52 protein-coding genes (1 of these 52 only partly in view) are annotated in these 56,350 nt (G+C 72.6%); 23 read left to right on the plus strand and 29 right to left on the minus strand.

What is annotated here, in order from left to right; genetic code table 11:
- The first annotated feature begins 194 nt into the window (after positions 1–194).
- From ACIRB4_RS26965 to ACIRB4_RS26980, 4 genes are read left to right on the plus strand one after another with little or no spacing between them, the layout of a single operon-like run.
- Entirely contained in the window at positions 195–1,301 is a 1,107-nt protein-coding gene (locus tag ACIRB4_RS26965) for an aliphatic sulfonate ABC transporter substrate-binding protein (protein WP_403294776.1), read from the plus strand.
- Positions 1,302–1,337: 36 nt separating this feature from the next.
- Positions 1,338–2,132 carry an ABC transporter ATP-binding protein gene (locus ACIRB4_RS26970; RefSeq protein ID WP_403294777.1) on the plus strand — a complete coding sequence of 265 codons (795 nt, stop codon included), beginning with the start codon at positions 1,338–1,340 and terminating at the stop codon, positions 2,130–2,132.
- Positions 2,119–2,997 (plus strand): ABC transporter permease, encoded by an 879-nt coding sequence (locus tag ACIRB4_RS26975; RefSeq protein WP_403294778.1) that lies wholly within the window; start codon positions 2,119–2,121, stop codon positions 2,995–2,997. The genes ACIRB4_RS26970 and ACIRB4_RS26975 overlap by 14 nt, the downstream gene beginning before the upstream one ends.
- Before the next feature lie 8 nt (positions 2,998–3,005).
- Positions 3,006–3,743 (plus strand): sirohydrochlorin chelatase, encoded by a 738-nt coding sequence (locus tag ACIRB4_RS26980; protein ID WP_403294779.1) that lies wholly within the window; start codon positions 3,006–3,008, stop codon positions 3,741–3,743.
- A 21-nt stretch (positions 3,744–3,764) separates the two neighbouring features.
- Here ACIRB4_RS26980 and ACIRB4_RS26985 read toward each other — a convergent pair whose 3' ends face one another.
- The 6 genes from ACIRB4_RS26985 to ACIRB4_RS27010 form a co-directional block, all read right to left on the minus strand.
- On the minus strand, positions 3,765–4,319 hold the full coding sequence (locus tag ACIRB4_RS26985) for a DUF1697 domain-containing protein (protein ID WP_403294780.1): 555 nt from the start codon (positions 4,317–4,319) through the stop codon (positions 3,765–3,767).
- A gap of 72 nt (positions 4,320–4,391) precedes the next feature.
- Positions 4,392–5,594 carry a S8 family serine peptidase gene (locus ACIRB4_RS26990; RefSeq protein ID WP_403294781.1) on the minus strand — a complete coding sequence of 401 codons (1,203 nt, stop codon included), beginning with the start codon at positions 5,592–5,594 and terminating at the stop codon, positions 4,392–4,394.
- A 222-nt stretch (positions 5,595–5,816) separates the two neighbouring features.
- Complete coding sequence (mgt, locus tag ACIRB4_RS26995; protein ID WP_403294782.1) at positions 5,817–7,010, minus strand: macrolide-inactivating glycosyltransferase; 1,194 nt, start codon at positions 7,008–7,010, stop codon at positions 5,817–5,819.
- A gap of 52 nt (positions 7,011–7,062) precedes the next feature.
- Positions 7,063–8,361 (minus strand): ABC transporter substrate-binding protein, encoded by a 1,299-nt coding sequence (locus ACIRB4_RS27000; RefSeq protein ID WP_403294783.1) that lies wholly within the window; start codon positions 8,359–8,361, stop codon positions 7,063–7,065.
- The gene (locus ACIRB4_RS27005) at positions 8,361–9,203 is read right to left on the minus strand and encodes a carbohydrate ABC transporter permease (RefSeq protein ID WP_403294784.1); all 843 of its coding nucleotides are present in this window, start codon (positions 9,201–9,203) and stop codon (positions 8,361–8,363) included. Before ACIRB4_RS27005 ends, ACIRB4_RS27000 begins: the two co-directional genes overlap by 1 nt.
- Positions 9,200–10,129 (minus strand): carbohydrate ABC transporter permease, encoded by a 930-nt coding sequence (locus ACIRB4_RS27010; RefSeq protein WP_403294785.1) that lies wholly within the window; start codon positions 10,127–10,129, stop codon positions 9,200–9,202. Before ACIRB4_RS27010 ends, ACIRB4_RS27005 begins: the two co-directional genes overlap by 4 nt.
- A gap of 214 nt (positions 10,130–10,343) precedes the next feature.
- Between ACIRB4_RS27010 and ACIRB4_RS27015 the strand changes: the two genes are divergently transcribed.
- Entirely contained in the window at positions 10,344–11,207 is an 864-nt protein-coding gene (locus ACIRB4_RS27015) for a phosphotransferase enzyme family protein (RefSeq protein WP_403294786.1), read from the plus strand.
- Positions 11,208–11,253: 46 nt separating this feature from the next.
- Complete coding sequence (locus ACIRB4_RS27020) at positions 11,254–12,084, plus strand: alpha/beta fold hydrolase (protein ID WP_403294787.1); 831 nt, start codon at positions 11,254–11,256, stop codon at positions 12,082–12,084.
- A gap of 2 nt (positions 12,085–12,086) precedes the next feature.
- Here the strand turns inward: ACIRB4_RS27020 and ACIRB4_RS27025 are convergent, their stop codons facing one another.
- The 4 genes from ACIRB4_RS27025 to ACIRB4_RS27040 form a co-directional block, all read right to left on the minus strand.
- Complete coding sequence (locus tag ACIRB4_RS27025; RefSeq protein WP_403294788.1) at positions 12,087–12,809, minus strand: 3'-5' exonuclease; 723 nt, start codon at positions 12,807–12,809, stop codon at positions 12,087–12,089.
- A gap of 78 nt (positions 12,810–12,887) precedes the next feature.
- Entirely contained in the window at positions 12,888–14,147 is a 1,260-nt protein-coding gene (locus ACIRB4_RS27030; protein ID WP_403294789.1) for an SAV2148 family HEPN domain-containing protein, read from the minus strand.
- A 108-nt stretch (positions 14,148–14,255) separates the two neighbouring features.
- The gene (locus ACIRB4_RS27035) at positions 14,256–15,563 is read right to left on the minus strand and encodes a copper amine oxidase (protein ID WP_403294790.1); all 1,308 of its coding nucleotides are present in this window, start codon (positions 15,561–15,563) and stop codon (positions 14,256–14,258) included.
- 140 nt (positions 15,564–15,703) lie between these two features.
- Positions 15,704–16,549 carry a Tat pathway signal sequence domain protein gene (locus ACIRB4_RS27040; protein WP_403294791.1) on the minus strand — a complete coding sequence of 282 codons (846 nt, stop codon included), beginning with the start codon at positions 16,547–16,549 and terminating at the stop codon, positions 15,704–15,706.
- Between the two features lie 147 nt (positions 16,550–16,696).
- Between ACIRB4_RS27040 and glgX the strand changes: the two genes are divergently transcribed.
- On the plus strand, positions 16,697–18,817 hold the full coding sequence (glgX, locus tag ACIRB4_RS27045) for a glycogen debranching protein GlgX (protein WP_403294792.1): 2,121 nt from the start codon (positions 16,697–16,699) through the stop codon (positions 18,815–18,817).
- 184 nt (positions 18,818–19,001) lie between these two features.
- On the opposite strand, the gene ACIRB4_RS27050 is transcribed toward glgX, so the two are convergent.
- Entirely contained in the window at positions 19,002–20,243 is a 1,242-nt protein-coding gene (locus tag ACIRB4_RS27050; RefSeq protein WP_403294866.1) for an MFS transporter, read from the minus strand.
- A 90-nt stretch (positions 20,244–20,333) separates the two neighbouring features.
- Here ACIRB4_RS27050 and treY point away from each other — a divergent pair, with 90 nt between their 5' ends.
- Positions 20,334–22,667, plus strand: coding sequence for a malto-oligosyltrehalose synthase (treY, locus tag ACIRB4_RS27055; protein WP_403294793.1), 2,334 nt, complete (start codon positions 20,334–20,336; stop codon positions 22,665–22,667).
- 131 nt (positions 22,668–22,798) lie between these two features.
- On the opposite strand, the gene ACIRB4_RS27060 is transcribed toward treY, so the two are convergent.
- From ACIRB4_RS27060 to ACIRB4_RS27070, 3 genes are all read right to left on the minus strand, one after another.
- A complete protein-coding gene (locus tag ACIRB4_RS27060; RefSeq protein ID WP_403294794.1) occupies positions 22,799–23,854 on the minus strand; it encodes a cytochrome P450 in 1,056 nt (351 codons plus the stop codon).
- 185 nt (positions 23,855–24,039) lie between these two features.
- Positions 24,040–26,292, minus strand: coding sequence for an MMPL family transporter (locus tag ACIRB4_RS27065; protein WP_403294795.1), 2,253 nt, complete (start codon positions 26,290–26,292; stop codon positions 24,040–24,042).
- 144 nt (positions 26,293–26,436) lie between these two features.
- On the minus strand, positions 26,437–26,985 hold the full coding sequence (locus ACIRB4_RS27070) for an FHA domain-containing protein (protein WP_403294796.1): 549 nt from the start codon (positions 26,983–26,985) through the stop codon (positions 26,437–26,439).
- A 224-nt stretch (positions 26,986–27,209) separates the two neighbouring features.
- Here ACIRB4_RS27070 and ACIRB4_RS27075 point away from each other — a divergent pair, with 224 nt between their 5' ends.
- Together ACIRB4_RS27075 and treZ are read left to right on the plus strand one after the other, a co-directional pair.
- On the plus strand, positions 27,210–28,166 hold the full coding sequence (locus tag ACIRB4_RS27075) for a GNAT family N-acetyltransferase (protein WP_403294797.1): 957 nt from the start codon (positions 27,210–27,212) through the stop codon (positions 28,164–28,166).
- A 51-nt stretch (positions 28,167–28,217) separates the two neighbouring features.
- On the plus strand, positions 28,218–29,969 hold the full coding sequence (gene treZ, locus ACIRB4_RS27080; RefSeq protein WP_403294798.1) for a malto-oligosyltrehalose trehalohydrolase: 1,752 nt from the start codon (positions 28,218–28,220) through the stop codon (positions 29,967–29,969).
- Between the two features lie 106 nt (positions 29,970–30,075).
- Here the strand turns inward: treZ and ACIRB4_RS27085 are convergent, their stop codons facing one another.
- From ACIRB4_RS27085 to ACIRB4_RS27095, 3 genes are all read right to left on the minus strand, one after another.
- Positions 30,076–31,209 carry a M24 family metallopeptidase gene (locus tag ACIRB4_RS27085; protein ID WP_403294799.1) on the minus strand — a complete coding sequence of 378 codons (1,134 nt, stop codon included), beginning with the start codon at positions 31,207–31,209 and terminating at the stop codon, positions 30,076–30,078.
- A 56-nt stretch (positions 31,210–31,265) separates the two neighbouring features.
- Positions 31,266–32,237 (minus strand): hypothetical protein, encoded by a 972-nt coding sequence (locus ACIRB4_RS27090; protein ID WP_403294800.1) that lies wholly within the window; start codon positions 32,235–32,237, stop codon positions 31,266–31,268.
- A 77-nt stretch (positions 32,238–32,314) separates the two neighbouring features.
- Complete coding sequence (locus ACIRB4_RS27095) at positions 32,315–33,187, minus strand: LysR family transcriptional regulator (RefSeq protein ID WP_403294801.1); 873 nt, start codon at positions 33,185–33,187, stop codon at positions 32,315–32,317.
- Between the two features lie 93 nt (positions 33,188–33,280).
- Between ACIRB4_RS27095 and ACIRB4_RS27100 the strand changes: the two genes are divergently transcribed.
- The gene (locus ACIRB4_RS27100; RefSeq protein WP_403294802.1) at positions 33,281–33,985 is read left to right on the plus strand and encodes a hypothetical protein; all 705 of its coding nucleotides are present in this window, start codon (positions 33,281–33,283) and stop codon (positions 33,983–33,985) included.
- On the opposite strand, the gene ACIRB4_RS27105 is transcribed toward ACIRB4_RS27100, so the two are convergent.
- On the minus strand, positions 33,982–34,617 hold the full coding sequence (locus ACIRB4_RS27105) for a nucleoside/nucleotide kinase family protein (RefSeq protein WP_403294803.1): 636 nt from the start codon (positions 34,615–34,617) through the stop codon (positions 33,982–33,984). The genes ACIRB4_RS27100 and ACIRB4_RS27105 overlap by 4 nt on opposite strands.
- A 241-nt stretch (positions 34,618–34,858) precedes the next feature.
- On the minus strand, positions 34,859–36,244 hold the full coding sequence (locus ACIRB4_RS27110; RefSeq protein WP_403294804.1) for a TerD family protein: 1,386 nt from the start codon (positions 36,242–36,244) through the stop codon (positions 34,859–34,861).
- Between the two features lie 158 nt (positions 36,245–36,402).
- Here ACIRB4_RS27110 and ACIRB4_RS27115 point away from each other — a divergent pair, with 158 nt between their 5' ends.
- Complete coding sequence (locus ACIRB4_RS27115; RefSeq protein ID WP_403294805.1) at positions 36,403–37,050, plus strand: hypothetical protein; 648 nt, start codon at positions 36,403–36,405, stop codon at positions 37,048–37,050.
- A gap of 4 nt (positions 37,051–37,054) precedes the next feature.
- Here ACIRB4_RS27115 and msrB read toward each other — a convergent pair whose 3' ends face one another.
- From msrB to ACIRB4_RS27135, 4 genes are all read right to left on the minus strand, one after another.
- Positions 37,055–37,459, minus strand: coding sequence for a peptide-methionine (R)-S-oxide reductase MsrB (gene msrB, locus ACIRB4_RS27120; protein ID WP_403294867.1), 405 nt, complete (start codon positions 37,457–37,459; stop codon positions 37,055–37,057).
- A gap of 27 nt (positions 37,460–37,486) precedes the next feature.
- Positions 37,487–38,893 (minus strand): UDP-N-acetylmuramate--L-alanine ligase, encoded by a 1,407-nt coding sequence (gene murC / locus ACIRB4_RS27125; protein WP_403294807.1) that lies wholly within the window; start codon positions 38,891–38,893, stop codon positions 37,487–37,489.
- Between the two features lie 389 nt (positions 38,894–39,282).
- Positions 39,283–39,768 (minus strand): indole-3-glycerol phosphate synthase, encoded by a 486-nt coding sequence (locus ACIRB4_RS27130; protein WP_403294809.1) that lies wholly within the window; start codon positions 39,766–39,768, stop codon positions 39,283–39,285.
- Positions 39,769–39,874: 106 nt separating this feature from the next.
- Positions 39,875–40,648 (minus strand): pyrimidine reductase family protein, encoded by a 774-nt coding sequence (locus ACIRB4_RS27135; protein ID WP_403294811.1) that lies wholly within the window; start codon positions 40,646–40,648, stop codon positions 39,875–39,877.
- Between the two features lie 36 nt (positions 40,649–40,684).
- Between ACIRB4_RS27135 and zapE the strand changes: the two genes are divergently transcribed.
- From zapE to ACIRB4_RS27150, 3 genes are all read left to right on the plus strand, one after another.
- A complete protein-coding gene (zapE, locus tag ACIRB4_RS27140; RefSeq protein WP_403294812.1) occupies positions 40,685–41,788 on the plus strand; it encodes a cell division protein ZapE in 1,104 nt (367 codons plus the stop codon).
- A 34-nt stretch (positions 41,789–41,822) separates the two neighbouring features.
- Entirely contained in the window at positions 41,823–42,251 is a 429-nt protein-coding gene (locus ACIRB4_RS27145; protein ID WP_403294813.1) for an OsmC family protein, read from the plus strand.
- 142 nt (positions 42,252–42,393) lie between these two features.
- The gene (locus tag ACIRB4_RS27150; RefSeq protein ID WP_403294814.1) at positions 42,394–43,779 is read left to right on the plus strand and encodes an alkaline phosphatase PhoX; all 1,386 of its coding nucleotides are present in this window, start codon (positions 42,394–42,396) and stop codon (positions 43,777–43,779) included.
- A 100-nt stretch (positions 43,780–43,879) separates the two neighbouring features.
- Here the strand turns inward: ACIRB4_RS27150 and ACIRB4_RS27155 are convergent, their stop codons facing one another.
- Positions 43,880–45,403 carry a helix-turn-helix domain-containing protein gene (locus tag ACIRB4_RS27155; protein WP_403294815.1) on the minus strand — a complete coding sequence of 508 codons (1,524 nt, stop codon included), beginning with the start codon at positions 45,401–45,403 and terminating at the stop codon, positions 43,880–43,882.
- Between the two features lie 189 nt (positions 45,404–45,592).
- Here ACIRB4_RS27155 and ACIRB4_RS27160 point away from each other — a divergent pair, with 189 nt between their 5' ends.
- The 3 genes from ACIRB4_RS27160 to ACIRB4_RS27170 all read left to right on the plus strand — a co-directional run bounded on the left by ACIRB4_RS27160 (position 45,593) and on the right by ACIRB4_RS27170 (position 47,306).
- Entirely contained in the window at positions 45,593–45,790 is a 198-nt protein-coding gene (locus ACIRB4_RS27160; RefSeq protein ID WP_391934523.1) for a hypothetical protein, read from the plus strand.
- Positions 45,791–45,837: 47 nt separating this feature from the next.
- Positions 45,838–46,683, plus strand: a complete 846-nt coding sequence (locus ACIRB4_RS27165; protein WP_403294816.1) for a polysaccharide deacetylase family protein — start codon at positions 45,838–45,840, stop codon at positions 46,681–46,683.
- Positions 46,684–46,844: 161 nt separating this feature from the next.
- Positions 46,845–47,306 (plus strand): GNAT family N-acetyltransferase, encoded by a 462-nt coding sequence (locus tag ACIRB4_RS27170; protein WP_403294868.1) that lies wholly within the window; start codon positions 46,845–46,847, stop codon positions 47,304–47,306.
- A gap of 44 nt (positions 47,307–47,350) precedes the next feature.
- Here ACIRB4_RS27170 and ACIRB4_RS27175 read toward each other — a convergent pair whose 3' ends face one another.
- Genes ACIRB4_RS27175 through ACIRB4_RS27190 form a run of 4 tightly spaced genes read right to left on the minus strand, consistent with a single transcriptional unit; the run spans position 47,351 to position 49,939 of the window.
- Positions 47,351–47,563: a hypothetical protein gene (locus ACIRB4_RS27175; protein ID WP_403294817.1), complete on the minus strand. Its 213-nt coding sequence runs from the start codon at positions 47,561–47,563 to the stop codon at positions 47,351–47,353.
- Positions 47,564–47,577: 14 nt separating this feature from the next.
- On the minus strand, positions 47,578–48,228 hold the full coding sequence (locus ACIRB4_RS27180) for an ABC transporter (protein WP_403294818.1): 651 nt from the start codon (positions 48,226–48,228) through the stop codon (positions 47,578–47,580).
- Positions 48,225–49,232, minus strand: a complete 1,008-nt coding sequence (locus tag ACIRB4_RS27185; protein WP_403294819.1) for an ATP-binding cassette domain-containing protein — start codon at positions 49,230–49,232, stop codon at positions 48,225–48,227. Before ACIRB4_RS27185 ends, ACIRB4_RS27180 begins: the two co-directional genes overlap by 4 nt.
- Before the next feature lie 29 nt (positions 49,233–49,261).
- Complete coding sequence (locus ACIRB4_RS27190; protein ID WP_403294820.1) at positions 49,262–49,939, minus strand: AIM24 family protein; 678 nt, start codon at positions 49,937–49,939, stop codon at positions 49,262–49,264.
- A 72-nt stretch (positions 49,940–50,011) separates the two neighbouring features.
- Here ACIRB4_RS27190 and ACIRB4_RS27195 point away from each other — a divergent pair, with 72 nt between their 5' ends.
- The 5 genes from ACIRB4_RS27195 (at position 50,012) to ACIRB4_RS27215 (ending at position 56,167) form a co-directional block, all read left to right on the plus strand.
- Positions 50,012–50,710, plus strand: a complete 699-nt coding sequence (locus tag ACIRB4_RS27195; RefSeq protein ID WP_403294821.1) for a peptidyl-tRNA hydrolase — start codon at positions 50,012–50,014, stop codon at positions 50,708–50,710.
- Positions 50,711–50,918: 208 nt separating this feature from the next.
- Entirely contained in the window at positions 50,919–51,668 is a 750-nt protein-coding gene (locus ACIRB4_RS27200) for a DUF4142 domain-containing protein (RefSeq protein WP_403294822.1), read from the plus strand.
- A gap of 112 nt (positions 51,669–51,780) precedes the next feature.
- Positions 51,781–53,304: a DUF692 domain-containing protein gene (locus tag ACIRB4_RS27205; RefSeq protein WP_403294823.1), complete on the plus strand. Its 1,524-nt coding sequence runs from the start codon at positions 51,781–51,783 to the stop codon at positions 53,302–53,304.
- Between the two features lie 7 nt (positions 53,305–53,311).
- Positions 53,312–54,343, plus strand: coding sequence for a TIGR04222 domain-containing membrane protein (locus tag ACIRB4_RS27210; RefSeq protein ID WP_403294824.1), 1,032 nt, complete (start codon positions 53,312–53,314; stop codon positions 54,341–54,343).
- Positions 54,344–54,484: 141 nt separating this feature from the next.
- Entirely contained in the window at positions 54,485–56,167 is a 1,683-nt protein-coding gene (locus tag ACIRB4_RS27215) for an alpha/beta hydrolase (RefSeq protein WP_403294825.1), read from the plus strand.
- 35 nt (positions 56,168–56,202) lie between these two features.
- On the opposite strand, the gene hemQ is transcribed toward ACIRB4_RS27215, so the two are convergent.
- On the minus strand, positions 56,203–56,350 hold the 3' portion of the coding sequence (gene hemQ, locus ACIRB4_RS27220; RefSeq protein ID WP_403294826.1) for a hydrogen peroxide-dependent heme synthase. It continues 566 nt past the right edge of the window; only the last 148 of its 714 coding nucleotides appear in the window; its start codon lies beyond the right edge, outside the window — the gene reads right to left on this strand; the stop codon is at positions 56,203–56,205.

Here is a 56,350-nt window from a genome sequence, read left to right on the forward strand (position 1 = left end):
GGAACGTCTACGCCACCTTCGCCAAGGAGGGCGGCCGGGTGGGTTCGGGCGCCCTCGGCGCGGGCCGGGGAGGTGTCGCGCGATGTGCGTGCTGACGCCGATGCGCCGCGTACCCGGCGCCCGCCCGCTGTACCCGCTCCACCCCGACCGACATAGCCGAAGAAGAGTCCGAAGACCCTGAGGGGACCACCTCCGTGCCTGCCTCCCGTACCACCCCGCGCCGTTCACTCGCCGCCGCCGTGGCGCTGCCGCTGCTGATCGGCGCGCTCGCCTCCTGCGGCTACGGCTCCCAGGCCAAGAACGACGAGAAGAAGGTGGCCGCCCAGGGCGAGAAGCTCTCGGCCGACCAGGTCCGGCTCGGATACTTCCCGAACCTGACCCACGCCACCGCCCTGGTGGGCGACGAGCAGGGCATCATCCAGAAGGAGCTGGGCGGAACGCGGCTGGAGGTGTCGACCTTCAACGCCGGTCCCTCGGAGATCGAGGCGCTCAACGCCGGCTCGATCGACATCGGCTTCATCGGCCCCTCCCCCGCGATCAACGGCTACGTCAAGTCCAAGGGGAACAACCTCCGCATCATCGGCGGCTCGGCCTCCGGCGGTGTGAAGCTGGTCGTGAACCCGGCGAAGATCAAGACTTTGGACGACGTCAAGGGCAAGAAGATCGCCACCCCGCAGCTCGGCAACACGCAGGACGTGGCCTTCCTCAACTGGATCTCGGAGAAGGGCTGGAAGGTCGACGCCCAGAGCGGCAAGGGCGACGTCTCCGTGGTCCGCACGGACAACAAGGTGACCCCGAACGCCTACGCGTCCGGTGCCATCGACGGTGCCTGGGTGCCGGAGCCGACCGCCTCGAAGCTGGTCACCGAGGGCGCGAAGGTGCTGCTCGACGAGTCCGACCTGTGGCCCGGCAAGAAGTTCGTGATCACGAACATCATCGTGTCGCAGAAGTTCCTCGCCGAGCACCCGGACGTCGTGGAGGCGGTGCTGCGCGGTTCGGTGAAGACCAACGCGTGGATCAACGCCAACCCGGAGAAGGCGAAGGCGTCGGCCAACGCCCAGCTTGAGGAGCTCTCCGGGAAGCCGCTCGGCGACAAGGTGATCGACGCCGCCTGGCCGTCGATCCGGTTCACCGACGACCCGCTTGCCGCCACGCTCCAGGCGCAGGCGGACCACGCGGTGAAGGCGGGTCTGCTGAAGCAGCCCGACCTGAGCGGCATCTACGACCTGGGACCGCTGAACAAGGTCCTCAAGGCCACGGGGCAGCCCGCGGTCGCCGACGCCGGTCTCGGCGTCAAGTAACCCCCGCAGCAGCCGAGTTCCCAGGAGGTGACGACCATGGCCACGACCGCGACGCTCGCCAAGGCCGAGGACCGTGTGGCGGTGACCCATGCCGCCCGGATCGAGCATGTCTCGAAGTCCTTCGGCGGCCCCGCCGGGCAGCAGCTCGTCCTCGACGACATCTCGCTCGATGTCGCCCCGGGCGAGTTCGTCACCCTCCTGGGTGCCTCCGGCTGCGGAAAGTCCACGCTGCTCAATCTGGTCGCCGGGCTCGACCGCCCGTCCGCGGGGTCGATCGAGACCCCCGGCGGCCGGCCGGCCCTGATGTTCCAGGAGCACGCCCTGTTCCCCTGGCTGACCGCCGGCAAGAACATCGAACTGGCGCTGCGGCTGCGCGGGGTCCCCAAGTCCGAGCGGCGTCCGGAGGCGGAGCGGCTGCTCGAACTGGTCCGGCTCGGCGGCTCGTACCGCAAGCGGGTGCACGAGCTGTCCGGCGGTATGCGTCAGCGGGTGGCGCTGGCCAGGGCGCTCGCCCAGGACAGTGATCTGCTGCTGATGGACGAGCCGTTCGCGGCGCTCGACGCGATCACCCGGGACGTGCTGCACGACGAGCTGACCCGGATCTGGCGGGAGACCAGGCTGTCGGTCCTCTTCGTCACCCACAACGTGCGCGAGGCCGTGCGGCTCGCCGAGCGGGTGGTGCTGCTGTCGTCCCGCCCCGGCCGGATCGCCCGGGAGTGGGCCATCGACATCCCGCAGCCGCGTCGTATCGAGGACGCGGCCGTGGCGGAACTGTCCGTCGAGATCACCGAAGAACTGCGTGGGGAGATCCGCCGTCATGGCCAGCACTGAGATGAGGACCGACGATCTGGCCGGTCTGGAGGCGGGCCTCGACGCGCTCGACGCGGTGCGGGTGGACCGTACGCCCGTCCGCGAGGTTCTGCTGAAGAAGGTGCTGCCGCCGGTCACGGCCGTGGTGCTGGTCCTGGCGGTCTGGCAGCTCCTGGTGTCGGCCGAGGTCACAGACGCGTACAAGCTGCCCGCGCCGTCCGCGGTCTGGGACAGCGTGACCACCATGTGGCTGGAGGGGACGCTCTTCGGCGTCCTGTGGACCAGCGTGTCCCGGGCGCTGCTCGGCTTCCTGATGGCGCTGGCGATCGGTACGCCGCTGGGTCTGCTCGTCGCGCGGGTGAGGTTCGTCCGGGCGGCGATCGGTCCGATCCTGTCGGGTCTGCAGTCGCTGCCCTCGGTGGCCTGGGTGGCTCCGGCCGTGCTCTGGATCGGCCTCAACGACCAGATGATGTACACGGTGATCCTGCTCGGCGCGGTCCCCTCGATCGCCAACGGTCTGGTGGCCGGTGTCGACCAGGTGCCGCCGCTGTTCCTGCGGGCCGGCCGCACGCTGGGCGCGACCGGGCTCCGGGGTGCCTGGCACATCGTGATGCCGGCCGCGCTGCCGGGCTATCTGGCCGGTCTGAAGCAGGGCTGGGCGTTCTCCTGGCGCTCCCTGATGGCCGCCGAGATCATCGCCTCCTCCCCGGAACTGGGTCTCGGCCTCGGCCAGTTGCTGGAGAACGGCCGCAACAACATCGACATGCCGGGGATCTTCCTCGCCATCATCCTCATCCTCATCGTGGGCATCGCCATCGACCTGCTGATCTTCAGCCCGCTGGAGCGCGCGGTGCTGCGCGGCCGCGGTCTGCTGGCGAGGAGCTGAGCGCGATCATGAACCGTCCGGTCCTTCTCGTCGTCGCCCACGGCAGCCGCGATCCGCGGCACGCCGCGACCGTGCACGCGCTGGTGCGGCGCGCCCGGTCGCTGCGGCCGGGGCTGCGCGTGGAGACGGCGTTTCTCGACTTCAACCTCCCCTCGGTGACGGGGGCCCTGGAGGGCCTGGCCGCCGAGGGGATAAGGGACGTGGTGGCGCTGCCGCTGCTGCTGACCCGGGCCTTCCACGCGAAGGCCGACATCCCCGCCGTGCTGCGGCAGGCCCCCGCCTCGCTGCGGATCCGGCAGGCGGAGGTCCTCGGCCCGTCGCCGCTGCTGGTGTCGGCGGTGGAGCGGCGGCTGTACGAGGCGGGGCTCGGCCCCGCCGACAAGAGCGCGACCGGGGTCGTCCTGGCCTCGGCGGGCTCCTCCGACCCGGAGGCGATCGCAGCGATCGCCGAGACAGCGCGGGAGCTGCGGCGCACCGGTTGGTGCTCCGTGCGACCTGCGTTCGCCTCCGCATCCCTTCCCCGGACCGAGGACGCGGTCCGCGCCCTGCGCGCCGACGGCGTGCGCCGGGTCGCGGTGGCCCCCTACGTCATCGCCCCTGGCCGGCTCCCCGACCGGATCGCGGCGGGCGCGGCGCGGGCCGATGTCCTGGCGGACGTCCTCGGCCCCTCGCCGGAGCTGGCCCGCCTGATGGTCGAGCGGTACGACGAGGCGCGGATCGACACGGCGCTGGTGGCGGCCGGCTGAGGCACGCGTCGCGCCGTCGGGTCAATGCCGGGTCATCTCCACCAGCTTGGCCACGGTGTTCCAGTTGCGCGTCGTGGCGACGACACCCTTGAGCAGGGAGGGCCGGGAGAGCGCTTCGGCCAGTTTCGAGCGGCCGAGGCCGTCGGGCGCGTAGAGGTAGAGGGCGCGGTCGCCGAGCCGGAACTCCTCGGGCAGGAAGGCGGCCTGGTCGATCGCGGCGAACCTCTCGGGTCCGACGGGCTCGGAGTAGTACGTGACGTGGAGCTGTCGGCCTTCGAGTTCGGCGGCGGGGAACGGGCAGGCGTCGGCGACGGCGGCGAGGTACTCCCCGCTGCGGACGAGGCAGTCGACGCGGAAGCCGAACCGCTTCTCGATGGCGTCCTCGACGGCCTCGGTGAGCTGCTCCTCGCTCAGGTCGTCGGCGTCGGTGGTGAAGACGGCGTTCCCGCTCTGCAGATAGGTGCGGACCTCGCGGTGCCCGAGCTCTTCGAGGAGTGAACGGAGCTGCGCCATGGGCACTTTGCGGTGACCGCTCACATTGATCCCGCGCAGCAGGGCGGCGTACGTCGTCGTCATGGTCACACGATAGGACGGCCGCCGCGCCCCGTGGGGGAGGGCGCGGTGGCCGCCGGTCAGGGGGCCGGTGGGCTACTCGACGATCTTGAGCAGCTTGTTGGCGGTGCCCTGGGCGGGGTTGCTGATCTTGTCCGCGGTGGCTCCGCCGACCAGCGCCTGGGCGACCTGGTCCGGGGTGGCGCCGGGGTGCCCGGCGAGGTAGACGGCGGCGGCGCCGACCACGTGCGGGGTGGCCATGGAGGTGCCGGAGATGGTCTTCGTGCCGCTGTCGCTGTCGTTCCAGGTGGAGGTGATGTCCGAGCCCGGGGCGTAGAGGTCCACGACGGCGCCGAAGTTGGAGAAGCCGGACTGCTCGTCGTCCTTGGTCGAGGAGGCGACGGTGATCGCCTCCTGGACGCGGGAGGGGGAGCCGGCGCCGGCGTCGGAGGACTCGTTGCCTGCCGCGACGCCGAAGGTGACGCCCGAGGCGATGGCCTTCTTGACGGCCTCGTCGAGCGCCGGGTCGGCGCCGCCGCCGAGGCTCATGTTGGCGACGGAGGGGCCCTGGTGGTTCTGGGTGACCCAGTCGATGCCGGCGATGACCTGCTCGGTGGTGCCGGAGCCGTTGTCGTCGAGGACGCGGACGGCGACGATCTTGGCCTTCTTGGCGACGCCGTAGGTGGACCCGGCGATGGTGCCGGCCACATGGGTGCCGTGGCCGTTGCCGTCCTGGGCGATCTGGTCGTTGTCGATGGCGTCGAAGCCGTCGGTGGCGCGGCCGCCGAAGTCCTTGTGGCTGACGCGGACTCCGGTGTCGATGACGTACGCGGTGACGCCCTCGCCGGCGCTGTCGGGGTAGGTGTACTTCGCGTCCCCGGCGGTTTCGGTCTGGTCGACCCGGTCCAGACCCCAGGACGGCGGGTCGGTCTGGGTGGCGTTGATGGAGAACTTCTTGTTCTGGACGACCTTGGCGACGGCGGGGTCGGCGGCGAGGCGCTTGGCCTCGGTCTCCGAAAGGCCGTTGACCGAGAAGCCGTTGACGGCGGAGTCGTAGCTGCGGCGCAGGGTGCCGCCGTACTCCTCGGCCAGGCCGCCCTTGTCGGCCTTCTCGTCCAGCAGAACGATGTAGCTTCCGGCGACCGCACCTTCGGCGCCGAGCCCGAAGACCGTTCCCTCGGCGGGCGTGGGGGCCGCGCCGGCGAACGGGGAGGTGAGGACGGTGACGCCGGTCGCAGCCGCGATCGCGGTGGCGACGGTGATGAGCTTCGTCCTGCGGACACGCTTGTGTGTTGCCATGAAGAGGGGACTCCTCGTCAGGATTTGTGGGGGGTTGGGCTACGCGAAGGAAGATCTCCGGTAGCTGGTTCGAAACCCTGACCGATTGACGAGTGCAAATCAAGGCCTTCACACAGCTGTGACTTATTCAGCAAGGTTTCTTAATAATAAAGCGGTCATCCCCTCTCAACTCGGGCCACGAAAAAGGCCCCCGGGTTGCCGGGGGCCTTCGCCGCTGTGCCGCTAGGCGAGTTCGGACTCGATCAGATCCGCCGCGCGGCGTGTCCCTCCTTCGCGCGCCATTTCCGCTCGGATCTTCCGTGCCCGCAGGGCGACTTGGGGGTCTTCGACGAGGGCGAGCACGGCCTCGCGCAGCCGGTCCGCCGTCGCCTCCTCCATCGGCAGGTGCCGGGCCACCCCCAGGGACTGGAGCATGTCGGCGTTGCCGAACTGGTCGACGGCCTGCGGGACCGCGACCATCGGCGTCGCGGTGGCCAGTCCCTCCTGGCTGCCCCCGGCCCCGGCGTGGGTGATGAACGCGTCCGCCTGCTTCAGGATGGCCAACTGCGGCACCCAGGAGTGCACTTCCACGTTGGAGGGCAGTTCGCCGAGGTCGGCCGGGTCGACGAACTTGCCGATCTGCAGCACGACATGCCAGTCGGGAAGGTCCGCGAACGCCTCGGCGCACGCGCGGTAGAAGTCCGGCTGCTTGGTGAAGGCCGAGCCGAGGGAGACGAGGACGACCTTGTCGGCGCCGGCGGGCCGCCGCCACTCCCCCTGGTCCGCCCGCTCGCCCTGGCAGGCACCGACGAAGGTGAAGACGGAGGTGTCGACCCGGTCGGCGTGCGGCTGGAGCGCTTCCGGGATGAGCACGAGCGCCCGGCGCGGTCGGGAGATGAGCCGGTCGGGGTGGGTGTCGACACCGTGTTCGGCGAGCCAGGACTCGAAGCGCGCGTAGTAGGCCTTGCCCCGCTCGGACGCCTTGAGCTCGGCGAACATGGGCTCGGCGACCTCCTCCTCGTACCCCTCCCAGGGAACGAGATTCGGCCAGAGCCCGACGGCGGGCACGCCCCACCGGTGGGCGAGGACCGGCGCGGGATACGCGGTGATGTCGTGCAGGACGAGATCCGGCCGGTCGGCGGCGAACGCCTCGGCGAGCTGCGGCAGCGCCTGGATCGCGTCGTTCAGGAACGGCTCGATGTTGTCGATCAGTTCGGTGCCCCACGCCTCCGGGTCGTCGTCCGTCGGAAGCGTGGAGGTGTAGACGACGGGGGTGGCCCCGGTGGCGGCGACCTTCTCGGCGAAGGAGGCGGGGATCGCGTAACTGACGCGGTGCCCGCGGGCTACGAGCTCGCGGATCACCTCCAGGCTCGGGTTCACATGGCCGTATGCGGCGATGGAGAACATGGCGATATGGGCGCGTGGGGTGGCGGTCATGACCCCACCCTAAGCAAGACGAGACGTCTCGTCCACTCTTATTCGACCCGGCTCAGCTCCGCTGGTATCGGGCGAGCACGAGATTGCCGTCCTCCACCAGGCGCCGCCGCAGCTCGACGGCGTCGATCGCCCCGCTGTAGTACTCCTGGAAGGCGGGGGTCGCCACCTTGTCCTTCCACTCGGCGTAGCCCCGCACCGACTGCGCCGGAGCGGAGCGCAGCTGGCGCGCCACCGCCGCTCCGGTGGCCCAGCCGTCCTTCGGGGTGCGCAGGGAGGGATCGGCGAGCGCCGCCGTACCGGTCGGCAGCATCCAGTCGCCCCGCGCGAGGCGGACCATGTTCCGCGGCTGGAGGAAGAAGTCGAGGAAGCGCGCCGCCTCCTTCTTGTACGGGCTGTCCTCGGCGAGGGAGAGCGTCTGCGGGCTGACGCCCTGTGCGAGACCGTCCTTCCCGGCCGGCGCGGGCAGCACGATCCACTCGAAGCCTTTCGGCGCCTGCTGGACGATCTGCTGCCGGTACGAGAAGCCCAGCGGGACCATCGCGTACTTGCCCCCGAAGAAGCCCGGCAGGGCGTCCGAGCCGCCCGTGCCGAGCGTGGAACGCGAGGCGCTGTGGTCGGTGTTGACCTGGTCGTGGATGGTGCCGGGGACGACGCCGTCCGCCTCGCCGAAGCGGATGGTGACCTTGCCGTCCTCGCCCCGGTGAAAGAGCTGTCCCCCCGCCGAGAGGCCCAGGTTGAGGCTGACGGAGACCGGTTCCTTCAGCGGCCAGGCGATCGCGTACCTCCCCTCACCCATCGTCTCCGTCAGCTCCTTGGTCACCTGGCGGAACTCCTCCCAGCTCCAGGGCCGGTCGGGGGTCGGGATCCGGACACCGGAGGACTCCAGGATCTTCTTGTTCGCCATGATCAGGCGCGGCTCCTGGAGGAACGGCACGCCGTAGATCCCGTCCCCGAAGGTGGTCGTCTCCCAGCTGTGCGCCGGGATGTCGGCGCGCAGCCGCTCGGGCAGGAGGTCGGTGAGATCGGCGAGATAGCCGCCGTAGGCGAAGTCGGCCAGGTCGTCGGAGGCGTCGTGGATGATGTCCGGCGCCTCCCCGCCCTCGAAGGAGGTCAGGAGCTGGTCGTGGACGGAGTCCCAGCTGCCCTGGACGTAGTCGACCTGGATGTCGGGGTGGGCGGCGTTCCACTCGGCCACCAGCTCCTTGTTGGCGGCGACCGACTCCTGCTGCCAGGCAAGCGACTGGAAGCGGAGCCGGATCTTCCCATCGTCCGGGCCGTCCCCGTCCGAGGCGCAGCCGGTCAGCAGCAGGGCGAGCGCGGCGGCCGCGGCGGTGAACATCCGTACCCGCATCAGGACTTCACCGCCCCGGTCAGCATGCCGCCGGTGATCCGTTTCTGGATGATCGCGAAGATGACGAGCGAGGGGAGGGTGGCGAGGAAGGCCGCCGCGGCCAGCGGGCCGAGGTCGGCGACGCCCTCCGCGCCGAGGAAGTGGGTGAGGACGACCGGCAAGGTCTGCTTCTCCGGGGTCTTGAGCAGGACGAGCGCGAAGAAGAACTCGTTCCACGCGGTGATGAAGGCGAAGAGCGCGGTGGCGACGATGCCGGGGACGAGCAGCGGCGCGGTGACCGAGACGAGCGTACGGAGCCTGCCGGCGCCGTCGACGGCCGCGGCCTCCTCCAGCTCGGCCGGTACGGCCCGGACGTACCCCGTGAGCATCCACAGCGCGAACGGCAGCGACCAGACGACGTACACCATGATCAGGCCGAAGAGGCTGTTGATCAGATGCAGGTTCTTCAGGACGAGGAAGAGCGGAATGATCACCAGCACGAAGGGGAACGCCTGGCTGACCACGACCCAGCCGGTGGCCGCGGTGGCGAGCCGGCCGCGGTGGCGGGCCATCACATAGGCCATGGGTGTGGCGATGGCGACGGCGATCAGGGCCGCGCAGACGGCGGCGACCAGGCTGTTCCCGGCGGCGCGGAGCAGCGGCTGTTCGTCGAAGGCCTGCCGGAAGTTGGCGAGCGTCGGGTCGTCCGGGATCCAGGTGGGGTGGAGCGAGCCCAGCTCGGGGGCGGGCTTGAAGGCGGTGGAGATCAGCCAGAGGAAAGGGAAGGCGAGGAAGACCAGATACGCGAGGAGCGCGACGTACTGGCCGATCCGCGCGGGCCCGCGGGTGCGGAGCGTGCTCACCGGTCCTGGTCCCCCTTCAGCCGTCCGACGAGATAGAGGGCGAGGAGCACGGAGATGACGGCGACCATCACACAGCCCATCGCGGCGGCGTAGCCGAACTGCCCGTAGCGGAAGGCCTCTTCGTAGGCGAAGAGCATGGGCAGCCGGGTGCGGCCGCCGGGTCCGCCGTTGGTCAGGACGTAGACCAGGGCGAAGGAGTTGAAGTTCCAGATGAAGTTGAGGGCGGTGATGGCGAGGGCGACGGGCTTGAGTGCGGGCCAGGTGACGGTACGGAAGCGGCGCCAGGCGCCCGCGCCGTCGAGGGCGGCCGCCTCGTGGAGTTCGTGCGGGGTGTTCTGGAGCCCGGCGAGCAGGGCGACCGTGGTCTGCGGCATGCCCGCCCAGATGCCGACGACGATGACGGCGGGCAGCGCGGTCGCGAGCCCGGTGAGCCAGTCGCGTCCGTCACCGAGGCCCAGGTCCCGGACGGTCTCGTTGAGGATGCCCGCGTCGGGGTTGTAGACCAGCCGCCACATGATGCCGACGACGACCTCGGGCATCGCCCACGGGATGATCGCGAGCGCCCTGGCCAGCCAGCGGAAGCGGAGGTTCTGGTTGAGCAGCAGCGCCAGACCGAGGGCGAGCAGGAACTGCGGGACGGTGACGCCGACGGCCCAGAGCAGCCCGATCCGGAACGAGTCCCAGAAGAGGGTGTCGTGCAGCAGGTCCTGGAAGTTGAGGGTGCCCACCCACCTCGTCGCCTGAGTGCGGCCCGACTGGGCGTCGGTGAAGGCGAGCGCGATGCCGTAGAGGAGGGGGCCGACGCTGAGGATCAGGATCGGGATCAGCGCGGGCAGCACGAGGAACCAGGCACCGTGGCTCCTCCCGCGAGCGGGCTCCTTGCCGGCGGTCGCTGGTCCACCGGACCGCTTCGTCGCGGTCACCACACCCACAGGCTCGACCCCTTATGCCGCTTGTGCGGCTTATGCAACGGTGCACTGGCCTCCGTCATGGTCCTGACGAGCCGTCGGTTCGTCAAGGCCACCTGCGCGGATGCGAGACTTTGGCTGATTCCCACAGGCACATCGGGCGGACCCATCGGTCGGACCTCATCGGGCGACCTCATCGGCGGGAGCCCATCGGTCGGAGACGGAGAGACGTATGGACGAGGCGCGGGCACGGGAGATCCTGGCCGCCGCGGAGTTGCCGGCCCGGGAGCCGGAGGCGCCGCTGCTCGCGCTCGGTGAGAACGCGGTCTTCGCGACCGGCGATCTCGTGATCAAGATCGGCCGGGACGCGGAGCTGCTGGCCCGCGCCGAGCGGGAGCTGGCGCTCGCCGACTGGCTCGCCGACGCCGGCGTACCGGCGGTACGGGCGGCCGAGCCGAAGCCGCGTCTGGTGGAGGGCCATCCGGTCACCCTCTGGCACCGGCTGCCCGAGGCCGTGCGTCCCGCCGAACCGCGCGACCTGGCCCCGCTGCTCCGCCGGATCCACGCCCTGGACGAGCCCGCCTCTTTCACGCTCCCCCGCCGTGAACTGCTCGGCGGCGTCGAGCGCTGGCTGCGGCTCGCGGGCGACGCCATCGACCCGGCCGACGCGGCGTTCCTGCGCGAGCGGCGCGACGCCTTCGCGCCTGCGGCGGCCGCGCTCACCCCTCACCTCCCTTTCGGCCCGATCCACGGTGACGCGCTGCCCCGCAACGTCCATGTCGGCCCGGACGGTCCGGTCGTGGTCGACCTGGAGACCTTCTCCTCCGACCTGCGCGAGCACGACCTCGTGGTGCTCGCCCTCTCCCGCGACCGGTACGGGCTCGACCCGGCCGCGTACGACGCGTTCACCGAGGCGTACGGCTGGGACGTCCGGGAGTGGGAGGGGTGCGCGGTGCTGCGCGGGGCCCGGGAGACCGCGAGCTGCGCCTGGGTGGCCCAGCACGCGCCGACGAACCCCAAGGCCCTGGCCGAGTTCAAGCGGCGGGTCGCCTCGCTGCGGGACGGCGACCCCGAGGTGCGCTGGTATCCGTTCTGACATCATGACGGGGACCTGAAACGGCTGTCGGCGACGGGGTGTTGCGATGCGGGTGGAACTGACCGAGGTGACGCTGGACGTCGAGGTGAGCGGCGACGGCCCGGCCGTACTCCTGGTGCACGGCTTCCCCGACAGCCACCACCTCTGGCGCCACCAGGTTCCGGCCCTGACCGCCGCCGGGTACCGGTGCGTCGCTCCGACCCTGCGGGGCTTCGGCGCCTCGGACCGGCCCGACGGCGGCCCGGAGGCGTACCACCCGGCGAAGCACGTGGGCGATCTCCTCGAACTGCTCGACCGTCTGGAGACCGGCCGCGTCCATCTGGTCGGCCACGACTGGGGCTCGGGCATCGTCCAGGCCCTCGCCCAGACCGCGCCCGGGCGGCTCGCCTCGCTCAGCCTCCTGTCGGTGGGTCATCTGGCCGCCATCCGCGACGCGGGATGGGAGCAGAAGCAGCGGTCCTGGTACATGATCCTGTTCCAGGTGGCGGGGCTCGCCGAGGAGTGGCTGTCGCGGGACGGGTTCGCCAACTTCCGGGACATGCTGGGCGAGCACCCGGACGCCGAGACCGTCCTCGCGCCGCTGCGCGCACCGGGCGCGCTCACCGCCGCCCTGAACATCTACCGCGCCGGCCTCCCGGCCGAGGTCCAGTTCGGCCCCGCACTCCCGCTGCCCCCGCTTCCGGGTCCGGTGATGGGCGTGTGGAGCACCGGCGACCGCTTCCTCACCGAGCAGTCGATGACCGGCACCGCCAAGCACGTGGACGGCACCTGGCGCTACGAACGCGTCGAGGACGCCGGGCACTGGCTCCCGCTGGACCGGCCGGAGCGCGTCAACGCGCTGCTTCTGGACTTCCTGGCGGAGAACCCCATCGGCTGATCTCAGCCCGCCACGACCACGGCCTCCCGCAGCGGCCAGGACGGATCGACGACCGCGTCCGGGCTGCCCTTGCGGCGCAGGAAGCCCTGGAAATCCTCGGCCCAGTCGCGGTACCAGCCGATCTGACGTGCGTGCAGCTCGTCCGGGCTCAGCACGGCGACCGACGGATACCGCCCCGCTATCGCGACGGCCACCCGCACGGCGGCCAGGGCGTCGGCGGCCGCCTGGTGGGCCGCATCGAGGACCACGCCGTACTCGCCGCAGACCGCTTCGAGCGTCCGCTTCCCCCGGCGGTAGCGGTCGACGGCCCGGTCGATGGTGTACGGGTCGATGACCGGGCCCGTGGCGGCGCCGCCGAGCCGTTCGCTCAGCGAGGGAAGGCCGTGTCGGCGCAGTTCGGCGGAGAGCAGGGTCAGGTCGAAGGCCGCGTTGTACGCCACGACCGGCACGCCCTGGGACCAATAGCCGGTCAGTGTGTCGGCGATCTCGTCGGCGACCTCGCGCACCGGCCGCCCCTCGGCCGCCGCCCGCTCGCTGCTGATGCCGTGGATCGCGGACGCCTGCGCCGGGATGCGGATCCCGGGGTCGGCGAGCCAGTCGCGCTGCCGTACCACCCGGCCGTCGTGGACGCCGACGACCGAGGCCGTCACGATCCGGGCCTCCAGTGGTTCGGTGCCCGTCGTCTCCAGGTCGAAGCCGACCAGCTCTTCCCCGTGCCAAGCCATCGGGTCCTCCTTACGTGATCTCCCCCGTGGTGCTGAACACCCTCGCACGCGCCACTGACAACGCCGTCCGCGAGAACCTCATGAGACCGGCCGGGAGTCGAGCCACACCGACTCGAACTCCTCCCTGTATGTCTCGAAAAGTCCGTGTTCGCCAACCCCGTTGTCCCCGGATTGCCGGCCCGAGCGCACCACGTTCCGCCCGCCCCCGCGCAGCACGAGGACCGGCGCCTCCATCCCCCGCGCCCGTCGCAGATACGACTGGACGACGCCGACGCCGTCCGGCCCGTCGCCGTCGACGAGGTAGGCGGTGAAGCGCGGCGTCTCGTCGAAGACGTGGATCTGAAAGGCGCCCGGGTCGCGCAGCTTGGAGCGGACCCGCCGCATATGAAGGATGTTCATCTCCACCGAGCGGCTCAGCTCGCCCTTCTTCAGGCCGAGTTCCCGCTCGCGCCGCTTGACGGCGCTGCTGGCCGGGTTGAGGAAGAGGAGCCGTATCCGGCAGCCCGACTCGGCCAGCCGGACGAGCCGCCGCCCGGAGAAGTTCTGCACCAGGAGATTCAGGCCTATGCCGGTGGCGTCGAGGCGCCGGGCCCCGCCGAAGAGGTTCTCGGCCGGCAGCTGCCGCTGGAGCCTGACCCGGTCGGGGTGGACGGAGACCACATCGGCGTACCGGTCGCCGACGAGGTCCTCGACGGCGTCGACCGGCAGCCGGTCGGCCGACGGCACCCCCGCCCCGGTCCCGAGGATCTCCAGGAGCCGCGCGGAGGCCCGTTCGGACTGGGCGAGCACGGTCAGCGACAGGGCCCGGTTGCGGGAGACGACATTGCGCGTCACCTCCAGTTCGTCAAGGGCGAGTTCCACCTCGCGCCGGTCGTCGAAGTACGGCTCGAAGCACGGCCAGTGCTGCACCATCAGCTCCCGCAGCTGCGGCAGCGTCAGGAAGCTGAGAACGTTGTCGTCGGCCGGGTCGAGGAGATACCCCTTGCGCCGCGAGACCTCCCGGACCGCGACGGCCCGCTGCACCCACTCCTGCCCGGCCGGACCGGCGGCGGCCACCACCCAGTCCTCGCCGTGCACCGGCTCGTAGACGGGCCGCAGGACCGCCGCCACCACGGCCCGCAGCCGCTGCTCGACGAGATTCAGCCAAATGTAGGCCCGCCCGGCCCGCTGGGCCCGGGTGCGCACCTCGCTCCAGGCGTCGGCGCCCCAGTCGAGCTCCGCCCCGATCTCCATCGGCCTGGCGACGGAGACCGCTCCGGGCGGCACCTCACCGGGTTCGGGGGAGCTCCCCTCGTGACCCGTGTCACCTGGGGGCAGCTCCAGACCTCCCGAGCTCACCCGCGCACCGCCTTCTGCTCCTGGACGCCCGTCTGACCAGTCCGACAAGATCAAGGAAGGGTACTCCGGGAGCGGGAGGCGGTGCAGCAGGATCGGCAGGCTCCTTGCTCAACTCCCCTGATTCGGTGTGCCGTTCTGGTTGGCGAGATCGGGCGGAGTGAGCGGATTCATAGCGGTTACGTCCCTGGGGGCGAGCTGGAAACCCTGCCAGTGGACGGGCATCGGCTGCTGGTCCTCGTCCCGGGCGATGTGGTGGAACCCGATGTTGACCCAGACGGCGGGGTCGGTCAGCGTCTCCCCGTTGACCCACTTGTCCACACTGTCGGGCGTGTTTCGGCCACAGTCGAGAATGTTGTTGCTGGCGAACTGCTCGCAGGCGCGGCTCTGCGTGAAGTAGATGTCGTGCTTGGTGAAGCCGCGGCCGGCGTGGGTGTTCGAGGGGCCGGGCACGATCTCGTACGAACGGGGGTGGCCGTCCTTGTTCTTGCCGGTCGCGCTGACCACCCGCCACCAGCGCATGTTCTTCGCGTCCCCGGCGAGTTCCTTGGTGACGGGGGTGCGGGTGGTCTTCACGGTCGGGCCGCCGTTGCCGCTGGGGGCGGTGACCTTGGAGTCGTACTGCTCGATCCGGTCCTTGACGCTGCCGTCGAGGCCGAAGTCGAGCCGCCAGAAGACGTTGTGGGCGTGGCTGGTGGCGTAGGAGCGGGCGCCGGGGCCGATGGGCCAGCCGCGGCCGTCGGTGGCGCTGTAGTCGGCGGGCGAGAGGCTCCCGGTGGCACCGACGTTGGCGGCGATCGTGCCGTCGGAGGAGAACCGCCACTCGGTGATGTACTCGTACCAGGCGACCTTGTTCACGGTGTAGACGAGCAGGTCCTTGCCCTGCGCCTGCCAGACCTTGGTGCCCTCGTCGTTGGCCATCCGGTACGCGTGCCCGCGCGCCCGGGTCGTGGTGCACAGGCCGTCGACCTTGCCCATCTCCGGCACCTTCACGGAGGTGATCGTGCCGCCGGGGCACTCGGCCGGCTTCAGGTTCTGCAGACCCCAGCCGAACCCGGCGCCGGTGAGATCGTCGTACTCGGCGTTGCCGTCGTCGTACGGCACATGGATCTGGGCGAGCTTGGCGCTGGTGAGCACCCGGATCGGGGCGCTCGCGCTCTTGGGCTGGTAGGTGACCTTGTCCAGGACGAGCCCGGAGTCGGTGTCGTAGCGCCAGCACATGCGCCAGACGGTGCCACCGTCGAGCTTCTGCTCGATGCGGTACGCGGCGGAGCAGTCGGCGCGGGGCGGTGTGGGCGCGGCGGGTGCCGCGGTGGCGGAGGTCGCGGGGCCGGCGGCGGCCGTGGCGGTGCCGAGCAGGGCGGCCGCGGCGAGCACGGCGCCGTGCCTGCGGGCGCGCAAGAGCGACGGGATGGACATGATGGACGAACTCCCTCGTACGGAAGTGCGGAAGGCGGACGGACGTGTGGAAGACGGACGGGTGCGCGGGTGGTCGGGCCGCGCGAGAGACCGGGCGACCGGACCTTGGTCCATGGACCACCGGACGACCGGACGGGCCGTCAGCCGACGCGGGTCACGGTCCGGGCGCTGAGGTCGACGATCAGATTCCGCGTGTCGATCCAGGAACCGTTGTGGATTTTGGTGACCAGGCGGACACACCGGTGCTCACCGCAGGCGGTGAGCACCGCGGGGACCTCGGCCTCGCGGTAGGGGCGGTAGACGTCCCCGTTGAACCAGAGCTGATCCGCCGAGGTCAGCGCCTTGCCCGTGGCGTCCTTGTAGTCCTCGCGGACGCCGTTGCCGAGCGGGCTCTTCAGGATGAGCTCCAGCGCCTCCCGCAGCTCCTCCGGGTGGGCCGAGGGCTGCACCCCGCGCTGGGCGGCCGCGCTCTCCACCTTCCCGGTGGCGAGGTTGACGGTACGGGTGATCAGCTCGTCGCGTTCGTAGTCGTAGAACCGCACCTCGGCGCGGCGTGGCGCGGTGGGGTCGTCGACCTCCTCCGGACGCGGGTCGGCCAGTTCGGTGGCCAGGTGCTGTGGTCCCCTCGTCCCTTCGACGTCGCGCTGCGCGGCCCTGGCCGGCGGGGTCAGCGCCAGCTCCTCGGCCCGCTTCAGCTCGTCGTCGGTGAGCGGGTCGGTGCCCACCCCCTTCTTCCCCTCGGGCGGCGCGGCGGCCACCTTCGCGGGCTCCGGCGCGGTTCCGTCGGACGTGCCGCCGGCGCCGGCCCCCGAGCCTTCGCCCGGACCGGATGCGATCCCGCGGCCGTCCGCGACACCGGTCCTCGGCGTGTCGTCGGCGCCCGCGGTCCCCGGCAGGGTGATACCGACCATGACGGCGGTCCCCGTCACCGCCATGGCCGCGCCCGCCAGCACCTTCCCCAGATGGCGGCGCACTATTTCGTGCACACTTCCCCCCTTCTGCTGCAGTTCTCCCCGATTTCACTGCGGTCACCCGGTAGGACGGACCGAAGTCCTAGGAGGTTGCCCGTCTTTCGGGCAGGATTTGGCCGGAGTGCACCCCCACTCCCGGATCAGAATGGAAGAGTCTTATCTATGCAGGTCTGGCCGGGACAGGCGTATCCCCTGGGCGCCACCTACGACGGCGCCGGAACGAACTTCGCGGTCTTCTCGGAGGCCGCCGACAGAATCGAGTTGTGTCTGATCCATGACGACGGCTCGGAGACCGCGGTGGAGCTGCGCGAGACGGACGCCTTCGTCCGCCACGCCTATCTGCCGGGTGTGATGCCGGGCCAGCGGTACGGATTCCGGGTCCACGGTCCGTACGCGCCGGAACGCGGGCTTCGCTGCAACTCCGCGAAGCTGCTCCTCGACCCGTACGCCCGTGCGGTCTCGGGCTCGATCGACTGGGGCGAGGCGGTGTACGGCTACCACTTCGGGCGGCCGGACTCACGCAACGACCTCGACTCCGCGCCCCACACGATGACCTCGGTCGTGGTCAACCCGTACTTCGACTGGGGCGACGACCGGCGTCCGCGCACGGACTACCACCGTACGGTGATCTACGAAGCCCATGTGAAGGGCCTGACGATGCTCCACCCGGAGCTGCCGGAGGAGCTGCGCGGCACGTACGCGGGCCTCGCACACCCCTCGGTGATCGGCCATCTCAAGGAACTGGGTGTCACGGCGCTGGAATTGATGCCCGTGCACCAGTTCGTCAACGACCACCGGCTGGTGGACGCGGGCCTGGCGAACTACTGGGGCTACAACACCATCGGTTTCTTCGCCCCGCACAACGCCTACGCCTCCTGGGGCGACCGGGGCCAGCAGGTCCTGGAGTTCAAGTCGGCGGTCCGGGCCCTGCACCAGGCGGGGATCGAGGTCATCCTCGACGTGGTTTACAACCACACCGCCGAGGGCAACCACCTGGGCCCGACGCTCTCCCTGAAGGGCCTAGACAACCCCTCGTACTACCGGCTCTCGAACGACCGCCGGTACTACACCGACACCACCGGGACCGGGAACTCGCTGCTCATGCGGTCCCCGCACGTGCTCCAGCTGATCATGGACTCGTTGCGGTACTGGGTCACGGAAATGCATGTCGACGGCTTCCGCTTCGACCTGGCGGCGACCCTCGCCCGCCAGTTCCACGAGGTGGACCGGCTGTCGTCCTTCTTCGACCTGGTGCAGCAGGACCCGGTGGTCAGCCAGGTCAAGCTGATCGCCGAACCCTGGGACGTGGGCGAGGGCGGCTATCAGGTGGGCAACTTCCCGCCACTGTGGACCGAGTGGAACGGGAAGTACCGCGACTGCGTACGGGATCTGTGGCGGGGCGAGCCGCGGACGCTCGCCGAGTTCGCGTCCCGGCTGACCGGCTCGTCCGACCTCTACCAGGACGACGGCCGGCGCCCGCTGGCCTCGGTGAACTTCGTGACCTGCCACGACGGCTTCACGCTGCGCGATCTCGTCTCGTACGACGGGAAGCACAACGAGGCGAACGGCGAGGGCAACCGGGACGGGGAGAGCCACAACCGGTCCTGGAACTGCGGCGCCGAGGGCGACACGGACGACATCGGCATCAGGGAGCTGCGCGCCCGCCAGATGCGCAACTTCCTGGCGACGCTGATGCTCTCGCAGGGCGTGCCGATGCTCAGCCACGGCGACGAGTTCGGGCGGACGCAGGGCGGCAACAACAACGCCTACTGCCAGGACAACGAGGTGTCGTGGGTGCGCTGGCCGGAGCCGGGGGCCGAGGAGGAGGGCACGCTCCTGGAGTTCACCCGGGCGATGGTGCGGCTGCGCCGCGACCATCCGGTCTTCCGGCGCCGCCGCTTCTTCCACGGGCGGCCGGTGGAGGGCACGCACGACGAGCTGACCGACATCGCCTGGTTCACGCCGGAGGGCGTGGAGATGACCGCACGGGACTGGCAGGCGGCGCACGCGCAGGCGCTGTCGGTCTTCCTCAACGGCAACGCGATCTCGGAGCCGGGGCCGCAGGGTGAGCGGATCGCCGACGACTCCTTCCTGCTGATGTTCAACGCGTCCTCGCAGGAGCTGGAGTTCGAGGTGCCGGTCAACCACGGCCAGACCTGGCGCGTCGTGGTCGACACCTCCCACCCTGAGGGCATCCCGCCCCAGGAGGGCCCCAAGGTGGCGGCGGGCGAACGGGTGACACTGGCGCCGCTCAGCCTCACGGTGCTGCGCCGACCGGCCTAAGCCGCGTCGGGGCTCCCGGCCCGGGGCCCGCTTCGGCCCGCACCCCCGGGCCGGGCCACCGGGCCGGGCCACCGGGCCGGGCCACGGGGCCAGGCCACCGGGCCGGGCCACCGCCGGCGGAGCCGCGACCCCGCCCGGGCCGCGGCTCCGTCGGCGGTGGTGTCTCCGTGGTCGCCGCCGCGGGTCAGACGCCGCTGCTCGCGGCCGGTCGCGCCGTCAGGTCCGGTGTCCGAGGCCGAGACCGGACCGTCCAGGACAGAACCGCGCACAGCACGGCCGCGACGACCGCCACGGCGAACGCGGCCGGCGCGCCGTGACGCTCCGCCAGACGGCCGGACAGCGCGAGCGCCAGCGCCTGGCCGCCGACGACTCCGCTGGTCAGATAGGCCATCGACTCCGCCAGCCGGCCGGCAGGGACAGTCCGCTCGGTGAGCCCGAACACGGTGATGAGGTGCGGCGCGTAGGCGGCGCCGAGGACGATCACGACCGCGTACAGCGCCCCCAGGGAGTCGACGAGGAGCAGCGGCAGGGAGAGGACGACGAGCGCGACGGTGGCCGCGCGCCAGCGGGTCGACAGCCCGATCCGCGCGGGCACCGCGGCCATCGAGAGTCCGACGGCCGCGCTCATCACCCCCATGGCGGCATAGACCAGACCCGCCTGGGCCGGTGTCCCGAGCTTCTCGGTGAGCGCGGTGATCCCGGCCTGCGAGGCCCCGAACATGGCGCCCTGCAGCACCATCGTGACCCGAAGGGCGTACGCGGCCCCGGGCAGCCGCGCCCGTTCGGCGGCACCCGTACGAGTGATGGCGCCCGGCTTCCCGGTGCCACGCCCCTCGGCCGCCCGGGCCGACGGGTGCAGGGCGAACGCCGTGCCGCAGGTCGCGAGCAGGGCGGCGGCGAGGAGCAGGGCGGCCGCCGGGTGGGCGAGCGCCGCCGCGAGGCCGACCAGGGCCGGGCCGAGGACGAATGAGACCTCGTCGAGGGTGCCTTCGAAGGACAGCACCGTCCCCACCGCCCGGTCGTCCGCGCCGCTCCGCCGGGCCAGCGCCACGGAGCGGGTCCGGGCCAGCGGCCCGACCTGCGGAACGCTCGCCCCCGCGAGCGCGCCGAGCAGCATCAGCCAGCCCGTCGCCGCGTGGGCGAGCGCCGCGACCACGAGACCGGCGACGCAGACCGCGTTGGCCAGGGATGCGGCGAGGACGACACCCCGCTGACCGCGCCGGTCGGCGAGCCGCCCGAGCACCGGTCCGGCGACGGTCTGGCCGGCCGCGAGCGCGCCGCCCGCCAGCCCCGCCGTCGCCAGCGAGCCGCTCGTCTCGGCGACCAGGAGCAGGCTGCCGAGCTGGCACATGGCGGTGGGCAGCCGGCCGAGGAAGGAGACCACCGGCAGGACGGGCCCGAGGAGGGAGAGCGTCTCGCGATACATCCTGATCATCACGAGAAAATAACGCGATGCATACGAACGGACGCATGGGGCGATGACACAGAAGCCGCCCAGCGGGGTACGTACGTTCGCATGACGCCCTCGACCACGCCCACCGCCACCTACCGGCTGCAGCTCCAGCCGGACTTCCCGTTCGCGTCCGCCGAGCGTGCCGTCCCGCATCTGGCCGGCCTCGGTGTCTCCCATCTCCATCTCTCCCCGGTCCTGGAGGCCGTGCCCGGTTCCACCCACGGGTACGACGTCACCGACCATCGCGCCGTCCGGGCGGAACTCGGCGGTGAGGAGGGGCTGCGCTCCCTCGCCGCGACCGCCCGCGCCCATGGTCTGGGGCTGGTCGTCGACCTCGTGCCCAACCACATGGCGGCGTCGCCCCGGTACAACCACGCCCTGCGCGAAGTGCTGCGGGAGGGCCCGGGCTCGCCCTACGCCCGCTGGTTCGACATCGACTGGGAGGCGGGAGACGGGCGGATCCTGCTTCCCGTGCTGCCCGCCAGACTTCCCGAGGTACGGAAGCGGATGCGCGTGGCGGACGGGGTCCTGCGCCTGGACGAGCAGGAGTTCCCGCTCCGGGACGGCACGGAGGGCCTGCCGCTCACCGAGCTGCTCGACGCCCAGTGGTACCGCCTCGCCTGGTGGCGGCTGGCCAGGACCGAGCTCAACTACCGCCGCTTCTTCACCATCTCGGACCTGATCGGGGTACGGGTCGAGGACCCCGAGGTCTTCGACGCGACCCACGCCAAGATCGTGGAGCTCGTACGGGACGGGGTGATCGAGGGCCTGCGGATCGACCACCCGGACGGGCTCGCCGACCCCCAGGGCTATCTGGAGCGCCTGCGGGAGGTGACGGACGGGCGGTGCTGGACGGTGGTGGAGAAGATCCTCACCGGCACGGAGCCGCTGCCCGCGGACTGGCCCGTCGCCGGCACCACCGGCTACGACGCCCTGCGGTATGTCGACGGGGTCTTCGTGGACCCGGTCGGGGCGGACGAACTGCGGGACGTGTACCGCGAGTTCGTCGGGCGGGCGTCGGACAGGGGCGGCTGCTGGGAGGCGACCGCGCGCCGCGCCGCGTACAAGGTCGTGACCCACGAACTGGCCGCGGAGACGGCCGCGCTGACCGGGATCGCGGGGCGGATCTGCGCCGCCGACCCGGAGCTGCGGGACCACGCGCCCTGGGCGCTGCTGACCGCCATCCGTGAACTCCTCGTCCGGGTCCCGGTCTACCGCACCTACCGCACGGGCGGCGAGGACGTCCTCACCCCCGAGGCGGCCCGGGGGGCGAAGGCGGCCTTCGCGGTGGCGGAGGAGGCCGCGGCCGTCGACACCGTGCGGGAGCTGGCGCTCGGGCGGCTCGGCGACGGGCCCGAACACCGGGCCTTCCGGGCGCGGTTCGCCCAGACGTCCTCCGCGCTGCGCGCCAAGTCCGTCGAGGACACGGCCTTCTACCGCTACACACCGCTCCTCTCGGCCAACGAGGTGGGCGGAGAGCCCGGCAGGCCGGCGGTCACACCGGAGGAGTTCCACGCGTACTGCGCACGGCTCGCCCGCGACTGGCCGGCCACCGGCACGGTACTGACCACGCACGACACCAAGCGCAGCGCGGACCTCCGGGCGGGCATCGCGGTCCTCGCCCAGTGCCCGGCCGTGTGGGCCGAGTTGTTGGACGAGGTCGCCGGCATCCCGGCGCCCGATCCGCATCTGGCGTGGACGGCGTGGCAGACCGCGTTCGGCTTCGGTACGCCGGACGCGGCGCGGCTCGGCCCGGCCGTGCTGAAGTCCGTACGGGAGGCGGGGCTGCACACCAGCTGGACCGAGCCCGACGAGGGGTACGAGCGGGCGGTCGCCGACTTCGTGGCGGCGGGCCCCGGCCGTATCCCGCTGCGCTCGGCGTCGGAGGCGGCGTTCGCCCTGGAGCCGCACATCCGGGCGCACATGCTCGGCGCGGCGCTGGTGCATCTGACGATGCCGGGGGTCCCCGATCTGTACCAGGGGACGGAGCGGGAGTACCGGGCGCTGGTCGACCCGGACAACCGGCAGCCGTTCGCGGTCGGCCCGGACGACGACAAGACGGCGGTCGTACGGGCGGCGCTGAGGCTCCGGCGGGAACGCCCGGAGGTCTTCGCGGAGCCGGGGAGCTACGCCCCGCTGACCGCGTCCGGCCCGGCGGCGGCACACTGCCTGGCCTTCGCCCGCGCGGGCGAGGTGGTCACGGCGGTCACCCGCCTGCCGCTGCGGCTCGCGGAGGCGGGCGGCTGGCAGGACACGGAGCTGGTGCTCCCGGACGGCCGCTGGGCCGATGTGCTCGACGGGGTACGAGAGTTCACGGGCGGCGCGGCCACGGAGGTGAAGCTCGCGGAACTCTTCGACGAGCGCCCGGTGGCCTTGCTGGCCCGCCTGCGCGAGTGACCGACGGACGGCGGGGGCGGCGCCCGGGGCACGACTCGGGCGCCCTCCGGGGAAGTGATGCGGTCAGCCGCCGGGGCGGCGCCCGGGGGTGGCTCGGGCCGTGACTCGGGGCGCCCCCGGCTCGGGTGCGGTCAGCCGGCGGGGCGGACGAGGAGGTTGCGGGGGCCGCGGGTGATCAGGCCCGTGTACTCGGGGTGGTAGCCGTCGGCGACCCGCAGACGGGGCATCACGTCGAACAGGGCGCGCAGGGCGTACTCCGCCTCGAAGCCGGCCAGCAGGACGGCGGGGCACGCGCCGGAGCCGTAGGTGAGCTGGCCGGGGTCGTCGCGCAGCGGGTCGTAACGGTCGGGCGCCCGGAAGCGTTCCGGGTCGCGCCCGGCTGAGCCGATCAGGAGAGCGACCGGCTCCCCCGCCGGGATGGTGCCGCCGCTCATCCGTACCTCGGCGCTGGTGCGGCGTGCGGCGATCTGCACGGGCGGGTCGCGGCGCAGCGACTCGGTCCAGGCGCGGGCGATCAGGCCCGAGGGGGCGTCGCGGAGCGCGTCGGTCAGGTCCGGGTCGGTCAGGACGTTGGCGAGGAAGGAGGCCAGGGCCTTCTCGCGGATCGCGATCTGCGCGGTGCACCGGCCCGCCGGCGCGGAGGCTGCCCGGCCGCGTACCAGCCGCATCATGTCGCGGTAGGGCACACCGATGGCGGCGGCCACGGTCCCGGCGGGCAGCCAGTGGCAGTACTCGGCGACGAGATCGGTCTGGTGCCGGTCGGCGATACGGCGGGCGAGGAGGTGGGCGGTGCGTTCGGCGACGGCCCGCAGCGCGGCCTCGTCGACGTCGACGTGGCTCCGGTCGCAGGGCGGGTCGCCGGGCCGGTGGCCGTGGGTGAACCGGGCGTCGGTGAGCGCCCCGGCGACGTCGGCGTACCGGCTGAGCACCCAGGCCCGCAGCATCGGGTCGTAGGTCAGCGGGAACTCCTCCCGCAGCACGCGGTGGACGCGGTGCGGGATCCGGGTGGCGCCGGGGTCGAGCGGGCTGGGGGCGACGGTGCGGGTGGGGACGCGGTCGGTGCCGGCGGGGCCCTCGCCCCTGACCCGCCCGGCGGCGGCGCGGGCGCGGAGTGCGGGCGCGGGCTCCATGGGCGGGATCTTCGCCCAGCCGTCCTGCCGTATCGCCGGGTTCGGCCTGTCGCTCATCGCGCCCCCTCGGTGGGTCCGCTGTGGGTGGCTGTCGCGGCCGGAACAGTCCTGGCGCGCGTCTCACCACCCCACCACCGCGTGACGCCCGCCGCAGTCCGCGTACGGCCGAACGGGTGAACCGCTCGCCGGTGCCGTGCGCAGGGGCAGCGCGCCCGTGCTCCACGGCGACCGGCCGCCCCCGGTCAGGTTTCGACGGGGTCCGCCGCCCGCGAGTGCGCCGGCAGCTCCGGCGCACGGTCGGTGGGCGGGCGCTCGGGCCACCAGGCACGGTCGCCGAGGAGCGCCATCGCGGACGGCAGGATCACCGCACGCAGCACGATCGCGTCGAAGAGGACCGCGACCGTCAGACCCACCGCGATCTGCTTCATCTCGATGCGGTCGATGAAGAGGAAGCTGACGAAGACCGACACCATGATCACCGCCGCGCTCGTCACCACGCTCGCCGAGCCGGCGATCCCGTCCACCACCGCCGCCCGCGTCGGCACTCCGCGGCGCACGGCCTCCCTGATCCGGCTGACGACGAAGATCTGGTAGTCCGTGGAGAGTCCGACGAGGATCGCGAAGACCATCAGAGGCGTACGGGAGCCGACGAAGCCCAGCGACTCGAAGCCGAGCACGCCCTCGGCCCAACGGCCCTGGAACACCAGGGTGAGGACACCCCACGCCACCAGTACCGCAGCGAGGTTGAGCAGCATGCCGACCGCCGCCATCACCACCGAGCGGAACGCCGCGAACATCACCGCGAAGGTCGCGAGCGCGACGAGGGCCACCACCCAGGGCAGCCGCCGCTCCTGGTGCGCCGCGTAGTCGGCGCCGCCCGCGATCTCCCCCGACACCGCCCACCGCGCCTCCGGCAGTCCCGCGACGGCGGCGGGCAGCAGATCTCCCCGCACCTTCTCCAGGGAGCGCGTGGCCTCGGGCGAGTTCTGGGCGTACGGGACGGGGAGCGCGAGCAGCGCCGTACGGCCGTTCTCCGCGGTCCGCACCACCGGCATCCGGTCCTGCGCGAAGAGCCGGTCGCCCCGCGTGGCCTCGGCCAGCCGCCGCAGCGGCGCCGCCGGGTCCTCGCCGTGCACGAGGACGAGATGCGCCGGCCCCTCGGAGGGGAAGGCGGTCACGAGACGGTCGTACGCGGCGACCGCGGGGACGCTGTCCGGGAACGTCTCCTTGCCCTCGGTGCCGAGCTTCATGCCGAGCGCGGGCGCGGCGAGCGCGACGGCCACGGCGACTCCCGCGACCAGCGAGACCAGCGGGCGGCGTACGACGGGCCGCAGCAGGGCCGCCCAAAGCCGCCCCTCGCCGCGCCCGCCCCGGCGCCGGGAACGGCGGGCGAGCCTGCCGCCGTCCATACGGTGCCCAAGCGCGGCCAGGAGGGCGGGAAGCACGGTCAGCGAGCCGCCGACGGCCACGAGCGTGACCAGGATGGCGCCGGTGGCGATGGAGGAGAAGATCACGTCTCCGACGACGTACAGACCGGCCAGCGAGAGCGCCACGGCGAGGCCGGAGTCCACGACCGCCCGGCCGGAGGTGGCGGCGGCCAGTTCGACGGCGCGGGCCGGGGAGATCGTGCCGCCCGAGCGCTCCCGCTCCTCCCGCGCCCGCTTCAGGAAGAAGAGGGAGTAGTCGACGCCGACGGCCATGCCCATCATGAAGATGACGCTGAGCGCCGCGCCGCCCGCGTCGGGGAAGACCCAGGAGGCGAGCCCGTACAGGCCGACCGCGCCCACGAAGGCGAACAGGGCGAGCAGGACCGGGATTCCGGCGGCGAGGACCGCGCCGAAGACGACGAGCAGGATCAGGAAGGTCACCGGAAGGCTGATCATCTCGGTCCGCTGGAGCTCCTGCCCCTGCTTGTCGTTGACGGCGACGGAGATCGAGGCGCTGCCGGTCTGCTCGACCCGCAGCGCGGGATGGGCCTTCCTGACGGCCGCGGTCTGCGCGAGAAGGGCGTCGACGCCCTCCTTGGCGGTCTCCTTGTCCCCGCGCAGGGTGACGGCGACCCGCAGGGCCGCGCCGTCACGGGAAGGGGCGGGGTCGGCGACGGCCTCGACGGCGGGCAGGGCCTCCATCCGCCGGACGACGTCCTCCGCGGCCGCCGCGAGCGCCCCGGCGCGGGCACCGTCCACCGCTCCCCCGGACACCCCGGCCCCGCCCGTCCCCGCCGCGGTAGCCGTGCCCGCCGCAGAAGCCGTCCGCGCGTGCTCGATCAGGACCTGCTCGACCGGCGGCGGGGTGAGCCCGCTCTCCGAGGCCATCGCCTCGGCACGCCCCGCCTCACCGACCCAGAAGTCCGAAAAGGACCCCTTGTTCGTCCCGGCCGCGGCCCCGGCCCCGACGCAGAGCGCGAGAAAGAGCACCCATCCGGCGATCGCCTTCCACGGGTGCGTGGCACACCACTGTGCCGTCCTGACCGTGACCGGAACTCTGCCCGACATACGGGCACCTCCCTCGTACCTGCCGACCCGTGCCGATGGGGTCAGCCTCGCGCCGGAGGCGGTACGCGGTCACTGGTGGACGCCGGTGCGCCGCAGGGGGGTTACCCCCACCCGTAGGGGAACACCCCGAGGAGCGACGGGGGTTCAGCGCAGAGAGAGCCGGAACGACATCTGGCCGAACTCGACCAGGTCGCCGGCCTGGACCACCACGGCTCCGGTCACCCGGCGCCCGTTGACGGTCGTGCCGTTGGTCGAACCGAGGTCGCGCAGCACCCAGAGGCCGCCCTGGAGGGAGAGTTCGGCGTGCAGCCGGGAGACCGTCTCGTGGCTGAGCCGCAGGCCGTTCGCCGGGTCACGGCCGATCCGCAGCGGGTGCGGGCCGGGAGCGGGCAGCAGCAGCTTCGGCAGCCGCTCGGCCTGCCAGGCCCGCCCCACCTTGGCCGTGAACGCGGACATCTTCTCGACCGCGCCCACCACCCGCCGGGTCCAGGGGGACTCGGTCCGCAGATCGGCGGTCAGCAGGGCGAGTTCGTCGGGGCGCTGAGCGGCGAGCGCCCGCTCCATCCGGAACAGGAAGGTGTCGTGCGAGAGCCGGCCCTGCGCGGCACCCTCCCGGAGCAGCACCAGCGCACGGTCCCGCTCGGCGTCGGAGAGCCGAGCGGAGTGCGTGGAGAACTCGAAAGGTGGCGTCACCTCGTGATTGTCGGGCCGAGGGCCCCGAGGTGTCCAGAACGGGCGCCGCCCACAAAGCCGTACCGCCCTCACCAAGATCGCTGCTACGGTCTCCGCACTCGACTCCCAGGGGGAAACCAGACGTGACCGCGTCTTCTCAGACCACTTCTCACATGCCTTCTCGCACGACCTCTCACGCGCCTTCTCACACGACCTCTCACGCGCCTTCTCGCACGATCGACGGCGTGACCGTGCGCCCGCTCTCCGGACCGGAGGAGCTGGAGCTGTTCTGCCGTCTCAGCTACGTCCTCGACCACGAACTCGAGGAAGACCTCGCCACCGGCCGCCGCATACCCGGCTGGATGTGGGTGGCCCTGCGCGGTGACCGGGTCCTGGCCAGGATCGCCTGGTGGACGAACAAGGAGGGCGGCGAGCCGCTCGCCCTCGACTTCTTCGACCTCGACCCCGAGCTGCCCGCCGAGGAGCGCTCCGACATCGGCCTGCGGCTGCTGGAGACGGCGACCGCGGCCGTCGTGCCTGCGGGCGCGCCGCGCCCCGAGTACGGCCGGTTCCTGCCGCCGGACTGGCACGAGGTCCCCGAGACCCGCGACCGGCTCGAAACGCTGTTCGGTGTCCTGGAGCGCGCGGGAGCCCGGCCCCTGGTCGAGCGGCTGCGTCTGGAGTGGCGGCCCGGCACCCCCGTACCGGAGCCGAAGGGACGCCTGGAGTTCCGTGCGGTGAAGGACCGCGAGGACCTCGTGGCGCTGATGACCCCGGTGATGGAGGGCACGCTCGACGCCCACGGGCAGGCCGATCTGGCGTCCGGTCTCTCCGCCCGCGAGGCGGCGGAGAAGCACTACGACGAGGAGTTCCCGCACTACACCTCGCCCCGCGAGTGGTGGCGGGTGGCCCAGCTTCCGGAGACCGGTGAGCCGGTCGGCTTCGTGATCGCGGCGCGGAACAACTACCACCACACCATCGCGTACATCGGTGTGCTCCCCGCGCACCGCGGCAAGGGCTACATCGACGACATCCTCGCCGAGGGCACCCGCATCCTGGCCGGTGAGAACGTGCCGCGGATCCGGGCGGCGACGGACCTCGCCAACGTCCCGATGGCGAACGCGTTCGCCCGGGCGGGTTACATCACCTTCGAGCGGGCGATCAATTTCGTGTGGGACGCGCCGGGCGCCACCGACTCCTGACTGCCAGGATGGTCCCGGTAGTCGTTGGTCCGTCGACGAGGGGATCGGCCAGTGCTGTTCGAGGTGTGGGCTCCACAGGCCCGTGACCGGGTGACGCTGGAGCTGAACGGCGCCGAGCACCCGCTGGAGCGGGATGCCGAGCGGGCCGGCTGGTGGACCGGCGTGGCACCGGCCGCCGACGGCGACCGCTACGGCTACTCCCTCGACGGCGGGCCGGTGCTGCCCGACCCGCGCTCCCGCCGCCAGCCCGACGGACCGGACGGCCTCAGCGCGGTCGTCGACCACGACGCGTTCGTCTGGTTCAACGAACCCCCGCGGCTGCGGCTGCGCGCCGCAGTCCTGTACGAGCTGCACGTCGGGACCTTCACCCGCGACGGGACCCTGGACGCGGCGGCGGAGCGGCTCGGGGAGCTGGCGGGGCTCGGCATCACCCATGTGGAGCTGATGCCGCTGTGTCCCTTCCCCGGGAAGTGGGGCTGGGGGTACGACGGCGTGTCCCCGTGGGCGGTGCACGAGCCGTACGGCGGGCCGACGGCGCTCAAGCGCTTCGTCGACACGGCGCACGGGCTCGGGATGGGTGTGGTCCTGGACGTGGTCCACAACCATCTCGGCCCGTCGGGCAACCATCTGCCGTCGTTCGGGCCGTACTTCACGGACACCCATCACACGCCGTGGGGCGCCGCCGTGAACCTGGACGCGCCGGGCTCGGACGAGGTCCGCGCGTATCTGCTGGGCAGCGCGCTGGCCTGGCTGCGGGACTACCGGATCGACGGCCTCCGCCTCGACGCCGTGCACGCGCTCGCGGACACCCGGGCGCTGACGTTCCTGGAGGAGCTGTCGGAGGCCGTGGACGAGCTGGCACGGGAACAGGGCCGGCAGCACTTCCTGATCGCCGAGTCGGACCTCGGCGATCCGCGCACCACCACGCCGCGTTCCATGGGCGGGCTCGGCGTCCACGCCCAGTGGAACGACGACTTCCACCACGCCGTGCACGCGGCGCTGACCGGGGAGTCCCAGGGCTACTACGCCGACTTCGCGCGCGCCCCGCTGGCCGCGCTCGCCAAGACCCTCACCCGCGTCTTCTTCCACGACGGTACGTACTCGAGTTTCCGGGGCCGCTGCCACGGTCGGCCGGTGGACCGGGCCCGTACGCCCGCGCAGCGCTTCCTCGGCTACGCCCAGACCCATGACCAGATCGGCAACCGGGCGACCGGCGACCGGCTCTCGGCGACGCTCTCCCCCGGCCTGCTGGCCTGTGCGGCGACGCTGGTCCTCACCGGCCCGTCGGTGCCGATGCTCTTCATGGGCGAGGAGTGGGGGGCGAGCACGCCCTGGCAGTACTTCACCGATCACACCGACCCGGAGCTCGCCGAGGCGGTACGCCGGGGGCGGCGGCGGGAGTTCGCGGAACACGGCTGGGCGGAGGAGGACATTCCGGATCCTCAGGATCCGGCGACCCGGGACCGGTCGGTCCTGGACCGCTCGGAACGCGAACGGGCCCCGCACAACCGGATCCTCGCCTGGCACCGCGAGCTGATCGCGCTCCGCCGCACCCTGCCCGACCTCACCGACCCGGATCTGGCGGCGGTGCGGGTGGCCTTCGACGAGGAGGCCCGCTGGCTGGCGTTCCGCCGCGGGGTGCTGCGCGTCGCGGTCAACCTGGGCAAGGAGCCGGCGGAGATCCCGCTGGGGTCGAACGGCCGCGACCGGGTCGTCGCGGCCTGGGAACCGGTGGAGGCGCCGGGACGGGACGGGGCGCTGCGGCTGCCGGCGGAGTCCGCGGTGATCCTCAGCGACGGCTGAGCCGTGCGGCTCGGGCCCCTGCGCGCGCGTCCCTGCGCTCTGGTCCCTGCGGCCAGGCCCCTGCGCGCGGGCCCCGCGCGCGGGCCGCCGCGCCGGCCTTGCGGCGCTACTCCACGATCGCCATCTCGCGCGAGGTGTTGTTGAAGCGCCGCCCCGAACCCTCCTCCGTCGCCGTCACGATGTCCTCGATACGGACCCCGAAGCGGCCCGGGAGATAGACGCCCGGCTCGATGGAGAAGCACATGCCGGGGAGGATCGGCCGCTCCTCGCCCTCGATCATGTACGGCGGCTCGTGGGTGGTGACGCCGATGCCGTGGCCGGTGCGGTGGATGAAGTACGCGCCGTAGCCCGCGTCCGCGATCACCCTGCGGGCCGCGCGGTCCACCTCCTGGCAGGCCACGCCCGGCCTGACGGCCTCGAAACCCGCCTGCTGCGCCTCGCGGACGAGGTCGTGGACGCGCCGCTCCTCGGCGGTCGGTTCGCCGACGTGCACCGTACGGGTGGTGTCGGAGCCGTACCCGTGCTTGAGGCCGCCGAAGTCGAGGACCACCATGTCGCCGCGCTCGATGACCCGCTCCCCCGCCTCGTGGTGCGGGTCGGCTCCGTTGGGCCCGGAGCCGACGACGGTGAAGTCGACCTGGGAGTGGCCGAACCGCAGGAGGAGCGCGGCGAGGTCGGCGGCCACGTCGGTCTCGCGTCGCCCGGCGAAACGGACCGTGAGGATCTCTTCGTACGCCTGGTCGGCGGCGGCGCCGGCGGCCGCGATCCGCTCCAGTTCGCGGGCGTCCTTGACGGCCCGCAGCATCGGCAGCGCTTCGGTGAGCGCGACGTACGAGGTGGAGGGCAGCGCCCGCTGGAGACCGAGGAGGTGCATGGCCCAGGCGTTGTCGCTGACCGCGAAGCGGCCTTCGGCGTCGAGGAGGGGCGCGGTGACGGCGTACGGGTCCTTGCCGTCGGTCCAGTCCCGGAGCGTGAGCGCCGGGGCGCCCGGGGCCTTGGCGGCGTCGGGGGCTTCCAGGGTCGGCACCACGAGCACGGGGTCCCGGCCGGCGGCCAGGACCAGGACGGTGAGCCGTTCGGTGCTCGCGGTGGGCCGGTAGCCGGTCAGATGGACCATGTCCGGGCCGGGGGCGACGAGGATCCCGGCGAGTCCGGCGTCGGCCGCCGCGTCGGCGGCGCGGGTCATCCGGGCGCGGTAGTCGTCGGCGGTGAAGGGGGCGGGCGGCGCGGTGACGGACATGGGGCTCCTCCTCGACGTACAGCATCCTGCCCGGCGCGCCGACCGGACGCGACCGTTCAGCGCCTGTCCTGGCCGGATCCCGGGCCTTGGGTGATGAGCTGTTCCAGGAGCTCCTGGAAGTCGTCGCCGACGACGATGCGCAGGTCGCCGCCGTCCCCGTCCCGTTCGCTGAGCTGGGTGAGGGTGCCGCCGCGCCACCAGAAGACGTACGGGCTGATGGCGCCGGGGGTGTCCTCGTATCCGGAGGCGGCGAAGGAGGCCATCGCGCCGAGCGCGGCGACGATCGTGGTGTCGCGGATCGGGTGGAAGGCGAGCTGGTGCCGGAACGGCATCGCGACCAGGGCGCCGTGCCCGGTCAGCGGCCGGCCGGTGACGCGCTGGACGACGGCGTCCAGGTCGAGGACGCGGCTCGCGGTGTAGAAGGAGTCGCCGAGGAGCACCTCGAAGCACATGCCGTCGGCGTCCCGTACCGTCTCGTGCGCCTCGACGGGCAGTCCGCGCAGATTGCCCATCGCCCGGTCGCGCAGGTGCTGGAGGTCACCGAGCGGCTCCAGGGCCTCGTCGGTGAGCATCATGACGCTCTCGGGCAGGTCGAGGGCGAGGACCTCGTACAGTCCCGGCGCGACGGTCCTGGCGTAGCCGAAGGTCGCGGGGTCGATGCCCTCTCCGCTGACCACCCGGGGGTAGAGCTGGGCGCGGATCTGCTCGGGCGGGAGGGTGTCGAGCGCGGAGGGGCCGTCCATGGTGCGCAGCACGAGGGTGACGTGGCGGCGGACGATCTCCGGCCAGGCGCGCGGCCCGCGCCGGTCGTTGTGGCAGACGGCCGCCAGGTTGCCGAGCCCGAACTGCCGGCCGCTGTCGTCGCTCACCAGGTCGGCGTAGACGGTGACTTCGAGCCCGAGCTCCGCGAACGCCTCGCGGACCTGGCCGCGGAAGAGGGCGGCCTCGTGCTCGGAGAAGTACGAGAACTCGGGGTCCCTGGGGGCGTCGTCGCCGTCCCGCCTGGGCCCTCGCCGGAACAAACCCACGTGCGCCGCCTTCCGTTGCCGTTGCCGTTCCGTGCGGTCGGTTGCCGTCCGGTCCAGCCTAGGGGGTGTCCTGTCGATCAGGCGGGCAGTCGGCGGGCCAACTCGGCCGCCGGGCCGCCCGGTTCGGTGCGGGTGTGGAGGAGCTCGGTGCGGTGGACGAGCCGGGGGGTAGTAAGGGGTACGGCGACGGTGCCGGGAAGGCCGTGGGTGGCGGAGGCCGGCAGCAGGGTCAGGCCGTGCCCGGCGGCGGCGAGGCCGGTGAGCGTGCGGATGTCGGTTCCCTCCTGACGCAGCGCGGTACGGAAGCCCTGTCCGGCGGGTCCGCCGTGCGCGGCGCGCAGCCGGTCGAGGGGGAAGCCCGCGTCGGGGGCGTCGAGCCAGCGGGCGTCGGCGAGGTCGGCGAGGCGCAGTCCGGTGCGGCGGGCCAGTGGATGTCCTTCGGGGAGGAGGACGGCGAGCGGCTCCTCGCTCACGCGCACGGCGGTGAGCGGGGCGACGTCGGGGAGCCGCAACGGGTCGCTGGGTGCGGCGAGTCCGTCGACCAGGCCGAGGTCGGCCTCGCCGGTGGCGACGGCGGCCGGGACCGTGTCCCGGGACATGATCCGCAGGGTGACGCCCGTGGCGGGCAGGGCGGCGAGGGTACGCGGTCGCAGGGCGAGCGGGGAGGCGGCGAGGGTCACCTCCTGGCGGGGCGCCTCGGTGAAGCGGGTGAGGTCGGCACGGGCGGCGTCGATCCGCAGGAGGAGGGACGTGGCGTGTTCGAGGAGCCGTTCGCCGGCCGGGGTGGGGAGGACGGGGCGGCGGCCGAGGAGCGGCACACCGAGGTCGTGTTCCAGGGCCGCGATGTGCTGGGAGACGGCGGACTGGGTGTAGCCCAGCGCGCGGGCGGCCTCGGAGAAGGAGGCGAGCCGGGCGACGGTGACGTACGTACGCAGGAGGTGCGGGTCCATGGCCATCAGTGTTCACGGTCATAAGGGTTCGCGATGGGAAGTGCGCGAATCATCGTTGGACGTGAACGACCGGGCCCGCGCAGCATGGTGGGCATGACGAAGACCCCTCGGGTCGCCCTGGTCGGCGACCGTTCCCCGCATGTGATGTCCCATGTCCGTGTCCCGGCGCTGCTCGACGCGCTGGCGGAGCGCGACGGCCTGGTCCTCGACGCGTACTGGATCCCGACCGAGGACGCGACGGCTCCGGGCGCGGTGAAGGGGTTCGACGCGGTGTGGTTGCTGCCGGGGAGCCCGTACGCGAGCGAGGAGGGAGCGCTGGCGGCGATCCGCACCGCGCGTGAGGACGGCATCCCGTTCCTCGGCACCTGCGCCGGTTTTCAGCACACGCTCCTCGAATTCGCCCGTGACGTCTGCGGTCTGAGCCGCCTCGCCCACGCGGAGAACGACCCCGGCGCGGACGCGGAGGATCTGCTGATCGCCCCGCTGGCCTGCTCGCTGGTCGGGCACGAAGGGACGGTGCGGATCACGCCGGGCTCGCTGGCCGAGTCGGTGCTCGGTGCGGAACGGACGACGGAGCGGTACCACTGCGCCTACGGCCCGGACGGCCGCCATCTGGAGGCGCTGCGGGAGCACGGCCTGCGGTTCACGGGCGAGGACGAGGACGGCCGGGTCCGGATCGCCGAACTGCCCGGGCACCCCTTCTTCATGGCCACGCTCTTCCAGCCGGAGCTGGCCGGGGACGGGACGCGCCCGCACCCGATCGTGCGGGCCCTGGCACGGGCGGCGACGGTCCTCTAGCTCATCCGTACGACGAGATGGGCGCGGTCCCGCCCCCGCGCGACGAGCCGGGCGTTGGCCTCGTCGGAGTCGCGGACCCAGCGCTCGGCGTGGTCCCGGTCCTTCCCGAAGCGGACATGGCGCTCGACGAGCCGGGGCACCCGGCACCGGTCGTCCAGGTCGAGGAACCACGCCTCGTCGAGGAGCGGCAGGACGGAGGCCCACGCCCCTTCGCCGTGCAGCAGGTAGTTGCCCTCCGTGACGACGAGCGGCACGTCGGGGGCGACCGGTACCGCCCCGGCGACGGGTTCCTCCAGGGCCCGGTCGAAGGCGGGGGCGTAGACGGTCGTGCCGGGCTCGGGGGCCCTCAGGCGGGCGAGAAGGGCCACGTACCCGGCGGCGTCGAAGGTGTCCGGCGCCCCCTTCCGCTCGGCGCGCCCCAGCCGGTCGAGCTCCCTCCGGGCCAGATGGAACCCGTCCATCGGCACGAGCACGGCGAGCCCGTCGAGCCGGGCGACGAGCCGCGCGGCCAACGTGGACTTCCCGGCCCCGGGCGGCCCGGCGATCCCCAGGATCCGCCGCCCCCCGGGCACGGCGAGCCGCCGCGCACGGTCGGTGAGCTCGGCGAGCTGCTGGGCGTCCATGCGGGGCATCTTCCCACCGGAGGCCGCTGGTACGACAACGGCCGGGGCCCTCTCGGTCGGCCACGGGAGCCCGAAGGCCGAGCTCCGCCCGTACGGTCTTCCCCACGAGTACGCGACCGAGCACCGTCCGGCGCGAAGCCGGCGCTTCGACGATCAGCGGCCCGGGCCCGGAGTCGTCGAGGGGCGGGCCACGACGGGCGTGTCGGGCCACGGCGGGACGCGGCGGGGCACGGCGGACGCGGAGGGGCGCTCAGCGCCTGCCCCGCCGCAGCCACCCCGGCGCCTTGCGGATCTCGGTCACCTTCGCCGTCGCGACGCCGTGCGACGGGCTGCTGCGCGGCTCCAGGTTCTTCAGCTGCGCCCGCCACGGACCGTCCGCCATCTTCAGCTGGACGATGACCGGGCCTTCCGGCAGCGGCACGGTCTCCCGCCGCTTCCCTATCTCGTTGACGACGTTCCTCTGCCTGGGCAGGGTCGTGGGGTCGTCGTGCCCCTCCAGTTCGTAGAGGTCGATGATGAAGTTGTCGTCGCCGCGGTAGCGGAGGGCGAGATCGGCCGTTCCTCCCGTATGCAGGAGGACGTCAGGGCCCCGGCACTCCATCCTCTCCTCCGTCAGAAGCGCCGCCGCGGCCAGCGGCAGCACCCGCGTCTCCCAGGGTCCGTCGGCCCGCAACCGCAGCCGCAGCCGCCCGTTCCCGGGGACGAGGGCGAGCAGCCGGCCCTGAAAGTCGTCCTCGGTGCTGTTGACGAGGTTCTCGCCCTCCTTGTTGGCCCGGGTGAGGGTCCAGAGGCCCGTGTACCCCTCGCCCCGGATGGAGAGATCGACCACGACCGGCCCCGGGGGGAGCCCGTCCACCGTGATCACGTCGTTGTCCCGGCCGGTCTGGGTGTACGGCTCGAAGACGGACCCGAACGCCCAGAGCGGCGCGGGCGGCTCGGGGGCCTGCGGCGGAACCACCACCGCGGGCGGCGCTACGGGCGCCTGCCCCGTCGGCGGCGCGAACACCGGCGCCGCGGGCGGAACCTGGAACGGGACGGGGGCCTCGGCCGACACGGGCGGCGGAGCCTGGAACGGAACGGGGGACGACACCTCGGGCGACACCGGCGGCGGAGCCTGGAACGGAACGGGGGACGGCGCCTGGGGCGGGGCGGTCTCCGCCACGTCCACGCCGTGGTCCGTCGCCAGGCCGGCGAGCCCGGTCACGTACCCCTGACCCACCGCGCGGAACTTCCAGCCACCCGCCCGCCGGTAGAGCTCCGCCAGCACCATCGCCGTCTCTCCGCCGGCGTCGTCCACGCCGTACCGCGCGACCGACGTACCGTCCGGCGCGAACGCCTCCACCGACAGCCCGTCCACGTCCCGCATCGCGCCGCTCTCCGTCGACCCGACGACGAGGACGCGGACGATCTCCTCCTCGATCGCGCCGAGTCCGGCCTCCAGCCACGCGGTGCCGTTCTCGTCCCCGAGCAGCCGCACGGCACCCGAGGGATGGACCGGCGCGCCGTGGAAGACGATGTCCCCGTCCCCCCGGACCCGCCCCTGCTCCGTCAGCAGCAACGCCGTGACGTCCACCCCGTGCCGTACGGCGATGCGCAAGGACACCGTCGGAACGAAGGCGTTGGCCCCTTTGATCATTTCCCCTCCACGGTCGCTCCCCGATGGATCTTCCGGCCGTCGGTGCCCGTGGCGCAAGCTCTGACGCGGGACGGATGAGCCGCGAGGGAGGATCTGGATCTCCCTCCATCGTGCTCACGACCGTGCCGCACGAGGGGCCGAAACCATGAGAGAGGTACATGACTGCAGGCAACCCCGGTGTCGCTGTTCTCGGACGGTCCGGTGCTCCGGCTCCTCGACCTCGCCGTCACGGCACAGGAGACTGGACTTCGCTCGACGACGAGATCCGGCGTTATGTCCGCCTGGTCCGCGGGAACTGGGTGGCGGGCTGGAACCGCTCCGTCCACGCGGCTTCCGGAGCTTTGGAGTTCGCCGCCGACTCCGTGGAGCGACTGGGCTCGCTCGACGGTTTTCCCCCGGAGTTCCGCGAGAAGGCCGCACGCGCGGCCGGTGGCATGGATCCGGCCGCATACCTTCGTACGCTCGCCGGGCTGGTCCGCGTCCTGGACCGGGAGAGCGTTCGCGAGTACACGGAACTCCCCATGGCCGGCTGGGAGTTCCTACGGGTCTTTCCCCATCTCTTCGGCCTCGACGCGGTCCTCATGGACGAGGGCGGTCCGCTCGCGGACGGTGTCCGCGAGCGGCTGGAGAACGAACACCCGTACTGCCGGGAACTCGCCGCCGGCTATGCCACCGAGGCCCAGCGGGCACTCGTGCTCTTCCCCGGCGTCGACGGCCTCCGGGCACGCCTCTCCTGGGCTACGCGGGACGGTCTGCACGTCGTCATCGACACCGTCAACGACCACATGCGGCGAGGGCACTCATGACCGCTCACGGCTCCGGCGTCAGGCGCAGTGAGATCGAGTTGATGCAGTAGCGCTGGTCCGTCGGGGTCGGGTAGCCCTCGCCCTCGAAGACGTGGCCGAGGTGGGAGCCGCAGCGGGCGCAGCGGACCTCGGTGCGGACCATGCCGTGGGAGCGGTCCTCGATCAGTTCGACGGCTTCGGAGTCCTTGGGGTCGTAGAAGGACGGCCAGCCGCAGTGGGACTCGAACTTCCCCGTCGAGGTGAACAGCTCCGCGCCGCACGCCCGGCAGGAGTAGACGCCCTTGGTCGTGGTGTCGGTGTACTCACCCCGGAAGGCCGGCTCCGTGCCGGCCTGGCGCAGTACCTGGTACTCCGCCGGGGTCAGCTCCGCGCGCCACTGCTCGTCCGGCTTCTCGACGTCGTACGCCATGAGCTCACTCACTCCCTCTTCGTGGACCTACTTCGCCAGGCGGGCGAGGATCCGCGGGCCGAGGTCCGTGACGTCTCCCGCGCCCATGGTGAGAACGAGATCGCCGGGCCCGGCCATTCCCGCGATCACGTCCGGGACGGCTTCCTTGTCGTGGACGGCCGTCACCTCGGCGCCCGCCGCGCGGGCCGCCGTGATGATCAGGTCGCTCGTGATGCCGGGGATCGGGTCCTCGCGGGCCGGGTAGATGTCGAGGACGACCGAGGCGTCGGCGAGGGCCAGGGCGTCGCCCATCTCCTTGCCCAGCTCCTGGGTGCGGGAGAAGAGGTGCGGCTGGAAGACCACCAGCAGGCGCCGGCCCCCGGCGGCGCCGCGCATGGCCTCCAGGTCGGCGGTCATCTCGGTGGGGTGGTGCGCGTACGAGTCGATGACCTGGACGCCCGCGGCCTCGCCCTTGAGCTGGAGGCGGCGGCCGACACCGGTGTACGCGGTGAGGGCCTGCGCCAGCTCCGCGGGGTCGATGCCGACGCGGGCGCCGGCGGCGAGGGCCGCGGCGGCGTTGTGGGCGTAGTGGCGGCCGGGGACCGAGACGGTGAAGGTGTGCTCGGTGCCGTCGAGGACGACGACGACCTCGCTGGTCATGCCGTGCGGGGTGATCGAGCGGATCCAGGCGTCGGAACCCTCGGCTTCGCCGACGGTGACCACGTTCAGGCCCTCGCGGTCCGCGACCCGGGCGGCCAGTTCACGGGCGCCGGAGTGCTCGCCGACGACCAGGGTGCCGCCGGGGCGGATCTTCGCGGTGAACGCCTCGAAGGACTCGTAGATCTCGTCCATCGACGCGTAGTTCGCGTGGTGGTCCAGCTCGACGTTGAGGACGATGGCGACCTCGGGGTCGTACTTCTGGAAGCTGCGGTCGCTCTCGTCGGCCTCGGCGACGAAGACCTCGCCCGCGCCGTGGCGCGCGTTGGTGCCGGGGCCCGCGAGGTCGCCGCCGATGGCGTACGAGGGGTCGAGACCCAGCTCGGTCAAGGCGACGGCCAGCATCGAGGTGGTCGTGGTCTTGCCGTGCGTACCGGCGACCGCGATCGCGCGCAGGCCGACCATGAGGGAGGCGAGGGCGTCGGAGCGGTGGACGACGGGGATGCCGAGCTCGGCGGCGCGGACCAGTTCGGGGTTGTCGGCGCGGATGGCGCTGGAGACGACGACGGCGGAGGCGTCGTCGGCGAGGTGGGCGGCGGCGTGCCCGATGTGGACGGTGACGCCCAGCGCGCGCAGCGCCTCGGCGGTAGCGGACTCCTTGGCGTCGCTGCCGGCGACCTTCGCGCCGCGCTGGGCGAGGATCTTCGCGATGCCCGACATTCCGGCACCGCCGATGCCGATGAAGTGCGGCCGCTCCATGGTGGCAGGGACGGCGGCGGCAGGGATGGCGGATGCCATGCGGATCTCTCCCCGGAGTGCGGCGTACAGGAGGTGCCCAGCCTAGTGGCTCACCCGCCCCGCCCCGGGCGTCCTGCCCGGGACGGGCCACCTGCCTGGCGCGGCCCAGGCCGGTCGCTCCCCGGTCGCCCTGTCCCGGGCGGGCCACCTGCCTTGCGCGGCCCGCTCTACCTCGACCGACCCACGCGGGTCCGATCCCCCCGGGCGCCCTGCCCGGGACTCGGGTCACCTGCCTTGCGCGGCCGCCGCCCTACGCTGGACCGCCCCACGGGGGTCCGGTCACCCCTGGGCGCCCTCCCCGGGGCGGGACACACGGTTCCGGCCAACCTGCCCGAGGCGGCCCGCACGGTTCCGGTCGCCCTCCTCGGCCCGGCCCACCAGGCCCCCCGTCACTCCTCCTCCGGCTCCTCGCTGTGCGCGAAGAGCTTCAGGACCGGTACGCCGACCTTGTGGCGTGCCCGGGACGCCCAGTCCCGGTGGAAGAACTCCTCCACGTAGTGCGGGGCCGTCAGCACGATCACCTCGTCCGCGTTGGATTCCTCCACCACGGCCTTCATCTTGTCGATCGGGTGGTCCTCCACCACTTGGCCGACCGCCTCGCAGCCGGCGTTCCGAAGCGCCTGGAGGGAGCGCTCCAGCGCCCGCTCCGCGAGGGGCCGGGCCGCCTTCCCCTCCGGTTCGTCCGCCTCGCGGGCGGCTTCCTTCAGGTCGCCCAGGGCGACGTCGTCGATGGCACGCAGCAGGACATCGGCCTGGTCACCGCGCGGCTGCATCAGCACGATGAAGGACACACCCTCGTCGCCGTGCAGGGTGGTGACGAATTCCACGTCGACGGACGTCAGGGGCTTCTCGATCATCAAAACGCTTGTGAACACCTCAGGAGCCCTTCTGCGGAAACCATCCTTCCCCGTGACCGCACGGGGTCTGCGAGAGTAAGTGTGCCCAGCGGAAGCTAACCGGAACGGCAAATTCCGCTTCGTGTCAGATCCGACGGTAGCGGGTGAAAAGGAACCCGGCCTCCTCCAGTACCGACGCCACGGCGAAGCGCTTCGGGACGGCCACCGAGGGGCCTCCGGCGATCCGCTGCGCGTCCCCGGCCGTCATCGTCGGCGAGACCGTCAGACACAGCTCGTCGAGCACGTCCGCCGCCACGAACTGGCCGAGCAGCCGCGGCCCGCCCTCGGTCAGCTGCCGCCGCAGGCCGCGCTCGGCGAGCACGGCCACGGCTCGGGCCGGGTCCACCCCGGGCCCGTCGCCCGCGATCACCACCTCCGCGCCCGCCGCCTCCGCGGCGCTCACCCGCTCGGGCGCGGCGGCCGCCCCGGTCAGGATCAGCGTCGGCACGAGCGGCTCGGTGAACAGCGGTAGCGAGAAGTCGAGGTTCAGGGAGGCGGTGACCACGGCGATCACCGGCGCGGGCCCCTGTCCGGCGGCGACCCGGCGCTCGGCGAAGGCCGCCCGGGCCCGGGCGGGGCGGTACCCCTCCAGACGTACCGTCTCCGCCCCCACGACCACCACGTCGGCCAGTCCGCGGAGCGTCCCGAAGATCCGCATGTCGGTGTCGGAGGAGAGGGGCTGGGACCGGCCGTCGTGCTGGCCGGCGCCGTCGAGGGAGGAGACCATGTTGGCCCGCAGCCACACGCCGTCACCCTCCGGGTACGCGTAGGCGTCGGCGAGCTCGTCGAGGGACCACTCCCGGTCCCCGGCCGTGGCCTCGGCTGCTGTCATGTCCGTCACAGGGAACAGGCGTCGCATCCTCGCAGTCTGACACGGCGCTTAGAGTGGGGAACTGTGTCGACCCGTGCCCTCCCCGAAGCGGCTTCCACCGAAGCGGCCCCGCTCTCGCTCTGCTCCCGAGAGCCGCATGTCCCCGCCGAGCGTCTGGTCGCGGAGATGGTGCCGCCGCCGCGGTTCGACTCCGTGCGCTTCGACACGTACATCCCCGACCCGAACCAGCCGAGCCAGACCGAGGCCGTCAAGGCCCTGAGCGCCTTCGCCGAGGGGCTCGGCGGCGCCCACGCCAGCGGATCCGGCAAGCGTCCGGTCCTCGGCCGCTTGTTCGGGAGGGCCCCGAAGAACACCGCCCCCGCCGGGCCGCGCGGTGTCTATCTGGACGGCGGCTACGGCGTCGGCAAGACGCACCTGCTCGCCTCCCTCTGGCACGCCACCCCCGCCGAGCCCGCCCTCAAGGCCTTCGGCACCTTCGTGGAGCTGACCAACCTGGTCGGCGCGCTCGGCTTCCAGCAGACCGTGAAGACCCTCAGCGGGCACCGGCTGCTGTGCATCGACGAGTTCGAGCTGGACGACCCGGGCGACACCGTTCTCGTCTCCTCCCTGCTGAGCAGGCTCGTCGAGGAGGGTGTGGCGCTGGCCGCCACCTCCAACACGCTGCCGGGCAAACTGGGCGAGGGCCGGTTCGCCGCCGCCGACTTCCTGCGCGAGATCCAGGGCCTGTCCGCCCACTTCCGGCCGCTGCGGATCGACGGTGAGGACTACCGCCACCGCGGGCTGCCCGAGGCGCCCGCCCCGTTCTCCGACGAGCAGGTGGCGAAGGCGGCGTACGCGACCCCCGGCGCCTCGCTCGACGACTTCCCGCACCTCCTCGACCACCTGGCCAAGGTCCACCCCAGCCGCTACGGCGCCCTGACCGACGGTCTGAGCGCGGTCTGCCTCACCGACGTGTCCCCCGTGCCGGACCAGTCGACGGCGCTGCGGCTGGTGGTCCTCGCCGACCGGCTCTACGACCGGGAGATCCCGGTGCTCGCCTCCGGGCTGCCCTTCGACCGGCTGTTCAGTGAAGAGATGCTGAAGGGCGGGTACCGAAAGAAGTACTTCCGGGCGATCTCCCGGCTCACCGCGCTCGCCCGCGACGCAAAGGGGCTGGTGGAGCAGTAGGTTGGAGGCCATACCCGATCGAAAGGGATTCATCATGGCCGCAACCCGTTCCGCCCAGGCCGTCTGGGAGGGCGACCTCCTCAAGGGCTCGGGCACCGTCTCGCTCGACTCGTCCGGAATCGGCGAGTACCCGGTGTCCTGGCCGGCCCGTACCGACGAGGCGGCGAACGGCAGGACCAGCCCCGAGGAGCTGATCGCCGCCGCCCACTCCTCCTGCTTCAACATGGCCTTCTCCAACATCCTGGCCAAGGCCGGCAACGCGCCGACCCGCCTGGAGACGAAGGCCGACGTCACCTTCGTGCCGGGCCAGGGCATCACGGGCAGCCACCTCACCGTTCGCGGCGAGGTCCCCGGCCTGGACGCGGACGAGTTCCAGTCCCTCGCCGAGGACGCCAAGAAGAACTGCCCCGTGAGCCAGGCCTTGGCGGGAACGACGATCACGCTGACCGCCGAACTCGTCTGATCCTCTGATCCCTCACGCCCCATGAGGCCGTGTCGACCCGCATGGTTCACGTGTCACCACAGTGCGTGATACACACATGCGGGTCACACGTCACGTGTGCCACGTCACATCCTGTCCGCCAACGGGAAGCAGTGGTCGCCTCATGTCCCCAGAGCTGTCCGCAGACCTGTCCCCAACACGTCGTCAGATCCTCTCCCGCACCGGCGCGTCCGTCGCCGGCATCGCCTTCGCCGGAGCCCTCTCCGAACTCTTCGCCGGCAGCGCCGCGGCCGCCGGCGACACGGCCGGTTACGGCCCCCTCGTCCCCGACCCGGCCGGGCTCCTCGATCTCCCCCGGGGCTTCCGCTACAAGGTCCTGTCCCGGGAGGGCGACCGGCTCCGCTCCGGGCAGGGGCTCGTCCCCAGCAACCACGACGGCATGGGCGCCTTCGCCGGCCGGCGCGGTCGCGTGCACCTCGTCCGCAACCACGAGAACCGGACCACCGGCCGCATCGGCGTCCCGACCGTCGAGGGCCTGACCTACGACCCGGCGGCCAAGGGCGGCTGTACGGCTCTGGAGCTCGACGGCCGCGACACCATATGCGACGAGTACGTCGCCATCGCCGGCACCGCGGTCAACTGCGCGGGGGGGCCGACCCCGTGGGGCACCTGGCTCACCTGCGAGGAGACCGAGGACAAGGCCGGCACCAACGGCTACACCAAGGACCACGGGTTCATCTTCGAGGTCGACGGCGCGAACCCGCACCGCACCGGAGCCGTACCCCTCACCGCGATGGGCCGTTTCCAGCACGAGGCGATCGCCGTCGACCCGCGCCGCGGGATCGTGTACGAGACGGAGGACGCCTTCGAGAGGCCCTTCGGGCTCTTCTACCGCTTCCTCCCCCACAAGCCGCTGGGCGGCACCGGTTCACTGCGCGCCGGCGGAGCGCTGGAGGCCATGCGCGTCCCCGGAGTCCCCGACCTCTCCATGATCCAGGAGACGGGCGCGAGCTTCGACGGCGTCGAGTGGGTCCCCGTACCGGACCCACAGGCGGCCGAGACCCCCATCCGTCTGCAGGACTTCGGCCCCAAGGGCATCACGCACGCGCAGAAGCTGGAGGGCTGCTACTGGGGCGGACGCTCGGTGTACTTCGTCTCCAGCTTCGCCCGCACCAAGGACGGCTCGGCGGCGACCCACTTCGGCCAGGTGTGGAAGTACGAGCCGGACCGCCGCCGGCTCACGCTGGTCGTCGTCTTCGGGCCGAGCACGGACATCCGGCTGCCCGGCGAGTCCCCGGACAACATCTGCCTGGCGCCCAGCGGCGGTCTGATGGTCTGCGAGGACGGCGACGGCGCCCAGCACGTCTACGGCCTGACCCGGCGCGGCGAGGTGTACGCGGTGGCCCGCAACGCGCAGAACATCGGGACGCCCGAGGCCCCGGAGTGGGGCGAGTTCGCGGGCGTCACGTTCTCCCCCGACCGGCGGACCATGTACGTCAACTGCTACACGCCGGGAACGACGTTCGCGGTGACGGGCCCATGGCGCTGAGGTAGGCACCGCCCGCCCACCCGCTTCCGGTCGCGCCACGAGCCCCGCGTCGGGCCCGTCGACGCGGCCGGTCGCGGGTGTGGCGGAGTGCCTCAGGAGGCTAATGGCCGTGTGAGCGGCGCCAGTTCCTGATGTACCGGCCCAGGCTGTCGGTGACGTACGGCCGTCCGTGGTCGGAGACACCTCCGAGGAGGTCCAGGGCATCGCGCGACGCCAGCTCGTCCAGCAACCGGTCGAGGAGCCGGGAATCGTCACCACCGTGGTGCAGACGGTCGGCGAAGCGGCCGGCCGTCCTGCCGTCGCCGAGCTCCGCCACGAACGTGAAGAGCCTCTCGACGCCGCTCGGGTCCAAGCGGAGAACACCCTCGTGGAACCGTGCGTCTTCGCCCGTCGACTGCGTCCGCAGGTCACCACCCCGCAGCAGCATATGGACGATGACCTGTCGGGCCACCTCGCGCAGTCCCGCGTCCAGGAGCCCCACCGCCACCAGGAGCGGGAAACCGCCGTCGGTGTTGAGCCGTGCCGCCACCACACGAGCGGTGGCGGGGACGCGCAGGCGGGCGGGCGTGTCCACGGTAGCGTTACGGATCAGGAGGACCGCGTCGGACGGCTCGGTCGTCCGACGCACGACAGCCGCCAGGACCAGGTCACCCTGGGAAGGCATGCCGCCGGTGTACGTCAGCCCGTGGTGGAGATGTCCGATGTTCCGGGCGGTCACCCGGGAGGCCACCGCCGGCACCCAGGCGTCCAGGACGATCGACCGCGACCGCTCGGCTTGCTCCCGCTGCCACGTGCGGATCCGGGCCACCTCCGGAGCGAACCGGATGATGTCGTCGGCGGGACGCAGCCTGCCGACATCGGTGACCAGGGGTTCCAGCCAGGCATCGTCCCCCTCGCCGGCCAGCAGCCAGTCCACCAGCTCCACGATGTCTTCCAGCGGCCGCGACCACGCCGCCTCCGTCAGCTCCCGTGCCACCTCGGGGAAGTTCTCCTCCTCCCACATGCGCAGCAGCCGGTCCTTGAAGGCCTCCAAGGGGACCTCTGCCGCCGGGCCCCGTTCCGAGAGTTCCTCCTCCAGGCGCAGGACGTGATCCCGGAGGTCCTCGCTGCGGCGCTCGGCGTCCGCGCGGAGGCGTTCGGCGTCCACGAGGTCCTTCCTGAGCTGCTCGATCTCCCGCAGGAGTCCCTGCTGCGAGGCGCCCCAGTCCAGGCGCAGCTGCGTCAGGTCGTCGGCGGCGTGCCGGGCCTCGGACTCCTTCTTCTCCAGGAGCGCGTGCAGCGCCTCGATGTTGCGGTGTGCGCGCTCGGTCTCCCGGCGCGAGCGGGCCAGTTCTCCCCGCAGGCTCTCCAGTTCGTACTCGGCCGGGTTGCAGACGCGCAGCGCCTCCAGGCGCTGGTTGCGCAGAGCCTCCTTGGCCGGCAGCTGGAGCGGTGCTCCGACGTGCTCCTCCACCTCCGCGACGAGTCGGTCGATGAACTCCTGGGGCGCGAGCCGCTGCCCGCCCAAGTAGCGGGAGACGGCGGACTTGTCGAGATGGACGCGGTGCGCGTACTGGTTCTGGCTGATGCCGAGCCTGTTGAACAGCTCCTTCAACACATTGCCGAGGGCCGCAACTTCGGCCACCTCTCCGCGCTCCACGCGCGACGAATTCCCCCGCGTACGGGCCACTTCGGTCATGCTGCTCCCCCCGATGACGTTGACGCCGCGTCGGCAACCGGTTGCGGCTTCCGCAACGTACCCGATCCGTCCGACGGTGATCTCGCCCCCTCCGGGCCATCCACTCCGTCCACCGAGGAAGGACCCACTCTTCTCATGCGTACTCTCCGCTGGGCGCAGCGCGCGCTCATCGTGCTGGTGTCGACGCTGCCCCTGCTCGTCGTGACGCTGGCCTTCGTGCCCGCGCTGCTCGTTCTCCCGTTCCTTCGGCACCGTGCCCCGCACTCGCAGGCGATGGTGCGACAGCTCACCGCGTGGACTCGCGCGCTGCTGCTGTCGAGCCGCGAGCGTTGAGCGATGCGATCGGATAACTTCCGTTCGTGACGATTTCTGTACGAAGAATGTCGGCGCTTGCTCTGTTGGGCGCCGTTCTTGTCGGTTGCGGTGGGGGTACGGCCGTCACGGCGACTCCCACCTCCGGCACCACCACGCGGGCGACGGGCTCCGCCTCCGCCGCGCCCGGGCCGGCGACCGTCCGCAAGGCGCCGCCCACCATGGCACCCGGGCCCGGTGGCCTCACACCGGTGTACACGCACCGGGCCAAGGGCCGGGAGAAGGTCGTGGCGCTCACCTTCGACGCCGACATGACGGCCGACCAGGGGCCGCGCGCGGCCGCCGGTGAGCGGTTCGACAACCCGGCGCTGATCGAGACGCTGCGCCGGCTCGGGGTCGACTCCACCGTCTTCATGACGGGCCGCTGGGCCGAGGAGTACCCCGACCAGGCACGCTCGATCGGCAACGACCCCCGTTTCGAGATCGCCAACCACTCCTACAGCCACTACTCCTTCGCCTCCCCCTGCTACGGCCTTCCGACGGTGCCGAAGAAGGACATGGCCGCCGACGTACGGCGGGCCTTCGACGCGTTCCGCAAGGCCGGGGCGCGCAACGTCGTGCCGTACTTCCGCTTTCCCGGCGGCTGCTACGACGACGAGGCGCTGCACGCCCTGGCGCCCGCCCGGGTGACGGCGGTGCAGTGGGACGTGGTCAGCGGCGACGCGTTCGCCAAGGACGGTGACGCCGTCGCCCAGCAGGTCCTGGACGGGGTGAAGCCCGGCTCGCTCGTGGTCATGCACTGCACCCGCAGCGCGGCGCCCGTCACGGAACAGGCGATCCGCCGGATCGTCCCGGAGCTGCGGGCCAGGGGCTACCGCTTCGTCAAGGTCTCCGAGCTGATGGCCACCCCCTGACACGCGGGGGCGTGGGCCGCCGGGCCTGGGGCGAAAGCGACTCGTCGGGTCTCCGTGGCCTGTGCCACCCTGCCGGAGTGAACATCGAGAGCTTCGGGGCAGCTGGGGAGCGGCCGGCCGGCTGGGTCCGGCGGAGGACCGATGACGACCTCGCGGAGTGTGTGAGGGTGCTCGCGGAAGTCCACCGCCGTGACGGTTACCCGGTGAACTGGCCGGACCGGCCCCGAGAGTGGCTGTCCCACGCTTCCCCGCTCGGAACCTGGGTCGCCGGACTCGGCGGCCGTGTCGTCGGCCATGTCGGGCTGTCCCGAAGCGGCGAAGGAGACCTGGCCCCCAGCCTGTGGAGCGAGCGGAACGGGACGAGCGAGGAGCGGACCGCGGTGGTCAGCCGGCTGTTCGTCGCCCCGCGGGCCAGAGGGCACGGGATCGGCGCCCTGCTGATCGGCCGAGCCGTGGAGGAAGCGCGCGGGCGCGGCCTGCACCCGGTGCTCGACGTCGTGGCGTCCGACACCGCCGCGGCAGCCCTGTACGAGCGGCTGGGCTGGGAACGGCTGGCCACGGTCGAGCAGCGCTGGAGCCCGTCCCAGCTGGTCGCCGTCCACTGTTACGCGGCGGCCTCCTGAGCGTTGTTCGCGCTGGACCGTGACCGCTGCACCGTGACAGCGCCCTAGCCGGAGCAGGCGGTGCGTTCCGCCTCGCGCCATTCGCACACCGGGCAGAGGGTGATGCCCTTCGTCGACTCGGGGTACTCGGTCGGCTCCCCGCACAGCACGCACATGGCGTACGGCTCGTCGGCCGCCGTGTCCGGAGCCGGCGCCGTCGCCCGGCTCGTGGGCTCGCGGTCAGGGGTGTTCACGTCCCCGGCGTCCCTTGCGTCCATGTCTTCGAGGGTACTCACTCCCGCCAGGCCGTGGCCCGGCACGCCAGCGCCACGGCGCCGGCCGCGACCAGCAGGGCGCCGACCAGGGCGAGCCAGGGCAGCGGGACGGTCGCGGTGCGGTCGCCGGTGACCAGGCCCGTCATGACGGACTTCGCCGGGGAGCCGCTGGTCACCAGGGCGAGCAGCGAGCCGAGGACGAGGGCCGCGAGGGACGGGCCTCGGGCGTGCAGGAACGGCCGGGCGGAGAGGGTGCCCACGGCCGTGCCGGTCAGGACGCAGACGGCCGTGGCGAGGAGCCCGGCGGCACCGGCGGCGAACGGGTCGACCCGGCGCAGGTCGCTGATCGCGGTCAGCCCGAGGACGGCGACCGTGCCGACGAGCGCCGCGCACCCCAGGCCGGCCAGCACCGCCGCGAGATGCGCCCGCTCCCGGCCCGCGGCGGCCGCCAGCACGCTCCGGGCGGCGGCGGGCTCCTGACCGAGGCAGAGCCGTACGACCCACGCGGTCACGGGGAGCAGCCCGGCGGTCGCGTAGCCGAGGGTGCCGAGCACGGGCTCCCCGGCTCGGACGCCCACAGCGAGGTACGCGGCGTAGAGGAGGAAGGGCGCGAGCCAGCGCTGGGACCGCAGAAGCAGGGCGGTGTGGTAGCGGAGCAGTGCGGTCATACCCGTACGCCTTCGGTACCGAGCTGGTGGATGTGCCAGGCGGGGCGGGCGGTCAGCAGCTCACGGAGCAGCGCGTCGGAGTGCGCCGCGTCGACGGTGAGGACGGTGGTGGCGTCGGGCCCGGGGGCTTGCGCGGGCGCTCCCGGGAGGCCGTCGGGCAGCGTTCCGCCGCCGGAGACCACGATCCGCACGCGGACGGGCTCGCCGCCGACCGCCTCCGGCACGGAGCACGGCACCGGTCCCGGGTCGGGCACCGCCGTGGAGTCGGGCGCTGGAACGAGGCCGGACACCAGCGGGGAGCCGGGCACCGCCCGCGGCCCGGAATCCCGTACCGGCGCGGAACCCGGCACTACCCCCTGATCCGCCCCCGGCCCGGGACCCCGCACCGGTGCTCGCCACGGGTCCCGAGCGGCCCGGCGTACCGCGCCCGCCTCCACCGCGTGGACCGCGTCGGCCTCACCCGCGAGCCGGCGCGGGTCGTGGTCGACGAAGACCACCGTCCCGCCGGCCGCGACACGGGCGCGGACCGCGTGGTCCAGTTCCCGGCGCGCTCCCTCGTCCAGGCCGGTCCACGCCTCGTCCAGGACGAGCAGCGGCGGCTCCGCGAGCAGGGCCTGGGCGACGGCGACCTTCTGGCTGGTGCCCTTGGAGAGTTCGGCGAGCGGGGCGTCCGCGAAGCCGCCCGCCGCGAACCGGTCCAGCCACTCACCCGCCCGCGCCGCCGCCCGCGCCCGGCCGAGCCCCTGGACGCGCCCGAGGTGGACGAGATAGCCGCGCGCGGTGAACGGCAGGGCGGCCGGGAAGCGTTCGGGAACGTACGCCGTGCGCGGCGGCCGTCCCCGGATCCGGCCCTCCGAGGGGGCGTCGATGCCCGCGATCAGGCGCAGCAGCGTCGACTTGCCGGTGCCGTTGGTGCCGGTGATCCGGACGAGGGTGCCGGCGGGCAGGGTGAGGTCCACCCCGCGCAGGACCCATGGCCCGCGCAAGCCGTAACGGCGCCCCACCCGCTCCAGCTTCAGGGCTTCCGGCGGCTTCAGCTCGCCGACGCCTTCTGCGGGGTCAGCTCGCTCGGCCGGACGATGACGAAGCCCTCGCCCTCCAGTTTCAGCTGGACTGCCTCGCCCGAGCCGCCGCGCATCATCGAGCCGATGGACTGCGAGCGGTGCAGTGAGGTGTGCAGCCGCTCGCTCCAGCCGACGACGGCGTCGGTGTCGACGAAGACCGGGGTCCCCGCGCTGACGGGGATGACGATCGGGGTGCCGTCGCAGACCAGGGCGATCTTGCCGTAGCCGGTGAAGACGCTGTTGAAGAGGCCGCCTCCGGTCATCCCGGCGCCCTTCACGGTCTTGATCTCGTACGAGAGGGTCGAGTCGAAGCAGAGCACGTTGCGGCCGTTCACGGTGAGCGCGTCGTTCTGCTCGATCTCGACGATGAAGCAGTTCTGCGCCTCGTGCGCGAACCACGCCTCGCCCTGGCCGCGGACGGCCATCAGCGCCAGGCCCTCGCCCGTGACGGCGCGCTTCAGCATGCCGCCGATGCCCTGGCCCTTGCGCTCGAACTGCAGGTCGCCGCGGAAGGCGATCATCGCGCCCTGCCGTGCGTGCATCTCGCCGTTGACCGCGTACTTGACGGACTTGGCGTTCTGCAGGGTCATGCCCGGCGCCGTCGCGGCCTCGGCGAGGTGTTCGGCGGAGAAAAGATCGCTCTTCATGAGGTGCATCCTGACCCGGAACCTCCCATTCCTACAAGAATCGCTTCCCGTCGGCAGTGGCAGACTTGCCGGGTGAGCAGCAACGAGACCGATTCCCGGGACGACAAGCCCCAGTTCGTCCTCCCCCTCGTCGTCCGGATCGAGCGGGATGAGCCCCCGGCTCGTACCGACGCGCTGGAGACGGCCGCCCGCGCGGTCCTCGCGATCCTCGCCGACGAACGTTCGAACGGCGACGGGGAGTGGGCGCGGGCCATGCACGACTGGCAGGACGCCCGGATCCGCAAGGTGGTGCGCCGGGCGCGCGGCGCGGAGTGGCGGCGCGCGGGTGCGCTGCCGGGCATCACCGTGCACGGTGACACCGCGGAGGTACGGGTGTTCCCTCCGGTCCCGCTGGACGGCTGGCCCAAGGAGCTGGCCAGGCTCCAGGTCTCGGGCACCCACCTGGAGGACCCCGCCGAACCCGGCGCGGCACCGGCGGGGGCGGCGCGGCTGTGGCTCAACCCGCGGGTCGACATGTCGGCGGGCAAGACGATGGCGCAGGCCGGGCACGGCGCTCAGTTGCTCTGGTGGGCGATGACGGAACCCGACCGCAAGGCGTGGCGGGAGGCGGGCTTCCCGCTGGCCGTCCGCACGGCGGACCCGGCGCGCTGGGACGAGCTGGTCACGAGCGGACTGCCGGTGGTGAGGGACGCCGGGTTCACGGAGATCGCCCCCGGGGAGACGGTCGTGGCCGAGGGCAGCGATCGCTACCGCCCTCTCCCGTGGCCTTGACCGCGGCCGTGGCGCCGTGACCGTGGCCGTGGGGGCGTGACCGCGATCACGACCGAGACCGTGACCGCGTAAAAGATGCCCGGTTCCGTCCCGGACTGAACACGCCCGTCCCTCCCCGCGTATCTCCCGATATCGCCAAGCGGGTTGAAGAGCCGCCTGGTTGACGGTTCAGTCTGCGGTGACACCGCACGCACGCTCGGGAGACACCTTGCCGCTACGCGTCAACGGAACGGTACTCATCATCGCGGCGCTGGTCGCGACGGTCGGCGCCCTCGCCTTCCCTGTCTGGTCCTACGCCGACCGCTCCGGCACCGGCCAGGCCAACCTCAACGCCTCCACCGTGGCCACCCAGTGGGGGCCGCTCTCCGCCACGGACCGGGACCTGCTGGTCAAGGTGCGGCTCGCCGGCCTGTGGGAGCTCCCCGCCGGCCAGCAGGCCATCGAACGCGCCCCCAGCCAGGCCATCGTGGACTGCGGCGACCATCTGGTCGTCGGCCACACGGATCTGGACCGGCGCGCCCGCGACGTGGCGGCGAAGCTGGGCGTGGAGCTGCCCAACCAGCCCACCGAGCAGCAGCAGGCCTGGCTCCGGGAGCTGACCGCGGCGCGCGGGGAGGAGTACGAGCGGAAGTTCGCGAACCTGCTGCGCAACGCGCACGGCAAGGTGTTCGCGCTGATCGCGGAGGTCCGGCACACCACGCGCAACGCCCTGATACGGCAGTTGGCGAGCGACGCGAACCAGACGGTGCTCGACCACATCACCATGCTGGAGGCCACCGGGATGGTCGACTTCGACGCGCTGGCGAACGAGGCGGCGGGCCGGAAGACGGCGAGCCCGACCGGCCCCGGAGTCGTGCCGGCGCCCGCGGTTCCCTCGCCGGTCCTCCCGTCGGGGACGGACCAGTCGTTCACCTCTCGCCCGGTTCCGGAGGCGGGGATCGTCACCCCGCACTCGTAGAAGGGTCGGCGGCGGCCTGGTCCGGAAGCTCAAATCAACCTCTGAACGTCCCCCCGGCTGGATTCGAACGGATCCGGCGGGGCCATCACGTGAGGGACTGAAGGAGGGGGACATGACGGAACTCGGCATCGGCATCGGCTGGCGACCGGAGATCGCGGGGGCGGTGGAGGCGCTGCCCGGCATCGACTGGGTGGAGGTCGTCGCGGAGAACCTCTGCGCGGGACACCTCCCGGACTCGCTGGCGCGGCTGCGCTCGCGCGGGGTCACGGTCGTTCCGCACGGGGTCTCGCTGGGGCTCGGCGGCGCGGACCGGCCGGACGCGGGGCGGCTCGCGGAGCTGGCGGCGAAGGCGACGGCGCTGGGGGCGCCGCTGGTGACGGAGCACATCGCGTTCGTACGGGCCGGGGGCCCGCTGACCGCGACCCCGGTGCTGGAGGCCGGGCACCTGCTGCCGGTGCCCCGCACCTGGGACGCGCTCGACGTGCTCTGCGACAACGTCCGGATCGCGCAGGACGCGCTGCCGGTGCCGCTGGCGCTGGAGAACATCGCGGCGCTGATCTCGTGGCCGGGCGAGGAGCTGACGGAGGGCCAGTTCCTGGCGGAGCTGGTGGAGCGTACGGGGGTACGGCTCCTGATCGACGTCGCGAACCTCCACACCAACCACGTCAACCGTGGCGAGGACCCGTCGAAGGCCCTCTCCGAACTCCCGGTCGAGGCGATCGCGTACGTCCATGTCGCGGGCGGTCTCGAGCGCGACGGCGTCTGGCACGACACCCACGCCCACCCGGTCCCGCCCGCGGTCCTCACCATCCTGGCCGACCTGGCCTCCCGGATCACCCCGCCGGGGGTCCTGCTGGAGCGCGACGACCACTTCCCGCCGCCGGAGGAGTTGGCGGCGGAACTCACGGCGATCCGCACGACGCTGTCGGCGGCGGAGAGGGGAGGGGCGGGCCGCGGAGCCACGGGGGAGGCGGCACCCGGTCGCGGGGCCGCGGAAGCGTCTGGCGGCGAAGCCGCCGCGCCGGAGCCGGAAGCGCCACGTCGCAGAACCACCGCTGAGGCGGCACCCGGTCGCGGAGCCGCCGCGGATGCGGCGCCCCTCGATGAGCCCCCGCTGCTCATCGGCGCGGGCGCCCGGGCCTCCGGCGGCCCGATGCCGAAGCCACCGGCCGCCCCGGTGACGGTCGCACCGCCCGCCCCGGAGCGAAACCCCCACACCCCGCGCGACGGTGCCCGGGAGCGGGTCGCGGTCGCGGAGGCCGCGTTGTTGTCGGCGCTCGTCGCCGGGACGCCCGTGCCCGAAGGGTTCGATACGCGGCGGCTCGGTGTGCAGAGCCGGGCGCTCGCGGCAAAGCGCGCCGACGTGGTCGCCAAGGTGGCCCCCGAGCTGCCCCAGATCCTCGGTGACGGCTACCGGCCGGCGTTCCTGGCGTACGCCGGATCCCGGCCCATGACCGGCGGTTACCGCCGCGACGCGCTCGACTTCGTCGAGCATCTGCTCGTCGCCGGCCGCCCCGAGGACCCCGAGGCGCGCCGCCGCCTCACCCACTGGTGGCAGGACCGCTCCGGTTCCCGCCCGCCCGGCCGGGCGACGCGCCTGGCCAGGGCCGCCCGCGCCGCGCTCGTCAGGAGGTGAGCGGGGCATGAACACACTCGCCGTACTGTTCTACCCGGCCGCGGCCGCCGCCGTGGTCCTCCTGATCGTCAAGGCGTCCCGCACGCGCACCCGCACCGGCCCCGGCATCCCGGTCGTCGACCGCCACGAGGCGGCCTTCCTCAACGGCGGCCCGGCCAGGGTCGTCGACGCCGCCCTCACCGCGCTCCGGACGGACGGCCGGATCGTCATCGGCGGACCGGGCATCGTCTCCGTTCTGCGTCCCACCGCCCACGACCACGTCGAGCGCGCCGTCCTCCAGGAGCACGCGGCCGCGCCGCACGGCGCCCTGCACCATCTGCGGCTTGTCGCGATGCGGCACCCGGCCGTCCAGGAGATCGGCGACGGCCTGGCGGCGCGCGGGCTGCTCGTGACGCCCGCCGTGCGCCGTTCCGCCGTCCGCTGGAGCGCCGCCGTGGGCATCACCTGCTTCGCTCTGCTGCCCGTCTCGTTCATCCTCACGTTCGTCCAGCTCACGACGGTGGAGGGCCACGACTTCCCGGTCCCGTTCATCCTCGCGGTGCTGCCCGCTCTGCTCGCGACGGGGATCACGGCCTTGGTGTGCGGTTCGATCGCCTCCGCCCGGGTCACCCCGGCGGGCCGCCGCGCCGTCGCCTCGTACCGTCGGTCGTACGGACATCTCGCCGACGCCGGTCACCTGGTGGCCCTTCACGGGCTGCGCGCCGTGCCGGACCCGGTGCTGCGGGAGCAACTGCTGGCGGCGGCACGGATCCCCGGCCCCCGGGCGCGGGCCGGCGGCGGAATCCCCGCGGACAGCTCCGGCTCGGCGGCTCCGGTCACGGTGTGGTGCGCGGCCGCTGCCGGCGGCGAGATCGGCGGCGGAGGCTGCGGTGCGGGCGGAGGCAGCGGCGGCGGGGGCGGCTGCTCCGGTGGGTCCTGCTCCGGCGGAGGGGGAGGTTCCAGCTGCGGCGGCTCCAGCTCCGGCGGGAGCTCCTGTTCGAGCAGCAGCGGGTCGAGCAGCGGTGGTTCGAGCTGCGGCGGATCGAGTTCCAGCAGCTGAGGGGCGACCGGCACCCGGACCGCGCGGGGGGCGCGTCGGGGGCATGTGCCCCGACACCGGCCGACGGTCCTTTACTTCCCGTCCCCGCCCGCCAACGATCCCTTCGTCCCCGCTTGTCCGCGCGTACGAAGGGTTGGGCCGATGAGATCGCTCGCGCTGTACGGAGCCCTCGGTTCGCTGGTCCTCACGTCCCTGGCCGTCGCGCCGGCCGGGGCCCTGGACGCTCCGCCCGCCGAGACCGTCGGCACCCTGGCGGCGGCCCGCAGAGCCGCCGCCGAGGGCATCCGTTTCGGCGCCTGCCCGGCGGCCGAGCAGCTGCCCCCGTCGGTCCGGTGCGGCACCGTCCGGGTCCCGCTCGACTACGCCGACCCGAACGGCACCCGGATCGGGCTCACGGTCAGCCGGATCGAGGCCACGGGCCCGGCCGCCGACCGCCAGGGCGCGCTCGTCTTCAATCCCGGCGGCCCCGGTGCCTCCTCGACGTACTTCCCGCTGGTCGCGAAGCTGCCCGCCTGGAAGCGGATCTCGGCCGCGTACGACCTGGTCGGCTACGCCCCGCGCGGTGTGACGGGCAGCTCGGCGCCGGTGTCCTGCCAGGATCCCGCCGACCGCGTCAAGGGCCCCTCGCCGGCGCCGACCGAGCCGTCCGAGGTCTTCAAACAGGAGCGGATCGCCCGCGCGAAGACCTACGCCCAGGGCTGTGCGACCCGCACCGGCACGGGGCTGCGGCACTACCACTCGCTCAACAACGCCCGCGATCTGGAGGTGCTGCGCGCGGCGCTCGGCGAGCCGAAACTGACGTACATGGGCGGCTCCTACGGCACGTACTTCGGCGCGCTGTACGCGACGCTCTTCCCGCAGCGGGTCCGCCGGATGGTGTTCGACGCGCCGGTCCATCCCGATCCGCGGCAGATCTGGTACGTCAACAACCTCGACCAGTCGCTCGCCTTCGAGCGCCGCTGGGCCGACTTCCGCACCTGGGTCGCCAAGCACCACAAGGTGTACGGCCTGGGCACGACGGCGGGCGAGGTGAACCGGAACTACGAGAAGGTGCGCGCCGAACTCGCGGCCCGGCCCGCGGGCGGGAAGGTGGGCCCGGGGCAGCTGCACGCGGCGATGCTCCGGACCGGGTACGACGACTCCTTCTGGGCGCCTCGGGCCGCCGCGCTCTCGCGGTATCTGAAGGGCGATCCGCAGCCGCTGATCGAACAGGCCGCCCCGCCAGAGGAGCCGTCGGGACAGGGCGGCGGGGACCCGGGCAACGGAGCCGCCGTCTACACGGCGGTGGAGTGCAACGACGCGCCCTGGCCGGAGGACTTCGCCGTCTGGGACCGGGACAACACCCGGCTGGCGAAGCTGGCCCCGTTCGAGACCTGGGACAACGTCTGGACGAATCTGCCCTGCGCCTACTGGAAGACGCCGCGGCAGAAGCCGCTGGACGTGCGGACGGGGGCGGGGGTGCTTCCGCCGGTGCTGATCCTGGCCTCCGAGCGGGACGCGGCCACGCCGTACGAGGGGGCGCTGGAGCTCCAGCGCAGGCTGTGGGGGTCGGCGCTGGTGACCGAGCGGGACGCCGGTACGCACGGCATCGGCGGCGGGCCGAACGCCTGCGTGAACGGCCATCTGGAGAGGTATCTGCTCACCGGGGCCGTGCCGGGGAAGACGCCGGTGCGGCGCGCGTCGTGCGCGCCGCACCCGGAGCCGGACCCGGTGTCGCTGGAGCGGCGGGCGGAGTTCCGCGCACCGTCTGATCTTCCGGGTCGGGGGGTGACGGCCCGGCTGGGCGCCGGGATGTCACCAGGTCGTCAGGGGCTGTCCGGCTGATCGGAGCCGGACAATCCCTGGGGCGGGCCGGGCCGTCAGGCCAGGCCCGCCACCAGCTCGGCGACGCTCTTGCGCCGGCCGGTGTAGAACGGGACCTCCTCGCGGACGTGCATCCGCGCCTCGGAGCCGCGCAGGTGGCGCATGAGGTCGACGATGCGGTACAGCTCGTCGGCCTCGAAGGCC

This window comes from Streptomyces sp. NPDC093600 (genome assembly GCF_044764755.1).
Lineage (GTDB): Bacteria > Actinomycetota > Actinomycetes > Streptomycetales > Streptomycetaceae > Streptomyces.

Bases quoted from the DNA above. Each gene is read 5' to 3' on its own strand.
- ACIRB4_RS27065 (WP_403294795.1), bottom strand. From the start codon at position 26,292: ATGTCGGGCAGAGTTCCGGTCACGGTCAGGACGGCACAGTGGTGTGCC.
- ACIRB4_RS26975 (WP_403294778.1), top strand. From the start codon at position 2,119: ATGGCCAGCACTGAGATGAGGACCGACGATCTGGCCGGTCTGGAGGCG.
- ACIRB4_RS27105 (WP_403294803.1), bottom strand. From the start codon at position 34,617: ATGCCCCGCATGGACGCCCAGCAGCTCGCCGAGCTCACCGACCGTGCG.
- ACIRB4_RS27160 (WP_391934523.1), top strand. From the start codon at position 45,593: ATGCGTACTCTCCGCTGGGCGCAGCGCGCGCTCATCGTGCTGGTGTCG.
- ACIRB4_RS26980 (WP_403294779.1), top strand. From the start codon at position 3,006: ATGAACCGTCCGGTCCTTCTCGTCGTCGCCCACGGCAGCCGCGATCCG.
- ACIRB4_RS27165 (WP_403294816.1), top strand. From the start codon at position 45,838: ATGTCGGCGCTTGCTCTGTTGGGCGCCGTTCTTGTCGGTTGCGGTGGG.
- ACIRB4_RS27190 (WP_403294820.1), bottom strand. From the start codon at position 49,939: ATGAAGAGCGATCTTTTCTCCGCCGAACACCTCGCCGAGGCCGCGACG.
- ACIRB4_RS27135 (WP_403294811.1), bottom strand. From the start codon at position 40,648: ATGCGACGCCTGTTCCCTGTGACGGACATGACAGCAGCCGAGGCCACG.
- ACIRB4_RS27060 (WP_403294794.1), bottom strand. From the start codon at position 23,854: ATGAGCGACAGGCCGAACCCGGCGATACGGCAGGACGGCTGGGCGAAG.
- glgX (WP_403294792.1), top strand. From the start codon at position 16,697: ATGCAGGTCTGGCCGGGACAGGCGTATCCCCTGGGCGCCACCTACGAC.
- msrB (WP_403294867.1), bottom strand. From the start codon at position 37,459: ATGGCGTACGACGTCGAGAAGCCGGACGAGCAGTGGCGCGCGGAGCTG.
- treY (WP_403294793.1), top strand. From the start codon at position 20,334: ATGACGCCCTCGACCACGCCCACCGCCACCTACCGGCTGCAGCTCCAG.
- ACIRB4_RS27210 (WP_403294824.1), top strand. From the start codon at position 53,312: ATGAACACACTCGCCGTACTGTTCTACCCGGCCGCGGCCGCCGCCGTG.
- ACIRB4_RS27110 (WP_403294804.1), bottom strand. From the start codon at position 36,244: ATGATCAAAGGGGCCAACGCCTTCGTTCCGACGGTGTCCTTGCGCATC.
- murC (WP_403294807.1), bottom strand. From the start codon at position 38,893: ATGGCATCCGCCATCCCTGCCGCCGCCGTCCCTGCCACCATGGAGCGG.
- ACIRB4_RS27015 (WP_403294786.1), top strand. From the start codon at position 10,344: ATGGACGAGGCGCGGGCACGGGAGATCCTGGCCGCCGCGGAGTTGCCG.
- ACIRB4_RS27115 (WP_403294805.1), top strand. From the start codon at position 36,403: ATGACTGCAGGCAACCCCGGTGTCGCTGTTCTCGGACGGTCCGGTGCT.
- ACIRB4_RS27050 (WP_403294866.1), bottom strand. From the start codon at position 20,243: ATGTATCGCGAGACGCTCTCCCTCCTCGGGCCCGTCCTGCCGGTGGTC.
- ACIRB4_RS27205 (WP_403294823.1), top strand. From the start codon at position 51,781: ATGACGGAACTCGGCATCGGCATCGGCTGGCGACCGGAGATCGCGGGG.
- ACIRB4_RS27035 (WP_403294790.1), bottom strand. From the start codon at position 15,563: ATGTCCATCCCGTCGCTCTTGCGCGCCCGCAGGCACGGCGCCGTGCTC.
- ACIRB4_RS26985 (WP_403294780.1), bottom strand. From the start codon at position 4,319: ATGACGACGACGTACGCCGCCCTGCTGCGCGGGATCAATGTGAGCGGT.
- ACIRB4_RS27095 (WP_403294801.1), bottom strand. From the start codon at position 33,187: ATGGACCCGCACCTCCTGCGTACGTACGTCACCGTCGCCCGGCTCGCC.
- ACIRB4_RS27100 (WP_403294802.1), top strand. From the start codon at position 33,281: ATGACGAAGACCCCTCGGGTCGCCCTGGTCGGCGACCGTTCCCCGCAT.
- ACIRB4_RS27020 (WP_403294787.1), top strand. From the start codon at position 11,254: ATGCGGGTGGAACTGACCGAGGTGACGCTGGACGTCGAGGTGAGCGGC.
- mgt (WP_403294782.1), bottom strand. From the start codon at position 7,010: ATGACCGCCACCCCACGCGCCCATATCGCCATGTTCTCCATCGCCGCA.
- ACIRB4_RS27215 (WP_403294825.1), top strand. From the start codon at position 54,485: ATGAGATCGCTCGCGCTGTACGGAGCCCTCGGTTCGCTGGTCCTCACG.
- ACIRB4_RS27025 (WP_403294788.1), bottom strand. From the start codon at position 12,809: ATGGCTTGGCACGGGGAAGAGCTGGTCGGCTTCGACCTGGAGACGACG.
- ACIRB4_RS27180 (WP_403294818.1), bottom strand. From the start codon at position 48,228: ATGACCGCACTGCTCCGCTACCACACCGCCCTGCTTCTGCGGTCCCAG.
- ACIRB4_RS27000 (WP_403294783.1), bottom strand. From the start codon at position 8,361: ATGCGGGTACGGATGTTCACCGCCGCGGCCGCCGCGCTCGCCCTGCTG.
- ACIRB4_RS27175 (WP_403294817.1), bottom strand. From the start codon at position 47,563: ATGGACGCAAGGGACGCCGGGGACGTGAACACCCCTGACCGCGAGCCC.
- ACIRB4_RS27085 (WP_403294799.1), bottom strand. From the start codon at position 31,209: ATGTCCGTCACCGCGCCGCCCGCCCCCTTCACCGCCGACGACTACCGC.
- ACIRB4_RS27145 (WP_403294813.1), top strand. From the start codon at position 41,823: ATGGCCGCAACCCGTTCCGCCCAGGCCGTCTGGGAGGGCGACCTCCTC.
- ACIRB4_RS26990 (WP_403294781.1), bottom strand. From the start codon at position 5,594: ATGGCAACACACAAGCGTGTCCGCAGGACGAAGCTCATCACCGTCGCC.
- ACIRB4_RS26970 (WP_403294777.1), top strand. From the start codon at position 1,338: ATGGCCACGACCGCGACGCTCGCCAAGGCCGAGGACCGTGTGGCGGTG.
- ACIRB4_RS27150 (WP_403294814.1), top strand. From the start codon at position 42,394: ATGTCCCCAGAGCTGTCCGCAGACCTGTCCCCAACACGTCGTCAGATC.